Annotated in this window: 55 protein-coding genes and 1 pseudogene (2 of these 56 running past the window's edge); 31 read left to right on the top strand and 25 right to left on the bottom strand. The window is 53.2% G+C overall.

Annotated features, from left to right (window positions below; translation table 11 throughout):
- Together ACFQO0_RS10870 and ACFQO0_RS10865 are read left to right on the top strand one after the other, a co-directional pair.
- Nucleotides 1-1,044: the 3' portion of a hypothetical protein gene (locus ACFQO0_RS10870; RefSeq protein WP_382234510.1), read on the top strand. The gene continues 198 nt to the left of window position 1, outside the view; 1,044 of the gene's 1,242 nt are visible here — the last part of the coding sequence; its start codon lies beyond the left edge, outside the window; its stop codon occupies nt 1,042-1,044.
- The gene (locus tag ACFQO0_RS10865) at nt 1,041-2,486 is read left to right on the top strand and encodes a lipopolysaccharide biosynthesis protein (RefSeq protein WP_382234508.1); all 1,446 of its coding nucleotides are present in this window, start codon (nt 1,041-1,043) and stop codon (nt 2,484-2,486) included. Before ACFQO0_RS10870 ends, ACFQO0_RS10865 begins: the two co-directional genes overlap by 4 nt.
- A gap of 16 nt (nt 2,487-2,502) precedes the next feature.
- Here ACFQO0_RS10865 and ACFQO0_RS10860 read toward each other — a convergent pair whose 3' ends face one another.
- From ACFQO0_RS10860 to ACFQO0_RS10850, 3 genes are all read right to left on the bottom strand, one after another.
- Complete coding sequence (locus tag ACFQO0_RS10860; RefSeq protein WP_382234506.1) at nt 2,503-3,126, bottom strand: phosphatase PAP2 family protein; 624 nt, start codon at nt 3,124-3,126, stop codon at nt 2,503-2,505.
- An 85-nt stretch (nt 3,127-3,211) separates the two neighbouring features.
- The gene (gene lgt, locus ACFQO0_RS10855; RefSeq protein ID WP_382234504.1) at nt 3,212-4,033 is read right to left on the bottom strand and encodes a prolipoprotein diacylglyceryl transferase; all 822 of its coding nucleotides are present in this window, start codon (nt 4,031-4,033) and stop codon (nt 3,212-3,214) included.
- Between the two features lie 3 nt (nt 4,034-4,036).
- A complete protein-coding gene (locus tag ACFQO0_RS10850) occupies nt 4,037-4,930 on the bottom strand; it encodes a LysR family transcriptional regulator (protein ID WP_382234502.1) in 894 nt (297 codons plus the stop codon).
- Nucleotides 4,931-5,197: 267 nt separating this feature from the next.
- Between ACFQO0_RS10850 and ilvD the strand changes: the two genes are divergently transcribed.
- From ilvD to ACFQO0_RS10835, 3 genes are all read left to right on the top strand, one after another.
- On the top strand, nt 5,198-6,871 hold the full coding sequence (gene ilvD, locus ACFQO0_RS10845) for a dihydroxy-acid dehydratase (protein WP_382234500.1): 1,674 nt from the start codon (nt 5,198-5,200) through the stop codon (nt 6,869-6,871).
- Nucleotides 6,872-7,293: 422 nt separating this feature from the next.
- A complete protein-coding gene (locus tag ACFQO0_RS10840; protein WP_382234498.1) occupies nt 7,294-7,869 on the top strand; it encodes a Spy/CpxP family protein refolding chaperone in 576 nt (191 codons plus the stop codon).
- 126 nt (nt 7,870-7,995) lie between these two features.
- On the top strand, nt 7,996-8,292 hold the full coding sequence (locus ACFQO0_RS10835) for a hypothetical protein (protein ID WP_382234496.1): 297 nt from the start codon (nt 7,996-7,998) through the stop codon (nt 8,290-8,292).
- Between the two features lie 87 nt (nt 8,293-8,379).
- On the opposite strand, the gene bluB is transcribed toward ACFQO0_RS10835, so the two are convergent.
- Complete coding sequence (gene bluB / locus ACFQO0_RS10830; RefSeq protein ID WP_382234494.1) at nt 8,380-9,027, bottom strand: 5,6-dimethylbenzimidazole synthase; 648 nt, start codon at nt 9,025-9,027, stop codon at nt 8,380-8,382.
- Nucleotides 9,028-9,128: 101 nt separating this feature from the next.
- The gene (locus ACFQO0_RS10825) at nt 9,129-9,497 is read right to left on the bottom strand and encodes a glyoxalase superfamily protein (protein WP_382234492.1); all 369 of its coding nucleotides are present in this window, start codon (nt 9,495-9,497) and stop codon (nt 9,129-9,131) included.
- Between the two features lie 68 nt (nt 9,498-9,565).
- Between ACFQO0_RS10825 and ACFQO0_RS10820 the strand changes: the two genes are divergently transcribed.
- Complete coding sequence (locus ACFQO0_RS10820) at nt 9,566-9,874, top strand: hypothetical protein (RefSeq protein WP_382234490.1); 309 nt, start codon at nt 9,566-9,568, stop codon at nt 9,872-9,874.
- A gap of 27 nt (nt 9,875-9,901) precedes the next feature.
- Here the strand turns inward: ACFQO0_RS10820 and ACFQO0_RS10815 are convergent, their stop codons facing one another.
- Nucleotides 9,902-10,117, bottom strand: a complete 216-nt coding sequence (locus tag ACFQO0_RS10815; RefSeq protein ID WP_382234488.1) for a TIGR04438 family Trp-rich protein — start codon at nt 10,115-10,117, stop codon at nt 9,902-9,904.
- 157 nt (nt 10,118-10,274) lie between these two features.
- On the opposite strand from ACFQO0_RS10815, the gene ACFQO0_RS10810 reads away from it, so the two are divergent.
- The 9 genes from ACFQO0_RS10810 to ACFQO0_RS10770 all read left to right on the top strand — a co-directional run bounded on the left by ACFQO0_RS10810 (nt 10,275) and on the right by ACFQO0_RS10770 (nt 19,142).
- Entirely contained in the window at nt 10,275-10,583 is a 309-nt protein-coding gene (locus ACFQO0_RS10810) for a c-type cytochrome (RefSeq protein ID WP_382234486.1), read from the top strand.
- Nucleotides 10,584-11,051: 468 nt separating this feature from the next.
- Entirely contained in the window at nt 11,052-12,179 is a 1,128-nt protein-coding gene (locus ACFQO0_RS10805; protein WP_382235077.1) for a branched-chain amino acid ABC transporter substrate-binding protein, read from the top strand.
- Between the two features lie 87 nt (nt 12,180-12,266).
- Nucleotides 12,267-13,196, top strand: coding sequence for a branched-chain amino acid ABC transporter permease (locus ACFQO0_RS10800; RefSeq protein WP_382234484.1), 930 nt, complete (start codon nt 12,267-12,269; stop codon nt 13,194-13,196).
- 1 nt (nt 13,197) lies between these two features.
- Nucleotides 13,198-14,364 carry a branched-chain amino acid ABC transporter permease gene (locus tag ACFQO0_RS10795; RefSeq protein ID WP_382234482.1) on the top strand — a complete coding sequence of 389 codons (1,167 nt, stop codon included), beginning with the start codon at nt 13,198-13,200 and terminating at the stop codon, nt 14,362-14,364.
- Complete coding sequence (locus ACFQO0_RS10790) at nt 14,361-15,182, top strand: ABC transporter ATP-binding protein (protein WP_382234480.1); 822 nt, start codon at nt 14,361-14,363, stop codon at nt 15,180-15,182. The genes ACFQO0_RS10795 and ACFQO0_RS10790 overlap by 4 nt, the downstream gene beginning before the upstream one ends.
- Nucleotides 15,179-15,886 carry an ABC transporter ATP-binding protein gene (locus tag ACFQO0_RS10785; protein ID WP_382234479.1) on the top strand — a complete coding sequence of 236 codons (708 nt, stop codon included), beginning with the start codon at nt 15,179-15,181 and terminating at the stop codon, nt 15,884-15,886. The genes ACFQO0_RS10790 and ACFQO0_RS10785 overlap by 4 nt, the downstream gene beginning before the upstream one ends.
- Before the next feature lie 14 nt (nt 15,887-15,900).
- Nucleotides 15,901-17,199, top strand: a complete 1,299-nt coding sequence (locus tag ACFQO0_RS10780) for an amidase (RefSeq protein ID WP_382234477.1) — start codon at nt 15,901-15,903, stop codon at nt 17,197-17,199.
- A gap of 13 nt (nt 17,200-17,212) precedes the next feature.
- Nucleotides 17,213-18,505, top strand: coding sequence for a M20 family metallo-hydrolase (locus tag ACFQO0_RS10775; RefSeq protein ID WP_382234475.1), 1,293 nt, complete (start codon nt 17,213-17,215; stop codon nt 18,503-18,505).
- 46 nt (nt 18,506-18,551) lie between these two features.
- Nucleotides 18,552-19,142 (top strand): helix-turn-helix domain-containing protein, encoded by a 591-nt coding sequence (locus ACFQO0_RS10770; protein ID WP_382234473.1) that lies wholly within the window; start codon nt 18,552-18,554, stop codon nt 19,140-19,142.
- Between the two features lie 111 nt (nt 19,143-19,253).
- Here the strand turns inward: ACFQO0_RS10770 and ACFQO0_RS10765 are convergent, their stop codons facing one another.
- Nucleotides 19,254-20,399, bottom strand: coding sequence for a branched-chain amino acid ABC transporter substrate-binding protein (locus ACFQO0_RS10765; RefSeq protein WP_382234471.1), 1,146 nt, complete (start codon nt 20,397-20,399; stop codon nt 19,254-19,256).
- A gap of 131 nt (nt 20,400-20,530) precedes the next feature.
- Between ACFQO0_RS10765 and ACFQO0_RS10760 the strand changes: the two genes are divergently transcribed.
- Entirely contained in the window at nt 20,531-21,040 is a 510-nt protein-coding gene (locus ACFQO0_RS10760) for an Lrp/AsnC family transcriptional regulator (RefSeq protein WP_382234469.1), read from the top strand.
- Nucleotides 21,041-21,163: 123 nt separating this feature from the next.
- On the opposite strand, the gene ACFQO0_RS10755 is transcribed toward ACFQO0_RS10760, so the two are convergent.
- The 6 genes from ACFQO0_RS10755 to folD all read right to left on the bottom strand — a co-directional run bounded on the left by ACFQO0_RS10755 (nt 21,164) and on the right by folD (nt 27,304).
- Nucleotides 21,164-22,480 carry a D-amino acid dehydrogenase gene (locus tag ACFQO0_RS10755; protein WP_382234467.1) on the bottom strand — a complete coding sequence of 439 codons (1,317 nt, stop codon included), beginning with the start codon at nt 22,478-22,480 and terminating at the stop codon, nt 21,164-21,166.
- 146 nt (nt 22,481-22,626) lie between these two features.
- The gene (locus ACFQO0_RS10750) at nt 22,627-23,175 is read right to left on the bottom strand and encodes a hypothetical protein (RefSeq protein WP_382234465.1); all 549 of its coding nucleotides are present in this window, start codon (nt 23,173-23,175) and stop codon (nt 22,627-22,629) included.
- The gene (locus tag ACFQO0_RS10745) at nt 23,172-23,597 is read right to left on the bottom strand and encodes a DNA polymerase III subunit chi (RefSeq protein WP_382234463.1); all 426 of its coding nucleotides are present in this window, start codon (nt 23,595-23,597) and stop codon (nt 23,172-23,174) included. The genes ACFQO0_RS10750 and ACFQO0_RS10745 overlap by 4 nt, the downstream gene beginning before the upstream one ends.
- A gap of 33 nt (nt 23,598-23,630) precedes the next feature.
- Nucleotides 23,631-24,245 (bottom strand): glutaredoxin family protein, encoded by a 615-nt coding sequence (locus tag ACFQO0_RS10740; RefSeq protein WP_382234461.1) that lies wholly within the window; start codon nt 24,243-24,245, stop codon nt 23,631-23,633.
- A gap of 126 nt (nt 24,246-24,371) precedes the next feature.
- Nucleotides 24,372-26,453: a M3 family metallopeptidase gene (locus ACFQO0_RS10735; protein WP_382234460.1), complete on the bottom strand. Its 2,082-nt coding sequence runs from the start codon at nt 26,451-26,453 to the stop codon at nt 24,372-24,374.
- Entirely contained in the window at nt 26,453-27,304 is an 852-nt protein-coding gene (gene folD, locus ACFQO0_RS10730) for a bifunctional methylenetetrahydrofolate dehydrogenase/methenyltetrahydrofolate cyclohydrolase FolD (RefSeq protein WP_382234458.1), read from the bottom strand. Before folD ends, ACFQO0_RS10735 begins: the two co-directional genes overlap by 1 nt.
- Before the next feature lie 336 nt (nt 27,305-27,640).
- Here folD and aceE point away from each other — a divergent pair, with 336 nt between their 5' ends.
- The 4 genes from aceE (at nt 27,641) to ACFQO0_RS10710 (ending at nt 35,093) form a co-directional block, all read left to right on the top strand.
- On the top strand, nt 27,641-30,337 hold the full coding sequence (gene aceE, locus ACFQO0_RS10725) for a pyruvate dehydrogenase (acetyl-transferring), homodimeric type (RefSeq protein ID WP_382234456.1): 2,697 nt from the start codon (nt 27,641-27,643) through the stop codon (nt 30,335-30,337).
- Between the two features lie 126 nt (nt 30,338-30,463).
- Nucleotides 30,464-31,858 (top strand): dihydrolipoyllysine-residue acetyltransferase, encoded by a 1,395-nt coding sequence (locus ACFQO0_RS10720; RefSeq protein ID WP_382234454.1) that lies wholly within the window; start codon nt 30,464-30,466, stop codon nt 31,856-31,858.
- Nucleotides 31,859-31,967: 109 nt separating this feature from the next.
- Complete coding sequence (lpdA, locus tag ACFQO0_RS10715) at nt 31,968-33,827, top strand: dihydrolipoyl dehydrogenase (protein WP_382234452.1); 1,860 nt, start codon at nt 31,968-31,970, stop codon at nt 33,825-33,827.
- A 315-nt stretch (nt 33,828-34,142) separates the two neighbouring features.
- On the top strand, nt 34,143-35,093 hold the full coding sequence (locus ACFQO0_RS10710) for a hypothetical protein (protein WP_382234450.1): 951 nt from the start codon (nt 34,143-34,145) through the stop codon (nt 35,091-35,093).
- 69 nt (nt 35,094-35,162) lie between these two features.
- Here ACFQO0_RS10710 and ACFQO0_RS10705 read toward each other — a convergent pair whose 3' ends face one another.
- Nucleotides 35,163-35,795, bottom strand: a complete 633-nt coding sequence (locus tag ACFQO0_RS10705) for a DUF459 domain-containing protein (protein ID WP_382234448.1) — start codon at nt 35,793-35,795, stop codon at nt 35,163-35,165.
- A 155-nt stretch (nt 35,796-35,950) separates the two neighbouring features.
- Here ACFQO0_RS10705 and ACFQO0_RS10700 point away from each other — a divergent pair, with 155 nt between their 5' ends.
- A complete protein-coding gene (locus ACFQO0_RS10700; RefSeq protein WP_382234446.1) occupies nt 35,951-36,154 on the top strand; it encodes a hypothetical protein in 204 nt (67 codons plus the stop codon).
- An 83-nt stretch (nt 36,155-36,237) separates the two neighbouring features.
- The gene (locus ACFQO0_RS10695; protein ID WP_382234444.1) at nt 36,238-36,525 is read left to right on the top strand and encodes a hypothetical protein; all 288 of its coding nucleotides are present in this window, start codon (nt 36,238-36,240) and stop codon (nt 36,523-36,525) included.
- A 60-nt stretch (nt 36,526-36,585) separates the two neighbouring features.
- On the opposite strand, the gene ACFQO0_RS10690 is transcribed toward ACFQO0_RS10695, so the two are convergent.
- The 3 genes from ACFQO0_RS10690 to ACFQO0_RS10680 form a co-directional block, all read right to left on the bottom strand.
- Complete coding sequence (locus ACFQO0_RS10690) at nt 36,586-37,113, bottom strand: C40 family peptidase (protein ID WP_382234442.1); 528 nt, start codon at nt 37,111-37,113, stop codon at nt 36,586-36,588.
- A 110-nt stretch (nt 37,114-37,223) separates the two neighbouring features.
- On the bottom strand, nt 37,224-38,426 hold the full coding sequence (locus tag ACFQO0_RS10685) for an acetylornithine transaminase (protein ID WP_382234440.1): 1,203 nt from the start codon (nt 38,424-38,426) through the stop codon (nt 37,224-37,226).
- Between the two features lie 257 nt (nt 38,427-38,683).
- Complete coding sequence (locus ACFQO0_RS10680) at nt 38,684-39,712, bottom strand: CDP-6-deoxy-delta-3,4-glucoseen reductase (protein ID WP_382234438.1); 1,029 nt, start codon at nt 39,710-39,712, stop codon at nt 38,684-38,686.
- 12 nt (nt 39,713-39,724) lie between these two features.
- Between ACFQO0_RS10680 and ACFQO0_RS10675 the strand changes: the two genes are divergently transcribed.
- The 3 genes from ACFQO0_RS10675 to ACFQO0_RS10665 all read left to right on the top strand — a co-directional run bounded on the left by ACFQO0_RS10675 (nt 39,725) and on the right by ACFQO0_RS10665 (nt 43,012).
- Nucleotides 39,725-40,669 carry an SDR family oxidoreductase gene (locus ACFQO0_RS10675; protein WP_382234436.1) on the top strand — a complete coding sequence of 315 codons (945 nt, stop codon included), beginning with the start codon at nt 39,725-39,727 and terminating at the stop codon, nt 40,667-40,669.
- A 582-nt stretch (nt 40,670-41,251) separates the two neighbouring features.
- Nucleotides 41,252-42,025, top strand: coding sequence for a TerC family protein (locus ACFQO0_RS10670; protein ID WP_382234434.1), 774 nt, complete (start codon nt 41,252-41,254; stop codon nt 42,023-42,025).
- 198 nt (nt 42,026-42,223) lie between these two features.
- On the top strand, nt 42,224-43,012 hold the full coding sequence (locus ACFQO0_RS10665) for an EAL domain-containing protein (protein WP_382234432.1): 789 nt from the start codon (nt 42,224-42,226) through the stop codon (nt 43,010-43,012).
- A gap of 325 nt (nt 43,013-43,337) precedes the next feature.
- Here the strand turns inward: ACFQO0_RS10665 and ACFQO0_RS10660 are convergent, their stop codons facing one another.
- From ACFQO0_RS10660 to ACFQO0_RS10645, 4 genes are all read right to left on the bottom strand, one after another.
- Entirely contained in the window at nt 43,338-44,129 is a 792-nt protein-coding gene (locus tag ACFQO0_RS10660; RefSeq protein WP_382234430.1) for an alpha/beta hydrolase, read from the bottom strand.
- A 49-nt stretch (nt 44,130-44,178) separates the two neighbouring features.
- Nucleotides 44,179-45,990, bottom strand: coding sequence for a type IV pilus assembly ATPase TfpB (gene tfpB / locus ACFQO0_RS10655; protein WP_382234428.1), 1,812 nt, complete (start codon nt 45,988-45,990; stop codon nt 44,179-44,181).
- A gap of 116 nt (nt 45,991-46,106) precedes the next feature.
- The gene (locus tag ACFQO0_RS10650) at nt 46,107-46,946 is read right to left on the bottom strand and encodes a spermine/spermidine synthase domain-containing protein (protein ID WP_382234426.1); all 840 of its coding nucleotides are present in this window, start codon (nt 46,944-46,946) and stop codon (nt 46,107-46,109) included.
- An 18-nt stretch (nt 46,947-46,964) separates the two neighbouring features.
- Nucleotides 46,965-47,492 (bottom strand): DNA-deoxyinosine glycosylase, encoded by a 528-nt coding sequence (locus tag ACFQO0_RS10645; RefSeq protein ID WP_382234424.1) that lies wholly within the window; start codon nt 47,490-47,492, stop codon nt 46,965-46,967.
- A gap of 77 nt (nt 47,493-47,569) precedes the next feature.
- On the opposite strand from ACFQO0_RS10645, the gene ACFQO0_RS10640 reads away from it, so the two are divergent.
- From ACFQO0_RS10640 to ACFQO0_RS10625, 4 genes are all read left to right on the top strand, one after another.
- Complete coding sequence (locus tag ACFQO0_RS10640; RefSeq protein WP_382234422.1) at nt 47,570-48,319, top strand: SDR family oxidoreductase; 750 nt, start codon at nt 47,570-47,572, stop codon at nt 48,317-48,319.
- Between the two features lie 50 nt (nt 48,320-48,369).
- Nucleotides 48,370-48,876, top strand: a complete 507-nt coding sequence (locus ACFQO0_RS10635) for a hypothetical protein (protein ID WP_382234420.1) — start codon at nt 48,370-48,372, stop codon at nt 48,874-48,876.
- Nucleotides 48,877-49,000: 124 nt separating this feature from the next.
- A complete protein-coding gene (locus ACFQO0_RS10630) occupies nt 49,001-49,222 on the top strand; it encodes a hypothetical protein (protein WP_382234418.1) in 222 nt (73 codons plus the stop codon).
- 117 nt (nt 49,223-49,339) lie between these two features.
- The gene (locus ACFQO0_RS10625; protein ID WP_382234416.1) at nt 49,340-49,606 is read left to right on the top strand and encodes a hypothetical protein; all 267 of its coding nucleotides are present in this window, start codon (nt 49,340-49,342) and stop codon (nt 49,604-49,606) included.
- A gap of 182 nt (nt 49,607-49,788) precedes the next feature.
- Here ACFQO0_RS10625 and ACFQO0_RS10620 read toward each other — a convergent pair whose 3' ends face one another.
- The 4 genes and pseudogenes from ACFQO0_RS10620 to ACFQO0_RS10605 all read right to left on the bottom strand — a co-directional run bounded on the left by ACFQO0_RS10620 (nt 49,789) and on the right by ACFQO0_RS10605 (nt 54,971).
- Nucleotides 49,789-50,916 carry an aminotransferase class V-fold PLP-dependent enzyme gene (locus tag ACFQO0_RS10620; RefSeq protein WP_382234414.1) on the bottom strand — a complete coding sequence of 376 codons (1,128 nt, stop codon included), beginning with the start codon at nt 50,914-50,916 and terminating at the stop codon, nt 49,789-49,791.
- A 196-nt stretch (nt 50,917-51,112) separates the two neighbouring features.
- A complete protein-coding gene (locus tag ACFQO0_RS10615; protein ID WP_382234412.1) occupies nt 51,113-52,276 on the bottom strand; it encodes an ACT domain-containing protein in 1,164 nt (387 codons plus the stop codon).
- Nucleotides 52,277-52,674: 398 nt separating this feature from the next.
- A pseudogene (locus ACFQO0_RS10610) lies at nt 52,675-53,814 on the bottom strand (YbfB/YjiJ family MFS transporter).
- A gap of 293 nt (nt 53,815-54,107) precedes the next feature.
- On the bottom strand, nt 54,108-54,971 hold the full coding sequence (locus ACFQO0_RS10605; RefSeq protein ID WP_382234410.1) for a LysR family transcriptional regulator: 864 nt from the start codon (nt 54,969-54,971) through the stop codon (nt 54,108-54,110).
- Between the two features lie 197 nt (nt 54,972-55,168).
- Between ACFQO0_RS10605 and cfa the strand changes: the two genes are divergently transcribed.
- A complete protein-coding gene (gene cfa, locus ACFQO0_RS10600) occupies nt 55,169-56,293 on the top strand; it encodes a cyclopropane fatty acyl phospholipid synthase (protein ID WP_382234408.1) in 1,125 nt (374 codons plus the stop codon).
- Nucleotides 56,294-56,383: 90 nt separating this feature from the next.
- On the top strand, nt 56,384-56,405 hold the 5' portion of the coding sequence (locus ACFQO0_RS10595) for a hypothetical protein (protein ID WP_382234406.1). 197 nt of this gene lie beyond the right edge of the window; only the first 22 of its 219 coding nucleotides appear in the window; its start codon is at nt 56,384-56,386; its stop codon lies off the right edge, out of view.

Raw genomic sequence — 56,405 nt, 5'->3', positions numbered from 1 at the left:
GCGGCGACTGCCCTGGTATTTGTCGCCATGCATCGCGGCCAGGATATGCATATCGATGGCCCGGTGACTTTCTCGCTATTGAGAAATCTGGAAGACCTGATTGCGTGCTGGGTTGCGTGGCGGCCTGACTTGTATCGCCCTATCCATGTCAGTGCTGCGCGCGAATTGCCCGATGATGCAATCCGCTTGCCGCAAACACGGCAAGCGGTCGCAGCCTTTTCCGGCGGATTGGATGCGTCGTTTACCGCTTGGCGGCATGTGACGGGACGCGCTGGACGTCGCAGTTATCATTTGCTTGCCGGCGTGTTGATCCAGGGTTTCGATATTGCACTGAATGCCGATGCGGCGTTTGCGATCACGACCGCCTCTGCGGCGGATTCGCTGCAATCGATCAATGTACCGATGGTGACCTTGAAGACCAACTGGCGCGACGTCGCATGCGTCAACTGGGAAATGGAATTCGGCAACGGCGTGGCCACGTGTCTACGCAACTGGCAGGGCAGCGCCCATGCGGGCCTGGTCGGCTCCGACGAAGATTACACGCGGTTGGTGTTGCCGTGGGGTGGCAATCCGATCACCTACGCGATGTTGTCCAGCCACGATTTTCAGATTGTGTATGACGGCGGTGAATTTGCCCGTACTGAAAAAGCCGAACGCATCCTCGACTGGGAAACCGGCTTGCGCAATCTGCGCGTTTGTTGGGAAGGGCCGCTGACAGGACGAAATTGCGGCCGTTGCGAAAAATGCCTGCGCACCAAACTCAACTTCATGGCAGTCGGCGCCGCGTTGCCGGAATCGCTGGCCGGTCGTCCCACTGATGCGCAGATACGCGCATTGCGTGCCGGCAATCATGCGCAACTGGTGTTGCTGGACGAGATCGTGCAGATAGCCGAAAAGCGCAAGATATCGGATCCCTGGGTACGCGCATTGAAGCTGACGATACGCAAGAATCGCTTCCTGATTAAGTTATCCAATAAGTTCTCCATCTTCGGTGCGACCAGAAGAGCACTGGGAAAAATAAAACGCCAACTGGTGTCGCGATGAAAAATATGCGGCGCGTGGTGCCGTGGGCTATCGTCGATAGCGTCGGCGTCGGCCTGCTCGGCTTTTTGACGCTTGCCATCATGACACGCGTACTGACGCCCACCGACTTCGGTAGCGTCGCGTTTGCACAATCCATCGTCGTCCTGACGCAGCTGGTGATCGGCCTCGGAATTAACGAAGCGCTGATACAACGCCGCCCGATAGACATGCTGCACATCGATAGCGCATTCTGGATGTCCATCCTGCTCGGTTTGTCCGGCTTTGTATTTTGTTTGCTGGTTGGCTTGTACTTCATCTATACCATGCAGCAGCCTTTGGTCGGCACCATCCTGATCGCTGAAGGCAGCGCTTGTCTGTTTACCGGTTTGAATCTCTTGCCGTCGGCAATGCTGGATCGCAAGCTGCGCACCAAGGCAATCGCGCGCCGTACTGTGGCCGGCAAGTTGAGTTACTGCTTTGTCGCCATCGGTCTGGCGCTGGCGGGTTTTGGTGTCTGGAGCATCGTCGCTGCAGGCATCGTGCAGAACATTCTGTTGACGCTTATTTTCTGGCGCGGTCACAAGCGCAAACCCTTGCGTCGCTTCTCATGGGTACATGCGAAGCAGTTGATCGTGTTCGGCTTCCCGGTGATGCTGGAAGGCGCATTGTGGGCTTTCCTGACGCGCGTGTTCAGCTTGCTGATCGGTGCGATCCACGGCTTGAGCATGCTGGGCTTTGTTAGTGTTGCATTCAAGGCCACCGATGCCCTGTCGAATATTGTCGGCAGCGTGGCTGGCCGTATCGGCTTGCCATTGTTCTCGTCTATGCAGAAAGAAAAGGAGCGTTTGCAAAGTTCCTTCCTGCAGGTGACGGAAGTGATGGCGTTTGTTTCGACGCCCATCTTTGTCGGTCTGGCATTGACGACAGGGCAGTGGGTGCCCTTGCTGCTCGGCGATAAATGGTCAGACGCGATTCCGATGATCGTGATTCTGTGCCTGGTGTGGGCAATCAGTTTTACGCGTGTGTTTGTCAGTCCGTATTTGCGCGCTCTCGGTTATCCGCGTGCCTTGCTGCTGCCGGCAGTGTGTGCGAGTGCTTGCACGATTGCCGCCGTATTCCTGACCGCGCATCAATCGGCCATTTATATCATCGCGGCATGGTCATGCCGCGTGATGGTGACTTATCCACTGGGTCTTTATCTATTGCGTAAATATGCACACATCAGTTTCCGCCGACAGCTGCAGCCCTTGCTCACACCATTCTTTTGCGTGTTCGTGATGGCAACGTGCGTGGAAGCAGCGCAGATGGCCATTGCGCGCGCAGCGTGGTCCAATCTTGCTGTTCTGATGCTGTCGGTGACAGTCGGTGTGATCAGTTACGCTGCAGTGGTCTTGCTTATGTATCGCAAGGCGCTGCCCGATATGCTGGCGAACTGGCGTAGCGGAGAATTGAAAAGCCGCTAAGCCGGATGTTCTCAGCTTAGTGGTATTCAGTTGTTACGGATTCAAGATTCGTGGTCTTGGCAGGCCGCTCTTTGCCGGACAGATAATAGGCAACTTCCTCCATCCATGAGTCTGTCGGTGCCGGCTTCATGCTGAAAACCGGCAGCAAGGCGACGACACCAATCAGCAATAGCCTGCGATCGAAGTGAATGATTCGATTGCGGATCAGATGCGCAAAGCTCAGGCCGACGATGGCGCCTAATACACAGCCACTGACAACTTCCGAGACCGAATGCACGTGTACCGCCAGGCGTGAAATGCCGATTGCGATGCCGAAGGCGAGTCCGCCCAACAAACCGATTTGCTGTATCTGACGCGTCTGTTTTTGCAGCAGAAGCGCCATCAACGCAGGTGCAATTGCCGTGGCACGCATCGCGTGCCCACTGATGCCGGTGAAATCAAGTGCCGGTATGCCTGTACCCCAGCCGATATAGGCGATCTTGGTCGCGACGACCAGCACGATTCCGGAGCCGAATAAAAAAGACCATAGCAAAAATGGCTTCCATGCGCGTGCACCAGCGAGCCAGACTGCCAGCAAGGCAGCCAGCGGCATCGTGAAGTTGCTATCCGCAAGTTTGGTAAAGGCAGCCCAAAAAATCATGCTGGCTGCCCATCACGGCATGCTGGTGTCGAAGTTTCTATGCGCTGGTCTGTGTGTAACCTTGCTTGCGTCCTCACTTGCATCCTCAGGCTGCCTTTTTGCCGGCTTGATTTGCCGGCTGGTTTCGATAGGCAAGCAACAGCATGATGATACCGAGGGCGATCAATGGTACTGACAACATCTGTCCGGCAGAAATCGTGATGCCGGCGAAATGCACTTCGTAATCCGGCGTGCGGAAGTATTCGGTGAAGAAGCGGGCCGAACCATACAGTAGGGAGAACATGCCGCCAACCGCCATGCGCGGGCGCGGTTTGCGCGAGAAAATCCACAGCAGGATGAACATCAGCAAGCCATCGACCAGCGCCTGATACAGCGGCGATGGATGACGCGGCAGGTTATCGACATTCGGCCAGATCATGGCCCATGGCAGCGATGCATCTGCGACGCGGCCCGGCAGTTCGGCATTGATGAAATTGCCGAGCCGACCGAAGGCATAACCGAGAGGCACCATGGGCGCGATGAAGTCCCATACGTCGAGCACATTGCGGCCCTGTCTGCGAGCCCAGATGCTCATTGCCAACAGCACACCGAGGAAGCCGCCGTGGAAGGACATGCCGCCTTTCCACACCTTGAAGATTTCCAGCGGATGCGAGAAATAATAGGCCGGATCGTAGAACAGCACTTCGCCCAGACGACCGCCTATGATCACGCCGAGCACGCCATAGAACAGCATGTCGTCGATGTCTTCCTTCTTCCAGCCAGCGCTGGCAATGTGTGGCTGCTTGATGCGTACGCGTGCCAGCCAGATGAATTGTGCGAATGCTGCGAGGTACATCAAACCGTACCAGCGTATCGCAAGGGGGCCGATTGAGAGTGCAACCGGGTCAGGCATAGGGTGTATCCACATAATCTATTTCTTTCGCAACAATTCAAGAAAAGCATTCAGCACCGGCGACGCATTATCGCGTCGCCATGCCAGGCCGGTTTCGACCAGCGGCGTTTTATTCGCTAGCGGTTTGTAGTCGACACCAGGCCGTTTTAAATTCGATACGGATTGTGGCACAAGCGCGATACCCATGCCGGCCGACACCAAGCCTATGATGGTTTGCATCTGGATTGCTTCCTGCCCGATATGCGGCGTCAGGCCGGCATCGCGGTAGCAAGCCAGAATCGCATCGTGGAAGGCGGGAGCAATACGTCGCGGGAAAATAATCAGCGGTAAATCAGCCAGTGCCTGAAGGGCCACGCTCTGCTTGCCCCGCAGCGCCTTCAGTCCCTTAGGTGCAGCGAGTATCAAAGGTTCCGACAAGACCGGCAAATAATCCAGTTGCAATTTTGCCTTATCCGGTAAAGGCGGGATCAACAGGCCGACATCAATTCGACCCTGCATCAGATCGTCCAGCTGCACATCGGTGGTTGCTTCGCGTAAATCGATTTCGACGCCGGGATAGGATTCACGAAATTCGCGCAGAAAAGGTGGCAGCACGCTGTAATCCGCAGTCGAGACAAATGCAAGCGACAAGCGGCCGGATGCGCCAGATGCAGCGCGGCGCATCAAATCGGGCAATGCAGCAGTTTGTTGCAGGATACGTTGCGCCTCAGGCAACAATGCCGTCCCGGCCGGTGTCAACGCCACGCTGCGGCTGGTGCGGCGAAACAGCTGTACGCCCAGCATGGCTTCCAGCGACTGGATCGCCTGCGATAATGGCGGTTGCGTCATGTGCAGCCTGATTGCCGCACGGCCGAAATGCATTTCTTCGGCGACGGTGACAAAGTAGCGTAATTGTCTGAGCTCTATATTCATGGTCCTGCATTGCTTGTAAGCATCGATGGAGTGGTTGCTGCAGTGATTCGATGAACGCTTGCAGATTTCCTTGATCAATATCTTATACATATTGATCGTGATGGAATCATATATTTGACACATAGCCTAACGCAAGGCAATCTAGGCGCTCTTTTCAAGGATTTGCCCTGTTACCGGGCAGGCAAGCGTTGCAGCCTCTGTATCTTTGCTTTTACTTTGTATATAAATTGCAGCGCACTACCGATTTGTAATCTTTCTGGAGTCATCATGGCATTCAATCGCCGCTCGAAAAACATCACGCAAGGCGTGTCCCGCAGTCCTAACCGTTCCATGTATTACGCCATGGGTTACGAAAAGGCCGATTTCGACAAGCCTATGGTCGGTATCGCCAACGGTCACTCTACGATTACGCCATGTAATTCCGGCTTGCAAAAACTGGCTGATATCGCAATCAAGACAGTCAAGGATGCTGGTGGCAATCCGCAAGTGTTCGGTACGCCGACGATTTCCGACGGTATGTCGATGGGTACCGAAGGTATGAAGTATTCGCTGATTTCGCGCGAAGTCATTGCCGACTGTATCGAAACCGCCGTCAACGGCCAGTGGATGGATGGCGTGCTCGTCATTGGCGGCTGCGACAAGAATATGCCTGGCGGCATGATCGCCATGTTGCGCACCAACGTGCCAAGTATTTATGTGTACGGCGGCACCATCAAACCGGGCAACTGGAAGGGCAAAGACCTGACCATCGTTTCCGCATTTGAAGCTGTCGGTGAATTCACTGCTGGCCGCATGTCGCAAGAAGATTTCGACGGCATCGAACGCAACGCCTGCCCATCGTCCGGTTCATGCGGCGGTATGTACACGGCGAACACCATGTCATCTTCGTTCGAAGCATTGGGTCTGGCCCTGCCATACTCATCGACGATGGCCAATCCTGACGATGAAAAAGTCGGCTCCGCTGCAGAATCCGCACGCGTACTGATAGAGGCCATCAAGAACGATTTGAAACCGCGCGACATCGTGACCCGCAAGGCGATCGAAAACGCAGTGGCCGTCATCATGGCAACCGGCGGTTCGACCAATGCCGTGTTGCACTTCCTGGCGATTGCCCACGCAGCAGAAATCGACTGGACCATCGACGACTTCGAACGCATGCGTCAAAAAGTGCCTGTCATCTGCGATCTGAAACCATCCGGCAAATACGTGGCAACCGATCTGCATAAGGCAGGCGGTATTCCGCAAGTGATGAAAGTGTTGCTGGATGCAGGCTTGTTGCATAGTGATTGCATGACGATCACCGGCAAAACCGTTGCAGAAGCGCTGGCAGACATTCCATCGGTGCCGCGTGCAGACCAGGATGTGATCCACACCATCGACAAGGCCTTGTACGCGCAAGGTCACCTGGCGATCCTGAAAGGCAATCTGTCGCCTGAAGGTTGCGTTGCAAAAATCACCGGCCTGAAAAATCCTGTAATCACCGGACCGGCACGCGTATTCGATGACGAATACTCGGCAATGGACGCGATCATGGCGGAAAAAATCAAGGCTGGCGATGTGCTGGTCTTGCGTTACCTCGGACCAAAAGGTGGTCCAGGCATGCCGGAAATGCTGGCACCAACCTCGGCACTGGTCGGCCAGGGCTTGGGTGAATCAGTCGGCTTGATTACCGACGGCCGTTTTTCAGGCGGTACCTGGGGTATGGTGGTTGGTCACGTGTCGCCGGAAGCATTCGTTGGCGGCCTGATCGGTCTGGTTGAAGAAGGAGATTCGGTCACCATCGATGCGCATAAACTCTTGATCCAGTTGAACGTGCCGGAAGAAGAAATCGCCCGTCGTCGCGCCAACTGGAAGCAACCTGCACCGCGTTATACACGTGGTGTGTTGGCCAAATATGCAGCGCTGGCATCGACTGCAAGCAAAGGTGCAGTTACCGGTTGATGCTATTAAGAAGCTGAATATGAATATATAAAAAAGCCGGATTGTTATCCGGCTTTTTTTTGCGTACGTTCTTCACCTACGTCTGTTATCCAAAAATCTGCATGTATGGGATTGCTTGCCCGTGCCCAGCCATGACGCAGCATTGTCCGGTGCATACAGAGTTTTGCATATGGATGAACCTGATTCGCCCTTCGTGCAGAGCATGCCGTGCAGTCTTTTTATTGCACGGTGCCTCCTTCGGCAAGCGCGAGTATTCCACACCTGGCCTAAAAATAACCCGAAAAATGTTTGTTCGCCTCGCCGTTGGTGGACTTCAGTCCTGCATCGCTTGCAGAGCAATGATCTGGATCAACCGACATCACGAAACTCAGCTTGTTTATTTCAATTTTCACAATATAGTTAAAAAAACAAGTTGATCGATCGTGTCGTTTGACCAAATCAAACTTCAATCACAAAAATTATCTGTTGCTACATTGTTTGTGGCGAGCGGATTCTCAGCCTATGGAGCTCAATTCATGAACAAGCGAACCTGGATAATTTTCGTTACTAGTCTGCTGTCGACTGCGTCGGTTTGGTCCCAGCCTGCAGGGATGCCGCCCCATCCAGGTGGCCCCGGCATGGGACCGGGCATGATGGGTGGCGCTGCGGGACAGATGGGCTGCGATGGCTTGGGGATGATGGGAGGATATGGGTCTGGCCGTTGGGGATACAACATTCCGGATCTGACAGAGGAGCAGCGTAACAAGATCATCAATATTCAAAGGGACTTTCGTCAAAAGCAGTGGACGCTGATGGAAAAAATGCATGAACAGAATTTTCAATCCGGTAATTTTTATCGTGACGGAAAGCTGGACGAGCAGGCAGCCCGCAAAGCATATGAAATGAAAGGGAATCTGCAGAAGCAAATGTTCGAAAATTATCTAGAGGCGCAAAAACGTACCGACAGTGCACTGACCTCACAGCAACTTAAAAAATTGCAGGAAGCGGGAGTTCGCTAGTTGAGGAGAGGCAGGGCATTGCCATCATTCATCTGCATAGAAGTAAATGAATGATGGCTGCAAGGTTAAAAATCGCCCGATGAGTGTGTGTCACGTTTTTTAATTTAATCACTTGCAGGTACGATCATGAATCGCACAGATAATGCAATTTTGGAATTGGCAACTGCCTTCTGCAGCTTGAAAGCTCATAACAAGCAGTTGTATATGAAGGCGCTTCGTTCGCTAGTTGATCTGGCTGTTTCTGAGGAAAAGGTAAAAAGGATATCCATGATCGAGACAGATATGCAGTATGTGGGTCAGGTCTTGAACAGGGCGCGCCGCTCCACTCAAATCGTGCACGACGAGAGAAGAGGTGACTATGTGTGCAGAAGAAAAGGGGACCGGCGTAGTGCGAACAAGCAAAGTAACGTAGTAGATCACTGAACGGAACTCGTTGCCCTTCGATTTTGAATCAGTTCAGATCGAATCTGAATCTGAATCAGGATAGCGATGAATAGATGGCATTCATTTTTATTCAGCTGCCCAGGTGTTTTCGCGCAAGACATCGCCAAGAGCTTTCCTCTTGTCCCACTCTTCTATTTCCAGCATGGGCGCAGGATAAAAATCCCCTACGTGGCCTAAACACAGAATGGCAATGGGCTGGCTGTCGTCGGGCATGCCACATAGTTCGCGCAGTTTGTTCGGCTCGAACAGGGATACCCATCCAAGACCTATACCTTCCGCCCTTGCTGCCAGCCACATATTCTGTATGGCGCAACTTGCTGAAGCCAGATCCATTTCCGGCATGGTGCGTCTTCCAAAGATATATTTCTCGCGATTTTCAATCAAGCCGACAACCAGTACTTCCGCGCACGTCAATATGCCTTCCACTTTCAAGCGCATGAATTCGCTGGAACGCTCGCCCAGTGCAGCTGCGGTGGCGATTCGCTCTTGCTCCACATGTTGCTGAAGGGCGGTGCGTAATGACATATCGGTGATTCGGATGAAGCGCCATGGCTGCATCAGGCCAACACTCGGTGCCATATGTGCGGCCTGTACGAAACGTTCCAGTTGACCTTCTTCCAGCGGGGCGGACACAAAGTGACGCATATCGCGGCGCTCTCGTATGGCTTTGTAGACTGCTGCGATTTCTGCGGTTGAAAACTTATTTGTATCCATGGATCTCTGTAATTCTCTGTAGTTTTCTTTATGTTGCATGAGTACGCCCGCATTTTCGCAGACAAGACAGTAGTCCAGGGCAATGTTCTTTTGCAGTCAGGCTATTCTTCCTGCGACAGTTCACAGAAGCGCAGGCGATTCCCGAACGGATCTGTAACCTGCAGCACGCGCCCCCAGCCGGTAGTGTCGATATCGGGTTTGGCGTATTTGTAATCCTTCGCATGCAATTCATCATGCAGTGCATCGATATCTTCTACTGCCACGAAAATAGTGGACCCAGGTGTTGCATCGCCATGATGCTCGCTCAAGTGCAGGGTCAACCCAGAGCGTGATACTTGTGCGTACAAAGGAAAATCGGATTCAAATCGATGTTCCCATTCCAGCGTGAAGCCAAGAAAATCAAGATAGAATTCTTTGGCTTTGTCGACGCAAAAGATGCGAACGATGGGGATGGCGGCGGATAATTTCATGCAGTTTTATCAAGTTGAAGTGGATGGCGCGTGATGTCTGTATAGTGACTGACCGAACCAAGGAACCTATGAAAACAATCATCGCATCTTTAGTGCTCATCCTCACCTCTGCCTTGGCGCATGCCAACGCCAATATGGATCAGCAATCTTACTGTTCTAATTATTCTTCCATGATTAAATCAATTGCAGCATGGCGCGATCAGGGCATGGCACCTGAAAAAACGCTGGATCTGATGCGGAGTGTGAAAGGGATTTCCCTGCAGGAAAAAAAGGATGCAATTCATACAGTTTATTTTGACAAGTCACTGGCAAATTCAAGAGGAACTGAATTCGGTAATCAAACACGTTTGCAATGTCTTGCCGAAAAACCAAAATAAAGATCGTCTGTATGAAAGAAGACGGCTTTACTTGAATGTCTTTTTAACACGTTCCTTGCGTGCTTTCTCCAGTTGTTCATGTGCTTGCCGCTTGTCGCGACCGAGCATGCGCTCAAAAAATTCGAACCAGAGAAAGGCGACTGCAAACAGGCCGACTATCCACCACCACGATAGATTTTCGAGCGGGCCGACTTCAAAATATTTTAAAGCCGACAGCAGTACGATGATGATAATGAGGGGCATGGCTTCTCCTTTTGCGAGGCCAGCATATTGTGAAAATGTGTAACGGTCAATTGCTGTCGTCAACGTTGCTGTAGCATTCGCGTTGTAACATTGTCAGGCAGCTTACGCGGGAGTTAAACGCGGTAAAATAGCCTCGATCAACCTTGTGGAGAAAAGCATGAAGCGTACTTTGTTGTTAGGTTTGTTTTTGGTTGCAGGTGTATCGAATGTTGCGCTGGCAAATGCCGATCTGGCAAAAGCAAAAAACTGCATGGCTTGCCACTCGGTGAATAACAAGGTGCTTGGCCCGGCTTTCAAGGATGTCGGTGTTAAATATGCTGGTCAAAAAGGTGCAGAAGACAAACTTGTGCAAAAGGTCATCAAGGGCGGTAGTGGTACATGGGGCACGATCCCTATGCCCGCCAATGGTCAGGTAAGCGAAGCGGAAGCGCACACCCTGGTTAAATGGATACTGACTCTGAAATAATAAGTATTGCAAACTGAGTATTGCGAACTAATTAACGCAAACTAAGTAACGCAAAATCAAAGAGCGCTCTTCGGGGCGCTTTTTTTCGTCTATAGACGGCTGTTTCCTGTTTTATCGTTTTTATTGAGCGGCTATGTGTGTGGCGTTTTACATACGTTCCGTCATTTCATTTGAATAATTCCGAAGCAGTGCGTGCCTGCGCTGTTTTGACGCCATCTTCCATCCTCATCCCTGATTGCGTGAGCGGCGAGCGCTTATTGCACCAACAGGTCCCCCCTTTTCCTGAAAATTGCCTGAATTCCGATTGGTACGGATTTTGCTGCACATTATTCCAGCTACTTGAATTATGAGATTTTTGCTGATATTAATATTCAAGTAACTTGAATAGTTACCGTCCATCCATTCTTAAAGGGGATAAATGTGGTTAATACCAAGACAGTATTAAAGACAGCTGCACTGTGTGCCGCCATGGGCATGAGCTTGTTTGGCACGCCGGCTTCTGCCAAAGATGTTGTGAAGATCGCGTTCGTAGGCCCGCTTACCGGCGGCGTTTCCTCGATTGGTCTGGGTGGTCGCAATTCCGCGGATTTGGCGGTGCGTTTGCGTAATGCGGATCCCAAAGCGAAGTACACCTACGAACTGGTGACGCAGGATGATGAATGTCGTCCGAATGTCGGGGTGCAGGTCGCGACCAAGATCGCTGCGGATAAAAACATTATTGCCGGCGTCACGCATTTCTGTTCGGCAGTTGCCATGGGTACCGTCGGCGTCTACAACCGCTTCGGTTTGCCGGTCGTCGTGTGGGGCGCAGTGCTGCCGGAAATCACTTACGCGAATGACTTCAAGGAAGTGCATCGCGTCAATGGCACGATGATTAACCAGAGTGAAGTTGCTGCCAAATTTATGATGGCGCAAGGCTACAAGAAGTGGGCCATCATTCATGACACGACCGATTATGGCAAAGGCCATAACAAGTACTTTTCCGAATTCGTGAAGAAGGACGGCGGTACTGTGCTGGCTACTTTTGGCGTCACCGCCGATCAGCAGGATTTCACCACCGAACTGACAAAGATTCGCGAACTGAAACCCGATGTTGTGTATTTCGGCGGGCTGACACCGCTGGGCGTACGCATTCGCACGCAGATGGAAAAGCTGGGTATCAAGGCTCAGTTTGAAGGTACCTCAGGCATCAAGTCGGATGCATATATCCAGGGTGTAGGTGAAAAACTGGCTGAGGGTTCCCTGTCGTTCATCGAAGGCGCGCCATGGGAAAAAATCCCGGGCGGTTTGTTCTTTACCGCCAAGTACCAGTTGCAAAAGTATAGCGAGCCGCCTGAAGCATATGGTCCGTTTGCCTACGCTGCCGCCAACCTGATCATGGACGCGGTTGAAAAAGTCGGTCCGGATCGCAAGAAAGTACGCGATGTCTTGAACAAGACCAAGGATGTAGACACGCTGATCGGCAAAGTGACCTTCGATGATCATCGTCAAAACATCGTGCCGCTGGTCACCAAGTACGTGGCGCAAGACGGCAAATGGGTGATCTGGGAAGACAGTCTCTATGCAAGTGGCAAGCGCAAGCTGGCTGGCAAGTAAACGTCCCTTGAGTTTCCCTTAAGTAGGCATGAGTAGCAGGTCCGGCGTCAAGCCGGCCTGCAGTCTGATAGCAACAAAGGAATAACGATGAGTGTGATCAGCCAATATATTTTCAACGGACTGATGCTCGGCATGATTTATGCCATGGTCGCCGTTGGTTTCACCCTGTTTTTCGGCGTCCTCGACGTCATCAAATTTTCGCACGGCGACACCTTGATGGTGGGTGCATTTGCCGGCCTCACCGCCTCGACTGGCGTGTTGATGCTGGATATAGGTTCACCGTGGATACGTTTGCTGGCAGTGGTCTTGAGCGCAGTGTGCGTGACGGGATTGCTCGGTGCAGCGATCGCCAAATTTCTGATTTTGCCTCTGCATAAAGCGCCGCCGCTGAATACTTTGCTGGCGACGCTGATGCTGGGTACAGTGATGCGCGAGTCAGTACGTCTGTTTTATCCGGATGGCTCGAATTCCAAACCTTTCCCTTCATTACTGCCTACCGGTTCGATTGATCTCGGTGGCTTCGCCTTGCGCGCGGATAACGTGATCCTGTTGATCAGCGGCCTGGTGATTATCGCTGGCGTGCATTTCCTGATTACCCGTACACGACTTGGCATGGCGATCCGCGCAGTGGCCCAGGATGGTGAAACAGCAAGGCTGATGGGTATCAACTTCGAAGCGGTCGTATTGCTGACCTTTGCGCTGGGTTCAGGCATGGCTGCATTGGCCGGCGTGATGAATGGCTTGTACTACAACGAGATTAATTTCAATGTCGGCTTGCTGCTGGGCGTGATCGGATTCTCGGCTGCGATTCTGGGTGGTCTCGGCAATATCTACGGTGCGATTCTGGGCGGATTCTTGTTTGCGGGGCTGCAGGTGTTTGGTAGCGCGATGCTGCCAGCCCTGATACCGAATATTCCTAGCGCTTACAAGGATGTGTTTGCATTTGCCGTCGTCATTTTATTGATGGCGTGGAAGCCAACCGGGCTGATTGCCGAAAAATCTAGCGAACGGGTTTGATATGAGCGCAAATAAACTGAAAAATAATTCGGCCAAATTAGTCCTGGCATTAGCGGCATTATGCGTCACCGGTTACATGTGGTTGTTCCTGCATGCAGAATCGCAACTGGCAGTTGGCGTGTTAATCATCTTTGCACTGGCCCTGGTCATGGCCGGAAAGAAAATGGGCACCACGCAACGGATAGAACTGGCTGCTGCCGATCGCCCTGGTCTGGCACGTATCTGGACCGTGATCGGTCTGCTGATACTCGTTGCCGCTTTTTACGACAATCATTTTGTGTTGATGATGATCTGCGCGGTGTTGCTGTATTCGACCGCATGCATGGGGCTGACGCTGCAATTCGGGTTTTCCGGTGTTGCCAACTTTGCCGGTGCCGCGTTCTTCGGTATCGGTAGTTACACCACGGCTGTACTGGCAACCCATACAGGTTTGCCGCAGCTGGCAAATATCGCGATCTCTGGTGTGGTCGCCGCGATCATAGGCTCAGTCCTGATCTTGCCGGTCTTGCGCACGCGTGGTCACTACGCAGCCTTGGTAACGATTGCATTCGGCATCTTGTTCAAGACCTTCATCGAAGTGAATGATGTGCTGGGCGGACCGCAGGGTTTGCAAGTGCCAGGCATGAAGCTGTTCGGTTATGTCTTCAATGAAAATTTCACTTTGTTCGGTATTGAATTTTCGTTCTACATCTCTTACTTCATTCTCAGCCTGATTATCTGCGCCGGTGCGTTTGTGCTGGTCAAGGCTCTGGAGCGTTCATGGATAGGCTTGAGCATGGATGTGGTGCGTACCGATGAAACGGCTGCGGCAACTTTCGGCTTGCATATCGCCCGCTGGAAAGTGATTGCTTTCACGATGGGTAATTTGTTTGCAGGCGTTGCTGGCAGCGTGTACGGCATGATGATCGGTTTTGTCGCGCCGAATAATTTTACTTTCTCCGATTCGCTGTTGCTGGTATCGATCGTGATTCTTGGCGGTCTAGGCAATCCTGTCGGCTTGATACCGGCTGCGATCATCGTCCTGATGCTGCCGGAAAAATTGCAGTTCATTCAGGAATACCGCGTCCTGCTGTACGCAGCATTGGTGATCGCGATTCTATTGTTCCGCCCTGATGGTTTATTGCCGCGTAAAACGCGCCTGTTCTTCGGCAGAAAGGATGCCCAATGAGCGCCTTACCTAAGTCTGCAGTATCTGATGCGTTGGCTGCACCGCAAGCTTTGGTTCAAGTCACTGACTTGACGATGCGCTTTGGTGGTTTGACCGCGCTGGACAAACTCAATATGCATATAGGTGACGGTGAAGTCGTTGGCTTGCTCGGGCCCAATGGTTCCGGCAAGACCACTTTCTTCAATGTCTTGACGGGTTTGTACAAAGCCAGCAGTGGTTCCATCATTTATAACAACACGGAAGTGATAGGCCAGACACCGCAGGAAATATATCGTAGCGGCGTGGCGCGTACTTTTCAGCGTTCGCGTTTGTCTTTGCCGCTGACCGTATTCGACAATATCGTCATCGGCGACTATCAGCACATGAATCAGGGCTTGTTGTTTAACCTGTTTCAACGCAAAGCTTTCCGCGCTGAATACGATAGCTATGTCGCCAAGGTCGAAGCCCTGCTCAACATCTTCAGCCCGCCGCTGGTTGCACGCATGTTCGAGCCGGTAGAAACCTTCACCATGATCGATAGACGTCGGATTGAAGTGTGCCGGGCCTTGCTGAGTCGGCCGCGTTTGCTGTTACTGGATGAGCCTTCTGCCGGCATGACGCATGATGAAACTGAGGCACTGATGGATGACATCCTGCAAGTGCGCGGCAAACTGGAAAATCTATCCATTGTGCTGATCGAACATGAAATGAATGTGATCGAGCGGATTACTGATCGCTGCATAGTACTGAATTACGGCAAGAAAATTGCCGAAGGAACGTATGCGGAAATTACGGCCGATCCAAATGTGCAAACCGCCTATCTGGGAGAAGCTGAATGAGCAGCCTGACCGTCAAGGGACTCACCACCGGCTATGACAAGGTGAATGTACTGCACGATGTTTCTATCGAAGTCGTGCCCGGAAAAATCACATGCATACTCGGAGCCAACGGCGCCGGCAAGAGTACGCTGATCCGTTCGATACTGGGACTGACGCCACCTCGGCAGGGAGAAATTCTTTGGGATGGGAAAAATCTTGCAGGTGAAAAGACCCATGCCATCATCGCCAGCGGCATCTCGTGCATACCCGAAGGCCGTAAGGTCTTTCCACGCATGAGTGTGGCGGAAAATCTGGCGCTTGGCGCCTTCCTTGTCAAAGATAGTTCGGTAGTTCGCGATCGTTTGGCGCGTGTGTATGAAATTTTCCCCCGCCTCAAAGAACGTGCAGCACAACTGGCTGGCACCATGTCGGGTGGCGAGCAGGCGATGGTGTCGATCGGACGTGGCCTGATGGCAGAGCCAAAATTGCTGGTCATTGATGAGCCGTCGCTGGGGCTGTCTCCGCTCTATGTCAAAGAGAACTTCAATGTGATACGCAACATCAACGCGCTCGGTATCACCGTCTTGCTGGTCGAACAGAATGCGCGCCAGACATTGGCGATATCGCATTACGGTTATGTGCTGTCGCAGGGGCGCGTGGTTGCAGAAGGCACGGCCGAAGCATTGGCCAGCAACGACGATGTGCGTTCTGCTTACTTCGGTTGAACAGGGGAAGCGCATTGAAAGATTACGCCCACTCGTCCCTGAAAGAATTGGCCGCATGTATTGCACGCCGTGAGATATCCGTCGAAACAGTCGCACGTGCCGGCATCGCACGCATCCAGGAATTGGAATCTTCGGTGCACGCTTGGCAGTATTTCGATGCTGGGCAAGTCATAGCACAGGCGCGTCAACTGGATGCCCGCGTACATGAGGGTTTGCTGTTTGGCTTGCCTGTAGGCGTCAAGGATTTGATGGATACGGCAGATATGCCGACGACCTACGGTTCGCCGATATACGAAAATCATCGGCCCCTGGTGGATGCAGCGTGTGTTGCCGCTATACGTACGGCAGGTGCCATCGTCATGGGTAAAACCGTGACTACCGAGTTTGCTACGTTCCGGCCCGGGCCCACGCGCAATCCGCGCGCGGCTGCAGATCATACGCCCGGCGGTTCATCTAGCGGTTCAGCTGCGGCAGTCGCCTGCGGCATGGTGCCTGCGGCGTTCGCCACGCAAACAGCAGGATCGATTGTTCGCCCTGCAGCGTATTGCGGCGTGGTCGGTTACAAACCGACTTTCGGCACCTTGTCGCTGGCCGGCATCAAATCACTATCGCCCAGTCTGGACACGGTGGGTGTGTTGACGCGCAGTGTTGGCGATGCTGCTTTTTTCATCGGTGCACTGGCGCGGCTACCTTTATCAGATGATTTGAATTCGGATGTGGCACCTTCAAAATTGCGCATCGGTATTTGCCGTACACCGCATTGGGATCGCGCAGGTGACGGCACACGCGCCGTGCTTGCACAAGCGGCACGCTTGCTGGAGCAAGCCGGTGCAATCATCAGCGACGTCGATTTACCTGCGCCTTGCGGCGGCCTGACCGATGCGCAGATTCGCATCATGGGTTATGAGGCTGCTGCCGCCTTTGCACCCGAAGCGCGTACGCATCCTGAAGGATTCAGCGATGCATTTGCTGCGTTGCTGCAAGCAGGTAAAGCCATCGATGGCACCGCGTATGTCGCGGCGCAGGCATTGGCGGCTGCATCGCGTCAGATGGTAAGCGGTGTATTCGACAAGGTAGACATTCTGCTTTCTCCAAGTACCGAAGGCGAAGCGCCAACCGGGCTTGCTGCTACCGGCGATCCAATTTTCAATCGTATGTGGTCGCTGCTCGGCAATCCATGCGTACACGTCCCCCTTGGAAACGGTCCGGGCGGCTTGCCACTGGGTGTGACCTTGACCGGCCCGCGCTGGGGCGATGCTCGCACACTGTCGGCCGCAAATTTACTCGAACGCGTTTTCGCTTCGACCAACTGAACAGGACATCACGATGAATCAACCAATACACGGTGCATCCATTTCTCCCGCTGAGAAGGCGCAAGACAGTATCAATAACGAGCGCTTGCAAAATGCAATCGCGGCGCTGGCAGCTTTCGGTGGCCGTGATGATGGTGGCGTGGCGCGAGAAACTTTGACGCAAATTGATCTGGAGGCGCGTCGTCATCTCATCGATACCGCACGCGCCTTAGGTTGCGAAGTAGCCACCGATGATTGTGCCAATTTGTTTTTCCGCCGTCCCGGCACGACGGACTTGCCGCCAGTGCTGACAGGTAGTCATGCTGATACCCAACCGGTGGGTGGCAAGCTGGATGGTGCGTATGGTGTGCTGGCCGGACTGGAAGTGATTGCCGCCTTGAATGATGCGGGTATTGCCACCCGCCGTGCAATCGAAGTAGTGGCCTGGACGAATGAAGAGGGCAGTCGTTTCGGCCCCGGCGCGATGGGTTCCAGCGCTTTTGTCGATCCATCGCGTTTGCCGGCGTATCGTGAAGTACGCGATGGCGACAACATCACATTTGGTGACGCGGTCGATGCAGCATTGCTGGCATCTGCTGATGTGACACGCAGATCGCTTGCGTTGCCGATAGCATCCTGCGTGGAACTGCACATAGAACAAGGCCCGGTGCTGGAACGCGCGCATGCCGCGCTCGGCGTGGTGACTGGCATCCAGAGCGTGCGCTGGTACAAGGTCGAATGCATAGGCATGGCGGCGCATGCGGGCACCACGCCGATGGATGAGCGCAGCGACGCGATGATGGCAGCTGTTGCTATCGCACAGCAGTTGTATATCTATGTTGCCAAAGAAGCGGCCAGCAATTTGCGGCTGACCCTGGGACGCTGGCAAGTCGGTCCGAATTCGGTGAATACGATTCCCGGCAAAGTGGAGTTCACGATCGATGTGCGTTGTGTCGATGCCCAGGTGCTGGAGCGTTTTGAGCAATTTTTGACAAAGATTACCAGCGCTCATCAATGGCGCGGCAATATTTCCTATGCTTGTTTTTTCTCGCGTCCGCCTACGCATTTTCCAGTCGATATGCTGAATTTGATCGAGCGCGCTTGCGTACGTGCCAGTCACCAGGCGCATCGTGGCGATCCGCAAAAGCTGACCTCAGGTGCGTTTCATGACGCCATGTATCTGGCCGAGCATTGCCCGACTGCGATGATTTTTGTGCCAAGCAAGGGCGGAATCAGTCACAATGCCGCCGAGGAAACCTCACCTGAGGATTTATACTTGGGTGTGCAGGCCCTTGCATATACGGTGGTTGAGCTGGCCAATCGATAGCAGCCCGCCAGGGCCATACGGTTTTTAACGAATAGAGAAATTGCAGATGAAACGCGATCCTGTTTCCGGCCCTGAGGTCGTCGATAAAAAAGCTTCGGTATCCGGACTTGGCGTGCGCCTGCGTCATACGCGCCTGGTGGCCGGCCTGACCCTGCTGCAACTGGCGCAAAAAGCATCATGTTCGGAAAGCCTGGTCTCGAAGATAGAACGCGGTACCGCGACACCGTCACTGGCGATGCTGCACAGGCTGGCGATGGCATTGGACACGAATATCTCGACGCTGATGTCGGAAGAAATGCCGGCAGTCGGGCCGGTGCTGCGTGTCGGCGAACGACCTGTAATCAAGACTGGCGGTATTTCACTGGAACGTCTGGTGCTGCCCACGCGCGGCGGTTTGCTGCAGGCGAATATACACATTGTGCTGCCGGGTGTTGCCAGTGATGGTCAGATCGAACATGTGGGGGAAGAGGTGGGCTATGTGCTGGAAGGCATGCTGGAGCTGCGTCTGGGGGATGACCGCTATATCATCGGCCCGGGCGATGTATTTACATTCCCCAGCAATGTACCGCACGGCTATTGCAATGTGGGCGAGGTTGTCGCCAAGGTCCTGTGGGTTAATTCTCCCGCGACGTTCTAGCGCGCTTGCCTGCAGCTCGCTTCGCATTCAACACTTCATCTGAAAATAAAAAGACCTCGCGATTCTAGAATCGCGAGGTCTTTTTGCAACCTGAGTCGGCTGGATGTCGGCTTACTTGGTGACAGCCAGCATTTCGCGTTTGCCACCTTTGAATGTGTACAAGGTCAGTGTGCCGTCCTTGATGTCGCCTTTGGTGTCGAAGGCGATGGTTCCGGTAATGCCGGGATAATTGATCTTCGCCAGTTCCGGCAGGTACTTGGCAGGTTCGGTCGAACCGGCTTTTTTCATCGCTTCGACTGCGGCGAAAGTCGCATCGTAGGCGTAGGCGGCGGTGTAAACCACATCAATACCAAAACGTTTTTTGTAGGCTGCGCGGAAATCCTCCACGCCTTTCTTGCGTGCTTCCGGTACGCCGCCGGCTTCGGCACAGACTACCTGATTGTCACCCAGCGCATCACCGGCCAGGCCTGGCAGGGAGCCGGTGCAAATGCCATCACCGCCCATGAACTTGGCATTGATGCCCAGCTGTTTCATTTGGCGCATCATAGGGCCGCCAACTGCATCCATGCCGCCGAAGAAAATGATGTCGGGTTTCTTCGACTTGATCGAGGTCAGGATCGCATTGAAGTCGGTTGCCTTGTTGTTGGTGTACTGGCTCGCGACGATGCTGCCGCCAGCACCTTTGACACCCTTGACGAATTCGTCTGCCACGCCCTGGCCGTAAGCGGTGCGGTCATCAATGACGGCGATGCTCTTGCCTCCCAGCGTCTTGACCGCATACTGACCGAGCACCTGGCCGAGTTGCGCATCATTGGCAACGACGCGGAAGGCGGTTTTAAATCCTTGTTGTGTGTACTTGGGATTGGTTGCGGAGGGCGAGATTTGCGGGATGCCTGCATTCGAATAAATGCGCGATGCCGGAATCGTGGTGCCCGAATTCAAATGGCCGATGACGACTGCGACCTTGGCATCGACGAGTTTTTGCGCGGCGGCCGTGGCTTGCTTGGGATCGGCCGCATCGTCTTCTGCCAATAGCTGGAATTTCACTTTCTTGCCGGCGATGCTGACGCCTTTGGTATTCAAATCTTCGACTGCCATTCTGGCGCCGTTTTCATTATCCTTGCCCATGTGCGCATCGGTGCCCGTGATCGGCGCGACGCTGCCGATCTTGATAATCTGTTCCTGTGCGATGGCAGAACCTGCGAGAGCAAACGCAATCAGGCCGGTTAGCGGAATCATTCTGGTCTTGAACTGCATATATTTCCTCCTGAGGATTGTAAAAATACAGAGTAGCTGCAACACTGGTCATGCATGCCTCTCAACACAAGGACCTTACAACAGAAGAAATTGCGACGTAAAGCGTTTTTTCCCTGATTTACATGATTCCTATGCCCAAACTTCATACCCTGGATAAAGTCGACCGCAAGCTGTTGAACATGCTGCAGAAAGACAATCAGACGCCGACCCGCACGCTAGCCGACGCGGTGCATATTTCGCAGCCGACTTGCCTGCGGCGTATACGTGACATGCGCGAGGCTGGCATCATCGCGGCGGATGTCGCGATGATCGATCCATTTGCACTCGGCTACGGCATGCTGGCGTTTCTGGAGGTGTCGCTGGAAAATCAGGCGGACGAGCGCATGCAGGAATTCGAGACGCGCATGAACAAAGAAGGCGAGGTGATGCAGTGCTACTTCGTTTCCGGCGATTACGATTATTTTCTGGTGGTCCATGTCGTGGACATGGATGCCTACTATCAATTTGTTCGCCGTGCGATTTCCGGCTCTGGCAATGTGCGGCATTTTCAATCGCGCTTCCCGATGAAGCGGGCCAAGTTCGATACCCGCATTGCATTCGATGAAAAGGCCGCCGCAGTGCAGGTGCGGATCGAGAAATAGGATTGCGGCGGACAATACAAAGAGCAAGACGACGAGCAATATAGCAATGCGTGTTTCAGGGATAAAAAAAGCTGCGTGAAATTTCACGCAGCTTTTTTATTTTGTAACGATGCAATCGGATTTTTAAGCAGGCAAGGATTGCGTCGTCAGAATACGGCTGGGAGCTCGGTAAGGCATGCCGGTGAATTTGAAATCCACCTCTGGTTGGCGTCCAGAAATGATATCCGCCACTGCACGGCCCGAGCCGCAGCCCATGGTCCAGCCCAATGTACCGTGGCCGGTATTCAGGAACAGGTTGCTGAACCTGGTTTTGCCTATGTAGGGCACATTGGATGGCGTGAGTGGACGCAAGCCTGTCCAGTAAATTGGATTGTCATAGTCGCAGGCATCTGGAAACAGTTCTCGCGTGCGGCGTGTAATCGCATCGCAACGGGCCGTGTTCAGCTCACGTGTGTAGCCATTCAATTCACATGTGCCGGCAACGCGCAGGCGATCGCCCAAACGCGATACCACCAGCTTGTAGCCATCATCAGTCAGCGAGACAGTGGGCGCTGCATCAGGGTTCGTTATTTTGTAAGTCGCCGAATAGCCTTTGCCCGGATAAATCATCAAGTCGATACCGAGAGGTTTGGCCAACTGTTCAGAGAAGCTGCCCATTGCCAGCACATAGGCATCAGCGTGCAAGACTTTATGGCGGCCATCTGGACCCACTACTTCCACGCCGGTGATCTTGGCGTTTGCACCTTTGCCGTCGGTGATCAAGCGCGTGACGCTGGTGTTGTATTGAAAGTCGACACCAGCTTCTGCGGATTTTTTGGCCAGGCCGCTGGTGAATTTATATACGTCGCCTGATTCATCGGTTGCAGTGAAGTCACCACCGACGATTTTGTCGCGGATGCTGGCAAGCGCGGGTTCGATACGGACGACTTCATCGGCACCGATAGAATCGCGCGGGCAGCCTAGGTCGCGCATCAATTTCGCTGCAGGCAGGGAATCATCAAATTCTTTTTGATCTGTATAGAAGTGCAGAATACCGCTGGTCAGCAGATCGTAATCTACACCCGTTTCTGCACGGACTGATTGCAGGGTTTGGCGGCTGTATTCGCACAGCGCGACGATTTGACGGATGTTATCGGCGGTGCGTGAAGGCGTACATTCACGCAGGAAGTTGAGCGCCCATTTCCATTGCAGCCATTCCGGACGGAAGCGGTACAGCAAAGGTGCGTCTTCCTTGCCGAGCCACTTCAAGACTTTCATGGGTGCGGCAGGATTGGCCCAGGGCTCGGCGTGCGAGACGGAAATCTGGCAGCCGTTGGCAAAGCTGGTTTCCTGCGCCGCGCCGGGTTGACGTTCGATGACAGTCACTTCGTGCCCCGCCTTGTTTAAAAACCATGCGGAAGCGGTACCGATGATGCCTGAACCCAAAACAATTACTTTCATTACAATCTCCAGCCATGCGTGTTGAACGATGGCTCCATTGTAGGAAAATATCTATTTTTTATGTGTTCAATAACATCGTCAAAATTTATATAGAAATCTATAAAAACAAAAATTATGTTTTAAAAACAAATAATTTAAGTATTTTTTTATTTTTTTGAAAAATGCAAATTGTCGATTTCTTGCGCCACGGCGTCGCTGACCACTTCGCCCAAAGTCTGCTGCAATCCTTGCCTGATTTCTTCCGTTGCCCGCTGCAGGCTGGCCGTGAGCACTTGTTGCAGGCGTTCTTCCAGGACCGTATCAATGCGTGACAGCAATTGAGTGAGCACGCGTTCACTGATCTTTTGCTCCATCCGCGTCCATTCCTCATCCAGCCAGCCGGTAATCGGCAAGTGTTCTATCGGCGCAGGCGGCGTTTCGATCTCTACCTGCAGCACGGGTATGTCTGCCAGGTATTCAGTCGCAGCAGTTGGTACAGCCGCGTGATCTGTTTCAGTTGGAGCGGCCGGAGCCATGAGGAATGCGGGAATGGGGGTGAAAGTCTGATTGGGTGAAAAGTTATATTGCGCCGCTGATGCCTGAGGTGGCAACGGTGATGATGCTGGCGTCAATGTCGCTGTTGAGGCGGCGCGCGGCGGTGCCGTGATGACTTCGGTAAGGACCGGAATGCCGGAGTCCTGGGTAGATTTGTTCATGAGTTCTCCGCCACAAAGTGGGTTAGCGGATAGCCGCGCTGTTTGTAATAACTGTAGCGCTCGCGTCCGGTAGCCTTATCGCCATCGTCAGCGGCCACGACTTCAAACATGCGTTCAAAGCGCGCAAAGTGGTCGGGCGGCGTATCCGACAGATTGATCAGGATTTGGTGATGCGGCGATTCCATTGCCTGTTCGGTCGTCAGCAGAATCGGCGTCTGGGCGGCAAGTGCATCGTCAATCATTACATGCGGCAGAAAGTCATGTTCGGAAAACGTCCAGAGCTTTTCATCTAGTTCCGCGAGTTGCGCGGCATCCTTGGCAAGAATCACCAATTGAAAATTGGCATTGCGTGCCTTGCGCGCAAGTCGGCATGCGTACAGGATTTTGTCGGGAACATTGCTGTGAAAGTCGATACGCGTCATAAGTAAGGCTAATTTTTAATCGAAACGTCTCTATTAGAAACGAAAGCCCGGCGGCGCATTGCCGGTAGCGGGTAGGGTATCGGTAGGCGGCGGTGGTGCTATGTTGTCAGCGGCCTTGGCTTCTGCAGCTTTTGGTTTCGGCGCGGCAGATTCTGGTGCTGGATTGCGATAAGTCTTCGGCAATTGGCTGCTGACCGGATAACCGGCGCTGGTCAATGCGGCATCCCATAACTCGGAATTAAAGCCGGATTGCTTTTGTGAACCGATGGTCGCGAAGGGTAATTTTTTTTCACCGCCCACTTGTTTCAAGCGTGCGATCTCTTCATTGGTGTTGACAGTTTTTTCCGAAAACGGAACGCCGCGTGTGGTCAGCAAGTTGCGCGCATCGCTGCATGCTTCGCACTTGTCTGTTGTATATAGCGTGACCGGACTGCCTTTGACGGCTTGTGCCAGTTCATACGGCAGGCCGGCAGTAGATGGGCCGGTTGCCACTGACTTCTCTTCCACTTTTTTCACCGACGATGGTGGTGGCGTGTCGCTGTAGGTGATCTTGCCGTCAGGCGCGACCCATTTATATAGCTGCGCATGCGCATTGGCCGACAGCAGTAATGTGATCAGTAGCGACAGCGGCAGCAAACCTTTTTTCATCTTGTTGTCCCGTGTATCGTTTGATGGAAACTCATTGCATTAACATTCCGGCATTGCACAATGCTGCATCGCTGCTTGATTGCACAATCGGCCCATTGAATGAATGAGCCGATTGTCTTTACTGCTTCAGGCTGCCATGCCGCTGTGTCGCAGCAAGGCGTCTATCGTTGGTTCGCGGCCGCGGAAGGCCTTGAACGAATCGATCGCGGGCCGTGAACCACCCATCGCCAGAATCTCGCGCAGGAAGCGTGCGCCGGTATCGCCGGACAATACATTGCCGCTGGCTTTGCTCTCTTCTTCAAACGCGCCATACGCATCAGCGGACAAGACTTCCGCCCACTTGTAGCTATAGTAACCGGCTGCATAGCCGCCAGCAAAGATATGCGCGAACGAGTGTTGGAATCGGTTGAATTCAGGCGGCGTCATGACCGAGACTTGCGCACGTACGGCGTTGACGACGTCTTGCACGCTTTGCTGGCCTGCCGGCTGGTAATCGTAATGCAGGTGCATGTCGAGCAGCGAGAATTCGACCTGGCGCAAAGTCTGCAATCCAGACTGGAAGTTTTTCGCGGCGATCATCTTGTCGAACAAGGCGCGTGGCAAGGCGGCACCGGTATCGGCATGCGCGGTCATGTGTTGCAGCACATCCCATTCCCAGCAAAAGTTTTCCATGAATTGCGATGGCAATTCAACCGCATCCCATTCGACGCCAGAGATACCTGATACGCCGAGTTCTTCGACGCGCGTCAGCATGTGATGCAAGCCGTGGCCAAATTCATGGAAGAGCGTAATCACTTCATCATGCGTGAACAGCGCCGGTTTGGTCTGACCATTGATGATGGCAGGTTCGGTAAAGTTGCAGGTCAGGTAGGCGACCGGGGTTTGAATATCTTCCTTGCCGTTTGTTTCTTCAAGACGGCGGCGACCGCGCGCATCGTCCATCCATGCGCCGCCACGTTTGCCCTGGCGTGCGTACAGATCAATATAGAACTGGCCGATCAGCGCGCCGTCTTTTTCGATGCGGAAGAATTTTACGTCGGGATGCCAGACAGGTGCAGTGTCCGGTTTGATGGCGACCGAGAACAGGGTTTCAATCGTGCGGAACAGGCCGGCGATGACTTTCGGTTCAGGGAAATACTGTTTCACTTCCTGTTCGGAAAACGCATAGCGTTGTTCGCGCAATTTTTCCGACGCATAAGTAACGTCCCATGCTTCCAGTTTTTCGATGCCGAGTTCTTTTTGCGCAAAGCCGCGTAGTTCCGCCAGATCTTTTTCGGCGAACGGGCGTGCGCGTTGAGCCAGGTCATGCAGGAAGGCGATTACTTCGTCTGGCGTCTTCGCCATCTTGGCTACGAGTGAAACTTCGGCGTAATTTTTGTAACCCAGCAATGCGGCTTCTTCATTACGCAGTTGCAGGATGTCGACGATGTTTTGCGTATTGTCCCAGGCCGGTTGATTGGCGAGCTCGGACGCTTTGGTCGCATTGGCGCGATAAATCGTTTCGCGCAGGCCGCGTTTATCCGCGTATTGCAGGATAGGGAAATACGAAGGGAAGTGCAGCGTAAATTTATAACCGGCCTTGCTGTCTTTTTCTGCCGCAGCACGCGCCGCCTGCTTGGCATCTTCCGGCAAGCCTGCGAGTTCGGTTTCATCTTCCACGAACAAGGCGTACTCATTGGTCGCGTCGAGTATATTTTCAGAAAACTTGGTGGTCAGTGCCGCATGCTTTTCCTGAATTTCGGCAAAGCGCGGTTTTTGTTCTTCGGTCAGTTCTGCGCCACCCAGGCGGAAATCGCGCACGGCGTTTTCGATGATCTTTTTACGTGCCACTGAATAGCCGGCGTAATCAGGTCCCAGTTGCAGCGCCTTGTAATTGGTGAACAGCGTCAGGTTTTGTGCGAGTTCGGTCCAGAACTCGGTGATCTTAGGCTGGTTCTCGTTATATACAGCACGCAGTTCAGGTGTATCGACAACTGCATTCAAATGACCAACGATGCCCCAAGCCCGGCCCAATTTTTCGGTGACGTTTTCCAAAGGCTCGACAAAGTTTTCCCATGTCACTTGCGCAATCGGCTCTTCAAGCTCTTTGACGACAGTGCGCGCTTGATCCAGCAGGCTGTCGATCGCGGAACCGATGTGTTCAGGTTTGATGGCTTCAAATTGGGGAAGGTCGGAAAAATCCAGCAGCGGGTTCAAGGCAATATTCATCAGTTGGTTTCTCTCTCTGCTGCTTCAATGGTGTTCACCAGAAGCATGGTAATGGTCATGGGACCGACACCGCCGGGGACTGGCGAGATGTGACCGGCGACTTCCTTTGCCGCAGCGAAATCGACATCGCCACACAGCTTGCCGTTGTCATCGCGGTTGATACCGACGTCGATCACGATGGCGCCGGGTTTGATCATGTCGGCGGTCAAGGTGTTGCGGCGTCCGGTGGCAGCCACGACGATATCAGCCTGTCGTGTGTGATAGCCGAGATCTGCGGTTCCACTATGACAGATGGTGACGGTAGCGTTGGCTTGCAAGAGCAATAATGCCATCGGTTTGCCGACGGTATTGCTGCGACCGATGACGACGGCATGCTTGCCGGCGATCTTGGTGCCTGTGCTTTCGATCAGCTTCATGCAGCCGTAAGGCGTGCAAGGGCGAAAGCCCGGCAAACCGGTCAGCAGTTCGCCTGCGCTTAGTACTGAATAGCCATCCACATCCTTGCGCGGCGAGATCGCTTCGATCACTTTGGTTGAATCTATATGCTTGGGCAGCGGCATCTGGACCAGAATGCCGTGAATGTTCGGATCATTGTTCAGTGCAGCAATGCGTGCCAGCAGCGCCGCTTCGGTCATATCGGCTTCGTATTTTTCCAGCAAAGAAAACAGGCCGCTGTCTTCGCAAGCCTTGACCTTGTTGCGCACATAAACCTGCGACGCCGGATCGGCGCCCACCAGAATCACGGCCAGGCCAGCCTGTTTGCCTTTGGCGCTCAGTGCGGCTGCGCGTGCTGCTACGTCCTGACGAAGTTGTTTGGAAAGCAAATTGCCGTCAATGATTTGTGCGCTCATGAATTGGGAATGTAATTAAAAGGGAAGACTGATTATAAGGGACGCAAAAGCCGCTGATATAAAAGCAACTGGAACAGCCTTGTAAGAAATCAGTAAGATACGCTGTGTGGGTTGTCGGTTTGACTTGATACGCCTTATTCAAAATGGGCTAAAAGCCTTTAAAAATGCTGCTTTGCGACATAATTTCGCATTATGGGAAATGATATCGCCATTTGAAAATAACAAAAACAGCTGTTAAACTCGGCGCAATCTGCACGACTATATGTGTTATCAGCTTTAAAAAATGACGCCCGTTTTTACAAAAAACGGCACTAAAGATAAATCAGGAGACTAACGATGTCAGCCCAAATCGACCAGGTATTGGCGCAAGCCGCCAACGACCCAGATGTAATGGAAACGCAAGAGTGGCTGGACGCCCTCGAAGCCGTTATCGAAAACGAGGGCCCTGACCGCGCTCATTACCTGATGGAGCGCCTGATTGATCTGGCCCGTCGTCGCGGCGCGCAAATTCCGTTCTCCAGCACTACCGCATATGTAAATACCATCCCTGCCGACATGGGCGACAACTCGCCGGGCAACCAGGAATACGAAGAGCGCCTGCGTTCGTGGATGCGCTGGAATGCGATGGCCATGGTCGTCAAGGCCAACCGCGTTGACGGTGACCTGGGTGGTCATATCTCCAGCTTTGCTTCACTCGCAAATATGCTGGGCACCGGCTTCAACCATTTCTGGCACGCCCCTACCGAAGATCACGGTGGTGACCTGTTATACATCCAGGGACACTCGTCGCCTGGCGTTTATGCTCGCGCCTTCCTCGAAGGTCGTTTGAGCGAAGAACAATTGATCAACTTCCGTCGTGAAGTGGATGGCAAGGGTTTGTCCTCGTATCCGCATCCAAAACTGATGCCGGATTTCTGGCAGTTCCCGACGGTGTCCATGGGTCTCGGCCCATTGATGGCGATTTATCAGGCACGCTTCCTCAAATACCTGCAAGCACGCGAAATCGCAAAAACCGATAACCGCAAGGTATGGGTATTCTGCGGCGATGGCGAAATGGATGAAGTCGAATCGATGGGCGCCATCGGCGTAGCCGGTCGCGAGCAGCTCGACAATTTGGTGATGGTTGTCAACTGTAACCTGCAGCGTCTGGATGGCCCGGTACGTGGCAACGGCAAGATCATTCAGGAACTCGAAGGCGAATTCCGCGGTGCCGGCTGGAACGTCATCAAGATCATCTGGGGCTCCAACTGGGACCCGCTGCTGGCCAAAGACAAAGAAGGTATTTTGCAGCGCGTGATGATGGAAACGCTGGATGGCGAATACCAGAATTACAAAGCCAAGGATGGCGCTTACGTGCGCAAGCATTTCTTCGGCAAGCATCCAAAATTGCTGGAAATGGTTTCGCGCATGTCGGACGACGACATTTGGCATCTGCTGCGCGGTGGCCACGATCCACATAAGGTTTACGCCGGCTTCAAGCAGGCGCAAGAACACAAAGGTCAACCGACTGTGCTGCTGGTCAAAACCGTCAAAGGTTATGGCATGGGCAAATCGGGCGAAGCGCGTAACACTGCGCATCAAACCAAAAAACTCGACGATGAAGCAGTGCGCGAAATGCGCGATCGTTTCAACCTGCCTATCGCCGACGAACATCTCGCCGACATTCCATTCTTCAAACCAGCTGAAGATTCGCCCGAGATGAAGTATCTGCACGAACGTCGTGCTGCGCTCGGCGGTTATCTGCCACAGCGTCGTATGCAAGCGGATGAAAAATTGCCGGTGCCTGCACTGTCGGCATTTAAAGCGGTCCTCGATCCAACCGCAGAAGGTCGCGAGATTTCGACCACGCAAGCGTATGTGCGCATCATTTCGATCCTGTTGCGTGACGCAAATCTGGGCCAGCGTCTGGTACCGATCCTGGTGGATGAATCCCGTACCTTCGGTATGGAAGGCTTGTTCCGTCAAATCGGCATTTACAACCGCGAAGGTCAGTTGTACGAGCCGGTCGATAAAGATCAGGTCAGCTACTACCGCGAAGATAAAGCCGGTCAGATTCTGCAAGAAGGTATTAACGAAGCAGGCGCGATGGCATCGTGGATTGCAGCCGCAACTTCGTACTCGACCAACAACCGCATCATGGTGCCGTTCTACACGTTCTACTCGATGTTCGGCCTGCAACGCATCGGCGATCTGGCATGGGCAGCGGGCGATATGCGCGCACGCGGCTTCCTGCTCGGCGGCACCGCTGGTCGTACCACATTGAATGGTGAAGGCTTGCAGCACGAAGATGGTCACAGCCACATCCTGGCATCGACGATCCCGAACTGCGTTCCTTACGATCCAACCTTCGCACATGAAGTCGCAGTCATCATGCAAGATGGCTTGAAGCGCATGATCGAAAATCAGGAAGACGTGTTCTATTACATCACCCTGATGAACGAGAACTACGCACAACCTGGTTTGAAAGAAGGCACCGAAGCTGACATCATCAAAGGTTTGTACCTGCTGCAGGAAGGCCCGAAGAAATCGAAAAACCGCGTGCAACTGATGGGCTCAGGCACCATCCTGCGCGAAGTTATCGCCGCTGCCGATTTGTTGAAAGACGATTGGGGCATTGTGGCCGACGTCTGGTCCGCACCATCGTTCACGCTGCTGGCGCGCGATGGTCAGGATGTGGAACGCTGGAACATGTTGCATCCAGCCGATGCGCCGCGCGTTGCTCACGTCACGCAATCGCTGCAAGGTACAACGGGTCCTATCGTGGTCGCTACCGATTACATGCGCACCTTCGCTGAACAAGTACGTGCTTTCATTCCGAAAGAACGTACTTACAAAGTGTTGGGCACAGACGGTTTTGGCCGCTCGGACAGCCGTGCAAAACTGCGCGAATTCTTTGAGGTCAATCGTTACTTCGTGACGATTGCAGCACTCAAGGCATTGGCCGATGAAGGCGCGATTTCCGTTTCAGTGGTGGCTCAGGCGATCGCCAAGTACGGTATCAATCCAGAAAAAGTCAATCCGGTAACGCTGTAATCCACATACATAAATCCTTCCTCATCAATGGGGTGACGGGGATGCAGATGGCGCGCAAAAATACTGCCCACCATTTGCTTCCCCGCTGTCATGATGAGGGATACGCAAACAAGCGGAGAATGAACGATGAGCACGGTTGAAGTCAAAGTCCCGGATATCGGCGATTTCAAGGAAGTTGAAATCATTGAATTGTTAGTCAAGGTAGGCGATACGATCAAGGTCGATCAGTCGCTGATCACGGTTGAATCCGACAAGGCGAGTATGGAAATTCCATCCAGCCACGCCGGTGTCGTGAAAGAAATCAAAGTCAAACTCGGCGATAAGGTTGCTGAAGGCTCCTTGTTGTTGACGGTGGAAGCAGCGGCTGCTGATGCAGCGCCTGCTGCTGAAGCTGCTCCGGCTCCTGCCGCAGCGCCAGCGCCGGTAGAAGCACCTAAAGAAGCACCTAAGGCAGAACCAGCAAAAGCTGCTGAGCCTGCGCCAGTTGCACAGGAAGCGGCACCTGCTCCAGTAGCAGCGCCTGCGCCTGCTGCGGCACCTGCACCGGTCGCTGCAGCAGCTTCAGCACCAGCCACCGCATCAAATGCAAAAGCCCACGCATCGCCATCGATACGCAAGTTCGCACGCGAACTCGGTGTTGATTTGGGCACCGTTGCCGGCTCCGGCCCTAAAGGTCGCATCACGCAGGAAGACGTACAGAATTACGTGAAGGGCATCATCGCTGCCGGTCCTGTTTCCGCTCCGGTTGCTGCAGCGCCAATGTCATCGCGCGGCGGCGCAGGTCTGGATCTGTTGCCATGGCCATCGCTGGACTTCAGCAAGTTCGGCACAACCAGCTTGCTGCCTTTGTCGCGCATCAAGAAAATCAGTGGTCCGAATCTGCATCGCAACTGGGTCATGATCCCGCACGTCACGCAATACGACGAAGCCGATGTGACCGAGCTGGAAGAGCTGCGTAAATCGACCAACACTGCGCTGGCAAAATCCGGCGTCAAGTTGACGATGCTGGCGTTTGTCATCAAGGCTTGCGTTGCCGCGCTAAAAAAATATCCAGAGTTCAATTCCTCGCTCGACGCAGCCGGCGAAAACCTGATTCTCAAGCAGTACTACAACATCGGTTTTGCTGCCGACACGCCGCAAGGTCTGGTGGTGCCTGTCGTCAAAGGCGTCGATCAAAAAACCGTCACGCAAATCGCGCAAGAGATGGGCGAGTTGTCAGCTCAGGCACGCGAAGGCAAGTTGAAACCTGCCGACATGCAAGGGGCAACGTTCACGATTTCTTCGCTGGGCGGTATCGGCGGTACGTATTTCACACCGCTGATCAATGCACCAGAAGTCGCCATCATCGGCTTGTCGAAAACATCGATGAAGCCGGTCTGGGACGGCAAGCAATTCGTGCCGCGCTTGATCATGCCTTTGTCGCTGTCCTACGATCACCGCGTGATCGATGGCGCGCAAGGTGCACGTTTCGTGACTTACCTGAGCGAAATGCTGGCTGACTTGCGCAAGTCGCTGCTGTAACCGTCAGGTCGCAATTGCGTCATCAGTAAAACGATCAGTCCATGTTTCTGCCTGCTGCGAAGTGTGAAAAGTGCAGGCAGAACGAGATGAAAAATACGGAGCTAAAGCGATGAGCACGATAGAAGTCAAAGTCCCCGATATCGGCGATTTCAAGGAAGTGGAAATCATCGAACTGCTGGTCAATGTAGGCGATACGATCAAGGTCGATCAATCGCTGATCACGGTCGAATCCGACAAAGCCAGCATGGAAATTCCAGCCAGCCACGCCGGTGTCATCAAAGAGTTGAAAGTCAAACTCGGTGACAAGGTTGCAGAAGGTTCGCTGCTGCTGATTCTGGAAGCATCGGAAAGCGCTGCAGCTCCTGCGGCTGCAGCGGCGCCTGCTGCATCAGCACCAACAACTCCCGCACCTGCCGCTGCACCAGCTCCAGTAGCTGCGCCTGCCAAAGCCGCTGCACCGGCACCTGCTTCAGCTCCGGCAGCCGCACCAGCGCCAGCAGCAGTTAATACAGCTGCACCTGCAGCAGCCAGCTTCACAGGCAAAGTAGATATTGAATGCGACATGATGGTGCTCGGCGCAGGTCCTGGCGGCTACTCCGCTGCGTTTCGCTCCGCCGATCTCGGCATGAATACTGTTCTGATTGAACGCTACTCAACACTCGGCGGCGTCTGCCTGAATGTCGGTTGCATTCCATCCAAGGCATTGCTGCACGTTGCAGCAGTGATCGATGAAGCAGCTGCAATGACAGCGCATGGCGTAACCTTCGGCAAACCGCAAATCGATATCGATCAATTGCGCGGCTACAAGGAAAAAGTCATCGGCAAGATGACCACCGGTTTGTCCGGCATGGCCAAGGCACGCAAGGTCAATGTCGTGCAGGGCGTCGGCCAGTTTGTCGGCACCAATCACATTGAAGTCACTGCAGCCGACGGCAGCAAAAAAACTATTCAGTTCAAACAAGCCATCATCGCTGCCGGTTCATCGGTCGTGAACTTGCCTTTCGTTCCTGAAGATCCACGCATTATCGATTCCACAGGCGCGCTCGAATTGCGCAGCGTGCCTAAACGCATGCTCGTCATCGGCGGCGGCATCATCGGCCTGGAAATGGCAACCGTCTATTCGACTCTCGGTGCACGCATCGACGTGGTGGAAATGCTGGATGGCTTGATGCAAGGCGCAGATCGCGACATGGTCAAGGTCTGGCAAAAATTCAACGAGAAGCGCTTCGACAAAATCATGTTGAAGACCAAGACCGTTGCAGTCGAAGCATTGAAAGAAGGCATCAAGGTTTCTTTCGAAGCAGCCGAAGCAGGTGGGACTGCGCCAGAACCACAAGTCTACGATTTGGTATTGGTCGCAGTCGGCCGCAGTCCGAACGGCAAGAAGATTGCAGCCGACAAAGCCGGCGTTGCAGTCACCGATCGTGGCTTCATCGAAGTCGATGCGCAGATGCGTACCAACGTGCACCACATCTTCGCCATCGGCGATCTGGTCGGCCAACCTATGCTCGCGCACAAAGCCGTGCATGAAGCGCACGTTGCAGCAGAAGCTGCAGCTGGCGAGAAGTCCTACTTCGACGCACGCGTGATTCCATCCGTCGCCTACACTGATCCTGAAGTCGCATGGGTCGGCATCACCGAAGACGAAGCCAAAGTCAAAGGCATCAAGCTCGAAAAAGGCCACTTCCCATGGGCAGCATCAGGCCGCGCAGTAGCCAACGGTCGCGATGAAGGCTTTACCAAATTGCTGTTCGATGCAGAAACAAAACGCATCGTCGGCGGCGGTATTGTCGGCACGCACGCAGGTGACATGATCGGTGAAATCGCATTGGCGATCGAGATGGGTGCAGATGCAGTGGATATCGGCAAGACCATCCATCCGCATCCAACCTTGGGTGAATCGATAGGAATGGCGGCGGAAGTGTACAAAGGTGTGTGTACTGATTTGCCACCGATGAAGAAGAAATAAGTCTTCATTTGACTCAATAAAAAGCGACGCAATGCGTCGCTTTTTTTATTGGGTACTGTGACTATAATGCAAATACCGAATCCGCTCCCGCACCGGATCACGTAGGCGAGCGGACTGCAGTAATGGTTTGCCGCGTTTCATGGTTTTTATTGTGGCTGCATAAAATACAGTACATAGTCGAAAAGTGAGATGACAAGCCATTTCTAGCGGGTAGTGCTGACTATGATATTGCAACGTCTATTTTATACCGCAGCGTTTGCTGTATACATACGCTACGTACTTAGCTAAGTTATGAGCAAGTCTTAAAGGGGCGTAATGAGCAAACCAGGCGATGAACTTGAAAAAATTGTGGAGATTATTGAGCGTTCAATTTCCCCCACGGCGAAGATAGAGCAGAATATATTTCTCCCGATACTAACCTCAACCGAGGGCCACACGGCTCAATGTGACATTGTTATAAGAAGCGGCAACCCTCCAAGAGAGACCGTGACACTGGTAGAAGTACAAGATCGCAACTCAAAGGTCGACATTAATACCTTTCGTGGCTGGGAAGGTAAAATCGATGATGTTGGAGCTCAGCATCTTATCTGCGTTTCAAGAAAAGAATTTCCATCTAGCATTAAAGAAAAGGCGTCGCAGTCAGGGTCAAAAATATTTCTTGTAACTTTAAAAGAACTATCGCCAGAGCGAATTCCACTAGAGTTCATAAAATTTATATTTCAGTATAGTCACTTAGATATAAAAGCCATAAAGAGCATTCGACCATTTGTCGCGCCCGGGCAGCTTGAGAAGCTAGGGCTAGAGCCAATGGAGCATCATCTCGATGACAAGGCATGGTCTTTGGATGGAAAAAACTGGCTTTCCTTGCTTGATATATGCAGAGGAAAAGTCGACCTTGAAAAAATGCCCTCTGCCGCAAACGGATATATTGAGGGGACAGATAGTTTATCGTTCAATCTCACTGATAACGAACAGCTCTTCTATTGCCATAACGGCGAATTTGTACGAATAGGATTGGATTGCGAGTTTGAATGGGCATTCGAACATGCCGAAGTACCAATGTCTGTAGCTTCTTACGAACAAGACAAACATGGGGCTTTAGCATGGCTTTTTGAAGTCAAACACAACAGCAAAAGTGGTTTGATTTCTGTGAAATTACCGGTAGTCAAGCTGGACAATGGAAATTACAAGCTTCTCGACAGCATCATAAACTCTCAATTTGACTATGTTTTTGAGGTCATTCCAGCAAACCAGCAACCGCTTTAAAGTGCATAACAATCGCTCACGGGGACGGGCTAAAGCCCGCCCTTTCGTGCGGTAGGTTGGGCTAATGGTTTACAGTCCAACATTCAAAGCGATAAACCACCAATCAGACCATTCCTGTACCAATCCGGCCAAGCGTTCATATCCATGCTGCCCCGGATGCGCAAAATCATTGGCAATCGCTTCCTTCAGCCAGTGTTCATCTTTGCGCAAAACTTCAAACACAGACAAGTACGGAACATTCAGCGTTGCTGCCAGTTCGGAAAACTGTTTATCCAACCGCTCAACGCGGCGATTGTGCGCGCTGTCCGGCATAGGCGGTGGACCTATCATCAAGACCTTGTAGGTTGATGAAGCCGTGCGCAAAATGCTCTGGAAGTTGGCAAGGCTTTCTTCTTCCGATACGCGCTGCACACCTTCAAAAATCGGGGTGTCATTGACCCCGAACGAAAACACTACGAGTGCTTCACAATCGGCAGGTAATCTTGCTGCACATTCCTGTTGCCAGCGCGCTGTGATATCGCGGCTGGTGTCGCGGCGGATGCCGAGGTTGTAGTGGGTGACATTGACGCCGCGTGCTACGGCAACTTGTGCGACGCGACCAGCCCAACCTAAACACAGCGGATCGCCTGTGCCTTGGACGAATGAATCGCCGACGAAACAGATGCGGTGATCGATTGCTGGTCTTGATTTGAGAGTGCTCACGGGCGCTTGGATGAAAGATGAATAGGATTAAATTCGCTTATTTCATACCTTGATATGAAATGTGAACAATCAATAATACACAATTGGAAGTTGTTCTTTTACTGACTGATTGTGATCTAATCAAAGTAGCTCAACTACCGTATTCGGCAAATTAAATGTCAAATAACTTTTTCATCAAGAAATGCAAAGCCAAAACTACTCTTGGATTTGAAGTCGGTATCGAAGAGGGCGTATATGAAGTGATTGGCGATGAGCCTGAGCTTAGTGCTGTGAAGCTCAAGGGGAAAAATTTGTATGAGATCAAGCATGCCGAATTTCAGAAACTGAAACAGCAGAATGTGGCTGTGCCTCAGCCCTGATAAGTGATGGCATTCCATTTTTTAACACGTCTCACCACACTTGATTTGCTTAATTGAATGCCAAGGAGGAAAGGATGCGGCTTATGAAACTGCGTAATGTCATCGTCGTTAATTTACTCGCCTTCGCCTGTGTTTCAGCAATGGCTGCTGATGCCAGAGAGCGAGGCTTCATTAGCAAGGGAACGCCCGAGGGTGAAGTACTGTATCGAATCGGCAAGCCTGACCATGAAGCGGTCATCAAGAGCGTCAGGGGTGAACCTGAAGAGAAGTCGTGGACTTATTTTCCACATACGCAAGATCCTCAGACGCTGACCATCTTGATTCTCAAGGCAGGAGTGGTTGTGAACATAGAACGTAAAATCGCTCGTTAATGTTCATCGAAAACGCTCAGCGAAAAGCGTAGCACTTTTTGCCGCGCGACTGATGAAAGATCAGTCGAAGTAGGTTCTTGCCATTTCAAACCGCGGGGCAAAGTACAGATTGTCCATGCGTTCGATACGCACTCTGCCTTTGCTGGATGGCGCGTGTATGAAGCGGCCATCGCCGATGTACACGCCTACGTGCGAGAACGGACGGTTCAGCGTGTTGAAGAAAACCAGGTCGCCGGGGCGCAAGGTGCGTGGATCGATTTCCTTGCCGCGACGTGCGATGTCGGCGGCACTGCCTGACACTTTGATGTCCAGTGCCTGGCGATAGATGTAAGAGACCATGCCACTGCAATCCAGGCCGGCTTCCGGGTTCTTGCCGCCGAACTGGTAACCGGTGTCTATCATGCCCATCGCGTACAGCGCGACTTCATTGCCTTTTTCACTGACAGGTTGCGGCTCATACAAAATTGCGCGCGCAGCACCTTGTCGTTTCACGGGACTTGATGTGCCGCAGGCGGCGAGTACCGATGCGGCAAGCAGTGCGAGAACAATGCCTTGCACGCTACTTGCCTTGGATTTCAATCGCATCATCGTCAATTTCTTCAACTCCTCAAGCCCGCGTTCAATCTGGCATTTTGGATCAGCTTTAGATCAGTTGCGGATCAGTGTTTCTGCCTGCTTCTTCAACCCTTGAGTTCAAATCATTTCTTCAATTGGGTCAGCACATCCGACAACATGGAAATCATTTGATCGATCTCTTCATGCGTCACATTCAAGGCGGGCATGAAGCGCAACAGGTCAGGGCGCGGCGAGTTCAGCAGCAAGCCGACTGGTCCCATGTCGCGTGCTTTCTCGACGATCTGCGGGCCGATATCCGAACCGAGTTTCAACGCGCGCAGCAAACCGTCGCCGCGTTCGCCTGCCAGTCCGTGTTGCTCAGTCAGTTTCAACAAGGCTGTGCTCAGATACTCACCTTTGTCTTTGACCGATTGCAGGAATCCTGGTGCCAGCAAGGCGTTGGCAACGGCCAGCCCAACAGCCGTCATCAAGGGGTTGCCGTTGTAGGTGCCACCCTGATCGCCCGGTTCGAAGCAGGCCACTTCTTCACGGCACAGCATCGCTGCCAGCGGCACGCCGCCGCCTATGCCTTTGCCCAGCGTCATGATGTCTGGTGTCACGCCCGACAATTGATAGGCAAATAATTCGCCGGTGCGGCCCATGCCGGTTTGTACTTCGTCGACAATCAGCAGGATGCCGCGTTCCTTGGTCAGCGCGCGCAGGCCTTGCATGAATTCGCGCGAAGCCGGGATCACACCGCCTTCGCCTTGCACCGGCTCCAGCATGACGGCGACCGTCTTGTCGGTGATCAGTTGCTTGACGCTGTCGAGGTCGTTGAGTGTGGCCTTGAAGAAACCAGGTACTTGCGGTGCATAAATCGTATCCCAGCCGGCTTTGCCGCTGGCCGACATGGCGGCGATGGTGCGGCCATGGAAGCTGTGGTCGAAGGTGATGATTTCGTAGCGGTTTTCACCAGCGACATTCTTGTTGAGCTTGCCCCATTTGCGCGCGAGCTTGAATGCGCTTTCATTGGCTTCTGCGCCGCTGTTGGCAAAGAAGACGCGATCGAAGCAGGAGTTTGCTGTCAATACTGCAGCGAGTGCAATCGACGGTTCGTTGTAAAACGCTGGCGATGGATTGATCAGTTTTTTGGACTGCGCGGCGAGCGCATCCTGTATGCATTGCGGCGAATGGCCGAGGCAGTTGACAGCCCAGCCTTGCAGATAGTCGAGATAGCGTTTGCCATTATGGTCGGTCAGCCACATGCCGTCGCCTTCAGTGAAAACCAGCTCCGGACGGGTAGTGATATTGAGCAGGGCGTTGACGGGGTACTGGCTGAATTCCATTTCGACTACTCCTGAATGCAAATAATGTAAAAGAGTTATGGTGCAAGAAATACTAAAAAAAAAGCCACAGGATGTGCCTGTGGCTAGTTGAGCGCGAATGAAACACTACACGCTTACACGCACGGCAATCCCGGCTGGGGTAGCAGGGTAGGGCGTCGCAAGAGTGTGGCAGTCATATTCATGTGAAGAATATTATGACGTTTTGCGCAGTGCGTCAAAACGTTTTTCGCCACCTCGCTTGCGATGAATTCCTGCTTTTAACCTGCTGCCAGGTCCAGCTCCGATGTGAATGCATCGGCGTAAAACTCGTCGGCGGGCAAGCCGCAGGCGGTGCTGAAATCTGTCTTTGCAGCTTCGACCATTGCCGGTGTGCCGCATGCATAGACTTGATAGTTCGATAGATCTTGCAGGTCATGCATGACAGCATGATGAACAAAGCCGACGCGGCCAGCCCAGTTGTCTTCCGGTGTCGGCTCGGACACCACAGGTACATAGTGGAAGTTGGGAATCGTGCGTGCCCATTCTTCACACAGTGCATGCATGTACAAATCACGCGGACGGCGACCACCCCAATACAGAATCATCGGACGCTTGCTCTTGATATGCACTGCCTGTTCGACGATCGCCTTGATCGGGGCGAAGCCGGTGCCTGAGGCCAGCAACACCATCGGTTTATCCGAGTCTTCGCGCAGGAAGAAGGTTCCCTGCGGTCCTTCGAAACGCAGGATGTCTTTTTCCTTCATCGTGCCGAAAACGTGATCGGTAAAAATCCCGCCCGGCATATGACGCACATGCAAGGTCACCTGTTCGCTGACGTGCGGTGCGTTGGCGAGGCTGTAGCTGCGGCGCTTGCCATCTTTTAAAATGAATTCGACATACTGGCCGGCACGATATTGCAGCTTTTCGCTGGCCGGCAATTGCAGCGTGATTGCCATGACGTCGTCACTCAACTTTTCCAGTTTGGCGACGCGCGCTGGTAATTTCTTGATCGGGAATTCGCCTATGCCCAATACTTCGCGGGCTTCTATCACGATGTCGCTATGCGGCCGTGCGCAGCAGAACAGTGAAAAGCCTTTGGCTTCATCGGCAGCGGTCAGTGCGCGCTCCTGATGCGGGCCGTGCGTGACTTCGCCGGACAAGACCATGCCTTTGCAGCTGCTGCAGGCGCCGTTCTTGCAGCCGTATGGCAGGCCGACACCGGCGCGGATCGCCGCATTTAATATCGTTTCATCTTCGGCACAGCTAAATTGCCGACCACTCGGCTGAACAGTTACTTGGAACGTCATACAATCCTGATAATGGAAATTAAAACTGCAAACAAAAAATTCTCCGACCAATTCGGTACTGCGCGTGTCGCTCAACAACGGCTGGGTCGGCCGCGTCTGCTGATCCTGGGATGCGGCGATGTTGGCATGCGCTTGTTGCCCTTGCTGCGTGAGCGTTTCCGCATTTTTGCGGTGACAACCCAAACAGCCAAACAAGATGCCTTGCGTGCTGCCGGTGCGATCCCTGTGATTGCCAATCTGGATGAGCCTGCCACGCTGGCGCGTCTGGCGCGTCTGGCGAAACACATCATTCACCTTGCACCGCCGCCAGCCAATGGCAGTATCGATAGCCGTACCCGCAATCTGACCGCCATTTTACCCGAGCATGCGACGCTGGTTTATGTCAGCACTTCGGGCGTGTATGGCGATTGTGGCGGCGAGTTGATCAATGAGACGCGCACCGTGCGTCCGCATAACCCGCGTGCTACGCGACGTGTCGATGCGGAGCAGGTGTTGCGCAAATGGGCCAAGCGTTCCCAATCGCGCCTGAGCATCTTGCGCGTGCCCGGCATTTACGCTGCCGATCGGCTGCCGCTGGAGCGTTTGAACAAGGGCTTGCCAGCCTTGCTTGCAGAAGAGGATGTCTATACCAATCACATCCATGCGGACGATCTGGCACGCATCATCGCGGCTGCCTTGTTCCACGCACAGTCCGGACGCATCTATCATGCAGTCGATGATTCAGACATGAAAATGGGTGCTTACTTCGATGCAGTGGCGGATGCGTTCGACTTGCCGCGGCCGCCGCGCCTGCCGCGCGCGCAATTGGAACACGAAGTTTCGCCGGTGATGTTGTCCTTTATGTCCGAGTCGCGCCGCCTCGATAACCAAAGGATCAAGGCCGAACTGGGCGTCCGGCTTAACCATCCTACGGTCAGTTCGGCCCTGCAAAAAACCATCAAATTGCCATTACGCTAATTAAATATAAAGAATACGTTAAGATATTCGCGTAACAAATCCTGTTATCTCTGCGGGAAATTGGAATAAAAGGATGCGCCCTGCATCCTTGTAATTTTTGAGTATTCGCTCATACTACCCAGCAAAATTCTTCCAAAAAGCACGTGCATTCGCTCGCATAGCCACTGTACATATACATTTATATTCAGTAATTTCATCAAGGAAATATTTGTTTTGTCCATTTTTTATATAGATAAATATTTTATTGTTCGGTTTTTACTTATATAAATAACGCTAAATTCGATTTTTCAGTCTGTTAAAATTTCGTTAAAGTTCCCTCACTGCCAGAAATGGTTGTTTTCCGGAATCTAAAGGGGACTGACATGTAGGACTGTTGGGCTGTTGTTCATACAAAAAAGCATTTTCAGGCAATAAAACAAGTGGCGATTGCCGGTTTGTTCCCAGCCACACAACGGGACGACTGGAGCAGTCAAAGAGAAATAAGCAGCGCATCGGATTTGAGCGTAAAGAGACGACGATCAAATCCAATGCAATTTGGCATGGTGAATAACACCTGTCATTAACCAACTATTCGAGATAAACATGGAATTCCTACAAGTATTTACCACGCCGGAAGCATGGATCGCATTGGCAACACTGGCAATGCTGGAAATTGTTCTGGGCGTCGACAACATCATTTTCATTTCCGTTCTGGTCGATCGTTTGCCACCTCATCAGCGCCAAAAAGGCCGCATGATCGGTCTGGGTCTGGCGATGGGTACCCGTATCCTGTTGCTGTTGAGCTTGTCGTGGATGATGGGCCTGGTCGAACCGATGTTCACAATCGCTGGCATGGGCTTTTCCGGTCGTGATCTGATTCTGTTCTTCGGTGGTGCGTTCCTGCTTTACAAGGCATCGTCCGAAATCAAGGAACTGATGGGTACAGCGCATGAAGAAAAGGAAGACGGACCGATCAAGAAAGCAAGCTTCGCCATGATCATGGCGCAAATTGCAGTGATCGATATCGTGTTCTCGCTGGATTCGGTGATTACCGCAGTCGGTATGGTCAAAGAAGTTGAGATCATGATCGTCGCTATCGTGATTGCAGTCGGCGTGATGATGTTCGCAGCAAAAGCAATTGGCGATTTTGTTACCGAGTTCCCTAGTATCAAGATGCTGGCGCTGTGCTTCCTGGTGATCGTCGGTGCAGTCCTGATCGCCGAAAGCCTGGAAATTCATATTCCAAAAGGCTACATCTACGGTGCGATGGCATTCTCGCTGATCGTTGAATTGTTCAACATCCGTATGCGTAAAAACCATCACATGGCAGCATGCGACTTGCCTGAAGTTGGTGGCAATCATCAAGTGACGGCATAAGTTGAGCGATCGATGCGGCTACCCGCCGCATCGATACTGACGAGGTAAAGCACCTATTCAACGTCAGTTATTCAATGTCACAAAAAAGAACCCATTGATGGGTTCTTTTTTTTTGTCTACTTGCTGTAGCCTAGCCTGTGATTTAATAGCGATGCCAGATCAGGCGCATTCAATAAGCGGATATGAAAACGAGGCTGCATGATTCCAATTAATGATGTGGGTGCAGATGAGCGAAAAGATCGTGCGCCCGCGTGTGAACAATGTAAAAATCCAGATGGCTTGAATTTCGATTTCGAATTTGCCTATCAACCGATAGTGAATGTTGCAACACGAACGGTGTTTGCGCATGAGGCACTGGTTCGCGGACCAAACGGCGAATCTGCCTATTCTGTTCTTGCTCAGGTCAATGACGATAACCGATATGGTTTTGATCAGGCTTGTCGCGTGAAGGCAGTCAAAACCGCTGCCGAGCTTGGGATGCAGTCGCTGTTATCGATCAATTTTTTACCGAATGCAGTGTACCGACCTGAGGCGTGCATTCGCACTACGCTGGAGGCAGCCCGAAAATATAATTTTCCCACCGAGAATATTATTTTTGAAGTGACCGAAGGTGAAAAAGTGCAGGACAGGCAGCATCTCTTGAATATCTTCAACGAATATCGACGCATGGGCTTTCGTACTGCGATCGACGATTTCGGTGCGGGTTATGCGGGGCTGAATCTGCTGGCCGAGTATCAGCCGCACATCATTAAAATCGATATGGATCTGGTACGCGGCATAGATCAGATCAAGGCGAAGCAGGCGATCGTGGAAGGCGTGGTATTGATTTGCAAGAAGCTGGGTGTCGATGTGTTGGCCGAAGGCATAGAAACCAAGGCTGAGCGGGATTTCCTGATATCAGCTGGTATCGATTTAATGCAAGGGTATTTATTCAGCAAACCTGCTTTCAAGGCGCTCGGCAAAATTGATGAGGATGCCTGGGTTTGAGTTGACGATGAGGGCCTCTTCCTTGCGCGAGGGGCAGTGGTGAATAAAAAAGGAATCCGATAGGGATTCCTTTTTATTTTGAAGCAAGAAATGTTACTGGCGTTTCGACTCTTCTTTTTTCAGTTTCTTCGCTTCTTTCTTTTCCTTCGGGCTCTTCAAAGGTTCTTTTTTCACTGCTTTTTTACTGTCTTGTGCTTTGCTCATGATGCTCTCCGAAAAAATGTAATGCGTTGAACGGTCGCGTTCTGCATGCGGGCTTTAACTATAGCAATGTATTGCGATTTGGCTCAATTTATTTGACTCGCAACATCATTTCCCCGCATTTTTATTTGGCGAATATCCAGTCGGCGATTTGTCCGACTACGTCGGCATCCAGGCCATTGAAGCCGTGGTAGGACTGCGGTTCGCACGGGTTACCGCTGCTGCTGCCGCCGATGAATGTCAGCAATTGCTTTCTGGGCGCTGCGCTGAATTTTGTCATCATGGCTGATGCGCCCTGAAACGCGCAGTGCTTGCAGCCATCCTGTTCGTGGTGAACCACCAGCACCGGGATATGGATATTTTCCAGCTGCATGGCCGGTACTGCCGTTCCCGCATCATCGGTGACGATAGTCGAAGTCAGTACCAGACCATCGGGTCCATCAGGGTTATTCAGCTGGGTTGCGATAAAGGCCGCTGATTGCGTCCCGCGACTGGTGCCTATCAACCAGACCGGCACTTTAGCCTCGCCACGTATCCAGGCAATCACGGCTTGAATATCGGTCACATGCTCCTGCGTTTGTCGAAAGCCGGCCAGATACGGTGGATTTTGGCGATCAGTGGGTGCATCCACTACCACCACCAATAAGTCGCGATTCGCAAACCCTGCACGGTTGCGAATCAGGAAATTCATCTTCCCCGATCTGAAGCTCTCGTTCGGGGAAATCTGCAGGCTGCCATTGCCGCCGGTGAACAGAATAGCGGCGGCCTTGGGCATTGGTGGCGTCAATACCAGCATCCGTTGCGACACGCCGTTTCGGGTTGGTATATCGACGACTTTTTCTGCGATTTGTGCATGGGAGCATGCACACTGCAGGATGAAAAAAAGCGCAAGCCAGCTTTGCAGAGTTTTTTTCATGTGCTGGCTTTCAGCTTCTTCAATCCTTGATCGCAGGCCGGTATCCGCATCACGTCAATGCAGCGGTGACCTTCAAGACTTCTTCTGCTGTTGTGACGCCTTCAATGATCTTCAGGGCGCCAGCCAGACGCAGCGGCTTCATGCCGTCGGCAATACTTTGCTGTTTCAACTGGTGGATATCGGTTTCTGCCTTGATCATCTTGGAGAAGGTTTGCGTGACGGTCAGTAATTCATACAGACCGGTACGGCCGCGATAGCCGGTCTGGCGACATTCAGGGCAACCGACCGGTCTATAGATGACTTGCGGTTTGGGAATGTCCCACCCTTCGCTCAGGCTGAGCCAGACATCGTCGAGCATTTCGCCATCCGGTGATTTGCAATGCGTGCACAGCGTACGCGTCAAGCGCTGCGCCATGATGCCGATCAGCGTCGATTCCAGCAGGTAGTAAGGCACGCCCAGTTCCAGCAGGCGCATCACGGCAGACGGGGCGTCGTTGGTATGCAATGTGGATAACACCAGATGACCGGTCAGTGCCGCCTGGATCGCCATCTCGGCGGTTTCCAGATCGCGGATCTCGCCGATCATGATGATGTCGGGGTCTTGTCGCATCAGCGAACGCACCCCATCGGCGAACGACAGATCAATGCCGTGCTGTACCTGCATTTGATTGAACGATCCCTCCACCATTTCTATCGGATCTTCAACCGTGCAGACATTTACTTCGCTCGTTGCCAGCGCCTTGAGTGTTGTGTAGAGCGTCGTGGTTTTGCCGGAGCCGGTAGGGCCGGTCACCAGAATGATGCCGTGCGGGCGCGTGGTCAGGCTGTCCCAGCGCGCTGCATCGTCAGGCGGAAAGCCCAGTTCAGGCAAGGACTTGACGACGACGTCGGGATCGAAAATCCGCATCACCAGTTTTTCGCCAAAGGCGGTCGGCATGGTGGCCAGGCGCAACTCAATCTCCTGGCCGTCATTGGTACGGGTCTTGATGCGGCCATCCTGCGGGCGGCGCTTTTCAATCACGTCCATGCGGCCCAGTAATTTGATACGCGCAGTCATCGCAATCATGACGATGGGTGGTACCTGATACACCTGATGCAGTACGCCGTCGATACGGAAGCGTATCGCGCACAGATCGCGTTTCGGCTCCAGATGGATATCCGATGCGCGTTGTTCGAATGCATATTGCCACAACCAGTCGACGATATTGATGATGTGCTGATCGTTGGCATCGACCTGTTTGCTGCTGTTGCCGAGTTCGACCAGTTGCTCGAAATTGTTGCGTAGCGCGATGTCCTGGCCGTTGAGTTTCTTCGCGCCCTTGATTGATTTTGCCAGCGCAAAAAATTGCGTCGTGTATTGACCGATTTCCAGCGGATTGGCGATCACCAGTTTGACGTTGCGGCGCGTGATCTTGGCGATTTCCGCTTCCCATTCGGCGGCAGACGGCTCGCAGGTCGCAATCACCAATTCGCTCGGGGTCATTTCAACCGGCAGAATGTGGAAGCGCGTTGCATACGAAGCCGACATCACATCGGCGACGCGGGTGAAATCGATCTTCAGGGGATCGATGCGATAGAAGGGTAGTTTGACTTTGCCGGCCAGCCATTCGGTCAGCCAGTCGAGTGTGACCGGGCGGTGCGGGATCGCTGCCGATAGCAGCTTGCACTGTGCAACGGCGACCAGCGGATGCATCGCGATCGGTGCATTTTTGAAGATGGCCTGGGCTTGGTTATAGAAGGTTTTGACATCATCCTTGGCGACGATGCCGTCTGCCAGCAGCCAGGTAAAAATCTGCTGCAGATCCAGTTTTTTGGCCGCAGATTTGTTCATTGCAGTCGGTACAGCGTTAGCAGTTGGCATGACCATGACCCATTAGATGGAACCGTGCAGCGATGTTAACACGGCTGAATAAGCGATAGCGAATTGAACGACGAGCGGGATGCGGGGCAGGGTAGGCGTGCCACTGGATTGTTGCTTTATTGCTGGGCCTGCCATGCCTTGATGCCATTGACCCAGGATTTTGCGGGCAGCTTGGTGGTCGCGGTAATCTGCGCTGCACGTTCATACAGTGCAGCGATGTCCAGCGTCGGTGTTGAATTAAAGGCAATCGCGATCACATTGCCGTCATGTACTTCCGGCAAGGAAATCACGGTGTCGAAGGCGAAGTGCATTGCACTCAGGTTCCTCGCATAACTGGGATGATCGCCGAACAGGTTCACCGTCATGATGCCGTTCGGCGTCAGGCAGGCGGCACACGATTGATAAAATTCCGGCGTATCCAGAACCGGGCCGCGTGCGGTCGCGTCGTATACATCGACCTGCAGCGCATCGATGCGTCCCAGATTGGCGGGGTCATTCACATATTCGAGCGCATCCATCTCGATCACGCTGAGTCGCTCGTCATTCGGCGGTAGCTTGAACATGGTTTCGCAGATGGTGATCACCGACGGATTTAAATCGACTGCCGTGATGCGTGCTTCGCGAAACCATTTGTAGCTGAACTTGGTCAGCGAGCCTGTGCCCAGTCCGAGTTGCACGATATGTTGCGGCTGCTCGTTGAATAGCATCCACGCCATCATCTGCTGCGCATATTCCAGTTCTATCCAGTCGGGTTTGCTGATGCGCATCGCGCCTTGCACCCATTCGGTACCGAAATGCAGGTAACGGACGCCGAACTGTTCCGACAGGGTGACCGGTGCGAACTTGACCTTGCGCGGCTTGGCTGCCGGATTAGACTTGTCGGCGGCGGTGGATTTCTTGCCTGGCCCGCTTTTCAAGTTGGCATCGGCTTCTATGGATTTACGTTTGATCAGCATGAATTCTGTGGGAAATGTTTAAGGTCGTGCATTTAAGTCAGGCATGATACCGCGCCAGACAGCCAGCTTCTGTTCAAATGTCATCACGGCATACGCGGGTGATGAGGAAGGCAATACATACGTTGCAAAACCGGCCGCCGCAAACAAGGGCGCCTGCTTGCCCGACGTTTTGCCATTGAAGCCTATGCGGCGCAAGGCCGGGCATTGTTCTTTCAATATCTTCAAGTCATTGTGTTGCGCGTCGCGGATCGCGCTATCCAGACTGCCTTCGCGCGCGCAGGCAGCGATCACATCCCATACGCCGATGCGATGACTCAGCAATCGGTCTAATCTTTCTGGGTAGGGCAGCGCGACCAAGTCATCGTCGATGAGCGCAGAAAGCAGGCGCCAGAACTGATTGCGCGGATGCGCGTAATACTGCTGTGCCTGCAGTGAAGCCTCACCGGGAAAGCTGCCGAGAAACAGGATTTCCGTATGCTTGTCGATGACAGGGGGGAAACCGGTCAGCAAGGACGATGGAAGAGACGGTTGGCGAGAAGCTGGCATGCTGGTATTTTAATGTACGCGCGACCTATCGTAGTCAGTCCATGCAGTCCTATCGACAAGAACCATCAGGAGACCCTATGAGCAAAAAAGTGATGATCGTCACTGGCGGTAGCCGCGGCATCGGTGCAGAGATCGCCAAATTGGGCGCGCTCGACGGTTATGCCGTCTGCATCAGTTATCTGCGCAACAAGGCCGCGGCCGATGCCGTGGTCGATGGCATCACACAGGCGGGCGGCGAAGCCATCGCCATCGTGGCTGACATGGCGGTCGAGTCCGACATCCTGCATCTGTTCCAGACTGTCGATCAAAAGTTCGGTACGCTGACGGCACTGGTCAACAATGCCGGTATTCTGGAGAAGCAGATGCGCGTCGATCAAATGGATGCGGCACGCATGCAACGTATATTCACGACCAATATTCTGGGCAGTTTTCTGTGCGCGCGCGAAGCGGTCAAGCGCATGTCTACCCTGCATGGCGGCAGCGGCGGTGCCATCGTGAATATATCGTCGGTCGCCGCCCGTACCGGCGGCCCCGGCGAATATGTCGATTACGCAGCATCCAAAGGTGCCATCGATACGCTGACGATAGGGCTGGCGAAGGAAGTCGCGACCGAAGGCATACGCGTCAATGCCGTGCGGCCGGGCGTTATTTATACCGAAATACATGCCAGCGGCGGTGAACCCGGACGCGTCGATAGGGTCAAGAGCAATGTGCCTATGCAGCGTGGGGGCGAAGCCAATGAAGTCGCACAAGCGGTATTGTGGCTATTGTCGGACAAGGCTTCTTACACGACCGGCAGTTTGCTGGATGTGACGGGTGGACGATAGGTCGCCTGGCCTTTTGATATTTTATTTGCAAGCCTGATGAAGGATCACCAATGAAGCAAGTCATCACAGTATTTCGCGTCATACACGGTTTGATGGCTTTGTTTTTTGCCTGTGCAGCACTGATGCTGATTGTCATTGCGGCACGAATGGGCTGGCTGGCCTTTATCGGCAGTCTCGATCAAGCCGCGGCACAACACATTATTGAAGCCGTGGGTTTGCTGGCTGCGGCCGTCGTGGCCTTGCAGATTGCGGAAACGATAGTCGAAGAAGAAGTGGTACGCGATGCGGATATCAGTGCCCCGACGCGGGTGCGGCGTTTCCTGTCGCGGTTCTTTGTCGTGGTCATCGTTGCCCTCGCAATCGAAGGTTTGGTCGCCACCTTCAAGGCCTTGCATGAAGCACCGGAACAACTTCCCTATGCCGCAAGTATTTTGGTCGCCACTGCATTTCTGTTGGCTGCGTGGGGTGTATTCATCCACCTGAATCGCTCGGCGGAAGAGCTTGAGCCGGAGGCAATGGAAGATGCCAAGAATGAAGATCACAAGCTAAAAGGTTAAATCGAATGTGCATTGCACAGGTATTTGTGCAGGGTATCGTCATTGCTTTTACCGTTGCTCCGCGAAATGATGCATTGTCTGGCTGTTACCGATATTCCGAAGTTAAATCACGAAGGAGAAGAAGATGAATGCAGCAAAACTGGCAGGAATAGTATTGATCGTGGCGGGTACCTTGGGCCTTGTTTATGGCAGTTTCAGTTATACGAAAGAAACGCATGAAGCGAAACTGGGACCGTTGCAATTTTCGGTGCAGGAAAAAGAGACGGTGAATGTGCCGATCTGGGCCGGTGTCGGCGCGATCGTGATTGGCGGCTTGCTGCTGGTATTTGGCGGCAAGAAGGGTTGATTGCACAGAAGCGCTCGATCTGCCCTCGTGCGTGGCGGGCGCCCTGTGCGTTTTTACATTCGTAAGCATTTGATCCCTGCGTACAATGGCCGGTTTAAATCAACGAGACCATAGATAATGAAAAAGAGCGGAATGGCAAAGAGCGACGCCAAGAAACTGATGGGCAAGATGATTGCACCTGGCGCAACGGTTTTTGGCGGAGATAATGCGGTAGCGATAGATAGGCGTGAACAGCGCAAGCGCGATCAGGCACTGGGATTGATACCGTTCGCGGTCAAGCTCAATGGCGATTTGGTCCAGCAATTGCAGGCACTGGCAAAAGCACGCGGCGTGGATCTGAACCAAGTGACTGCCGATGTGTTGACGCAGGGGCTCAAGGCGTGAGGTGATTTTTCCCGTGAATCTGCGATATAGGCATATTCAGGGGATAAGGAAAGGCACGCATCGAAAGACGTTTCTACCTTGCAGCGATAAAAAAAGCCACGCATATAGCGTGGCTTTTTTTTGTCTGCAATTTAAACACTGGCAAGATGCAACTGATGGCAGTCCAGTCCTGCCTGTGGTGTTTACGCGATGGCGTCCAGCGCCTTGCTCAGGTTGGCGACGGTGCGCTCGATGTTGTGCAGCTTGTCCAAGCCAAATAGTCCGACGCGGAAGGTCTTGAAGTCAGCCCGTTCATCGCACTGCAATGGAACGCCCGCTGCGGTCTGCAAGCCTGCTGCGACAAATTTCTTGGACGATTGTATGCCGTCATCATTGGTGTAGCTGACCACGACACCCGGGGCTTGAAAGCCTTCTGCCGCGACGCTCTTGAACCCTTTGGATACCAGCAGTGCGCGCACTTTGTCGCCCAGTTCCTGTTGCTCGGCTCTGACTTTGTCGAAACCGTAGGCAGCGGTTTCTTCCATCACGCCGCGCAGGACCGTCAGCGCATCGGTAGGCATGGTGGTGTGGTAGGCGACGTTGCCTTGTTCGTAGGATTCCATGATTTGCAACCACTTGCGCAAATCGCAGGCGAAGCTGGTGCTTTGGGTGGAATCGATTTTTTCGCGCGCACGCGCGCTCAACATCACGAACGCACAACCGGCCGAAGCACTCCAGCCTTTTTGCGGCGCACTGATCAGGATATCGACGCCGGTAGCTTGCATGTCGACCCACATGGTGCCTGAGGCGATGCAATCCAGCACGAACAGGCCGCCGACAGCATGTACCGCGTCAGACACCTGGCGCATGTAGTCATCCGGCAGCATGATGCCGGAAGCGGTTTCCACGTGCGGAGCAAACACCACAGCCGGTTTGGTCGCCGCGATCGAGGCCACCACTTCGGCGATAGGAGGCGGGGCAAAAGGCGCTTGCGCTGAATCTTCCAGTTGACGCGCCTTCAGCACGGTGGTGGCGGCAGGAATGCTGCCCATGTCCAGAATCTGCGTCCAGCGGTAGCTGAACCAGCCATTGCGGATGATCAGGCATTGCTGCTGGGTTGCGAACTGCCGTGCGACGGCTTCCATGCCGAAGGTGCCGCTACCGGGCATGACAACGGCCGATTGCGCCTTGTAGACGTGTTTCAAGGTCCGGGAAATATCATTCATCACGCCTTGAAAGCGTTCGGACATATGGTTGATCGCGCGATCGGTATAGACGACGGAATATTCGAGAAGACCGTCGGGATCGACGTTGGGTAGTAAACCTGGCACGTTGGCTCCAGCAAGAATGAATAAATTAGGCCTGGCCAGGGTTTACCTGACAAGGCCACAAAAGGCACAGAATGCCGAAAAGGGTAGATTTTACCAAAGTGGCGGCTTCCCACCCCGGATGGCGCCATGAATGCCGGTTTGGTTGTCCGTTTTGCCTGCCTGATTCAGCCGGCAGGCGCTGCGGTCAAGCCAGCATTCAGGCCGCTGCGTCAGGTGCCTGTTTTTCGTCCAGCGCAATGTCGAGCATCATCGCGTGCGCCAGCGGGCCCAGCTCTTTACGCAAGTCCTCGATGGACAACTTGGCAGGAATCAGCAAGTGCGCGCCAATCTTGAACGTTTGCTTGCCGGACACGCCGCTACGCACGATCTCGGTGTGTATGTTTTCGATGCTGATATTGCGCTCAGCCAATATCTTGGTCAGGCTGCTGACGATCCCGACCCGGTCGTCGCCGATCAGTTCGAGTTCCACGCTCTTGATCGCGTCGGATACCTTGGCACCGTCGCTCTTGGCAATGACCACTTGCAAGCCACTGGATTCCAGTCCACGCAGCGCATTGGCAAGCGCATCGGCGTTCTCGCGCGGTACCTCGAAATGCACCATGCCGGCAAATTCTCCTGCAATTCTGGTCAGGCGACTGGCTGCCCAGTTAGCGCCGTAGCGGTGTGCACGGTCGGCCAGCGAACTGACGATGCCGTGCCGGTCGGTGCCGACAATGGAGACGATCAGCGACGTGGTGTCGGAAGATACTTCCTCGGTCAGCACGACCGACTTGCGAATCATCGGGGCCTTGGTGGCAAAGCGCGCATCTTGCTGGAACGCCGGCAGTGCGCCGTGTTCACTGGCGTGATGGATGACCTTGCTCAACAGTTGCAGGCCCATCGGTGCCAGCGCGCGTTCCCACAATTCGCGTGCGTTTTCGCCTTTTTCTACAAAGCACCAGTCTTGTGCGGCGATGGCGCCGGCATCCCAGCCGTCGGCCAGGTGATAAATCGAGCCGCCGGCGATAGGATCGCCTTCCAGAATTGTCCATTCGACCGCAGCAATGCCGCGATGCCTAGGCAACAACGAAGGGTGATAACCGATACCGCCCAAACGCGCGCGTGCCAGCGCTTCGTCACTGACGCGTGCATGCGTATGTGCGGCGAGAATGATGTCAGTGCCTTCTGCAATCGCTTCTCCTGGCACAAACCGCGGATTTTCGAGTACGTGCAGCGGGACGCCGGCCGCGCGTGCCGCTTGCGCCAGTCGGTCATCTTCAGCGGGAGCGACTACGCTCGTGAATTCGATACCGGCTTCCTTGCGCAGCGTTTCGAACACCAAGGCACCGAAGTAACGGGATCCTACCAATGCACATTTCATTTTTATTCATTCCTTCATCGATATACAGGCAGCGGGGGCAAGCAGTGGGTGTTGCATGTTCGTCTTGTCCTGCCTGCTGCAGGTTTGTGGCCTACCGGGATGCGCCTGGTTTTTTCATGATTTCGCAACACGATGCGCAGCGCGGAAGGATACCAGAAAGGGCCAGGTGATGCGGCAGGGAAACGGAGTGCCAGCGTTCTTTCTCATGCTGAACCTGGCATGGGCAGCTCAATAAAACACGAGCAATCAAACATCCTTCATCCGTCAATGGCCTGTGCCTGCGAGCACGCTGAAGGTTGGAATCGGAGTTGAATATTGCTTTTTTAGTATTTGATTCGACGGTGCGATGAGCGTTAAGCAGTAGTTGAGCGTGGCGCTAACTAGATATGAGTAGAGTTTTAATGACAGTCGCCCGCCTGCTCCGACTTTTGCTGCGAGTGATATAGCCACCGTGCGCTGATCAAAAGCAGCAACGTAGCCAAGGCCTGCGCTAGTTCCAGTCCGCTCAAATGAAGGGCGGGAACCGGCACATGATTGAACATCAACGCGACGAGCGGCCCGGCGATTTGGCCGAGAGCAAACGCGGCTGTCATGCGTGCGAGTAATGGTTTGGGATTCGTTGGCATCATGTGACGTGCTTCTTGCAAGCCCGTCATAGTCGCCACCAGGAAAGTCCCACCGACGAAAATAGCTGCCAGCATGACAGCCCAGCCTGAATGACTGAACAATGGCAAGGCACAACCTGTCGCTAATGTGAGATGACTGGCAGCCCAAATATTGCGGCCCTTCCAGTGACGCAAGGCGCGTCCCGCCAGCAGCGTGGAAACGGCAGCTGCCAAACCAAAGATCGGCCATAGCAAGCCAAATTGCCGCGGATCGTCGATCAGGCCCTGAGCCAATGTCGGCAAATAGGTTGCGGGCAAAATATAGCCAAAACCCAGAGCGCCATAACAAAGGACGAGTGCCTTGCCATGCTGGTCAACGGGGGCTGGATGGTGAATCAATGCATCCACCGGTGCATGACGATTCGGTAGTGCAGCCGTGCTCGCATCCGGCCAGAGCACTACGATAATGATGGTTAAACCGAGCGACAGCCAGCCCAGTTGTGTCCACAACGATAGTGCGTCTACGTCGTTTTGCCACCAGACCCAGCCCCCCGCCAATGCAATACCGATACCAACACCAGCAAATACCCAGCCACCGGCATCACTGCGCTTGCGCAAGGCTAGGGCAGTCATCGCCCAGCCGCTGATGAGTATCAGCGCCCATGCACTCACGATGCCTGCCAGTAGTCGAAGCATGATCCAGCCAGCCAGGTGAGTCAGCGCTGTCATGCCCATGGTTAATACAACCGTTGCCAGCAGGCTGAGCATCACTTAAATGCGTGTTTTTCCCGGCAAATAAGCGGCAGTCAATGCGCCCAAGAAATAGCCGACATAGTTGGCAGAAGCCAGCCATGCACCCGCCGTCCCGTCAATCAATCCCTCGCGCTGCATCAAAGGTAGCAAGGGCGTAAAAGCAAATCGGCCGACGCCCATGGCCACGGCCAGTCCCAGGCTCGCCGTAAGACATATAAGCCAGATGGGTATTGAAGTTGGGGGTTTACTCGGAGTATTCATAGGTCATTAAAGCATTCGGAAATATCATTAAATAATGAATTGCTGGAAGAGATGATTCTTTCAGTCAGAACAGTGGCTAGGGACTATTTACATATATTTCGGAGCTTATTAAGCGTAGGCGGAGCGTTTTGCCTCCGCGTGAACAGCGCTGCCCAAGATAGGCGCGTGCAGACCGCGTTTTCGCTAATCGCTCTCGAAAGCCGTCTTGAAGATTAGGGCGTAAATTCCCAATGCTCAGTCCAGTCGGCTTCTTCTTTCACTACTTTTTTCAACAGGTCGAATATCTTTTCCATGATCTCCGATTTGCGTTGACGCGAATAAATCAGAAAGACCGGGTAAGAAAATTCCGGCGCATTTTCCACAATCTTGATGCGTCCCTCTGCCAGCGCACGCCGCGTAACGCGCGTCCTGAAATAGCCGGTGCCGCCGCATTGCAGAATGTATTGCAGTGCCAAGGGACCGAGATTAAACGACATGCTGTTTCTGGCTCTGTCGGGTAATGCTGCATCGTGTTCTTTTCTGAAATCCAGGCCCCAGTCCACATAGACGTAGGGCTCGGCATTCCTCGTTGACGAAATCTGGATCAACTTCTCTTCCAGAATCTGCTCAACCTGCATGCCAGCCCAGTACTCAGGACGGTACACCAGTGCCGCGTCCAGCAAGCCTCTTTCAAGTTGCGATTGCAGTACTGTGCCGTCGCCGACTTCCACCCTCAATGTGTGCGACGGCAAGGTCTGCCGTATCTGCATGGTCCATTGCAACAGCAAGGGATTTGAAAGACTGATCTCTGCGCCGATTGCAATGGTTTCTTTCGCGCCCTCGGGCAAGGGCAAATCCCTGCGAGCTGCATCCCAGGTTTGCACTAATTGACTCGCATAGCCGACGAAGCGTTCGCCATCGTTGGTTAAGCGTGCACCGGCGCGATTGCGGATGAACAGCGAACAACCCAATTGCGACTCGAGGTTTTGTACCCGCGCGGTCACTGCCGTCTGCGTGACATGGAGGCGGGTGGCGGCGGCAATGAAGCTTCCTGTGTGGACAATGTGCAGAAATGTGCGTGCGAGTTCGATATCCATGTCTGACTAACTGCAATGTCTTTGATAATAAATTGGATGAGATTTCATTATTCCGTGTGTTTTTAAATATGCATAATTTATACATCATATCGCTGACCGATGTCTATCTGATGTGAAACATGATTTGAAACAGGCTATTTAAAAATACCGAAAGGAAGTTCAGCGTGATTGCTCATCCTCATGATTCCGAGTCTTGCATGTCCTCTTCCTCGCGCGTTCATCGCGCCACCGTCGCCTTGCTGAGCAAGGCATCCATACAAATCAATGGCGGCATGCCCTGGGATATGCAATTGAAGGCGCCTGGCGTTCCGGAGCGCGCGTTCTCAAAAGGAAATCTGGGGCTGGGCGAGGCTTATATGGACGGCGCCTGGGACGCAGAACAACTGGATGAATTTTTCGCCAGGCTGTTAAGCACGCGCTTGACCGATCAAATCCGCCCGGTCCGGCTGTTAGGCCATGTATTGGCGGCAAGGCTGTTGAATCGACAGGACATGGTGCGGGCCAAGCAGGTAGGAGAAGTGCATTACGACCTTGGCAATGACTTTTACGCAGCGATGCTGGATGCGCGCATGACATATACCTGCGGGTACTGGCACGACGCGGAAACCCTGGAGCAAGCGCAGGAGGCCAAGCTGGACTTGATTTGCCGCAAGCTCAAATTGAAACCCGGGATGCGGGTCCTGGATATTGGATGCGGCTGGGGAAGTTTCATGTCGTATGCCGCAGAAAACTACGGTGTGGAATGTGTAGGTGTCAGCATTTCAAAAGAACAAATTGAATGGGCCAAGAAGAAGTATCAGTCTCTTCCGCTCGACTTCCGCTTTCAGGATTATCGAGAGATTAACGAACCTTTCGACGCGATCGTCAGTGTCGGCATGTTTGAACATGTGGGTCGAAAAAACTACCGTACCTACATGCAGGTTGCGCATCGCTGCCTGGATAAGGGTGGCCTGTTCTTGCTTCATACGATAGGCAAAAATATGCGCAAGTCGGTTCCCGATCCATGGATAGACAAATACATCTTTCCGAATGGCGACCTGCCATCGATAGGCCAGATCGGCGACGCGATAGATGACCTCTTTGTCGTAGAGGATTTACATAACTTCGGTGCTGATTACGACAAGACGCTGATGGCCTGGTTCAAGAACTTTGATGCGGCCTGGCCGAAGTTCGAAAGCGCATTGGGTGCGCGCTTTTACAGGATGTGGCGCTATTACCTTTTGTCTTGTGCCGGTGCTTTCCGTGCACGCGACATTCAGCTTTGGCAGTGGGTGCTGTCAAAAGAAGGTGTGAAAGGCGGTTATCGACGTGAGCTGATATGACGCGCGAAATGAAGCAAGTGTGCAACTTCAAAAATAATTTTTCCAACCGCAAAGGTTGTTCTGGCAGTACTCATTTATCAAGGAGCTTATATGCAAGTCGCTGAAGAATTTA

The organism is Herminiimonas aquatilis, from assembly GCF_042665175.1.
Classification (GTDB): Bacteria; Pseudomonadota; Gammaproteobacteria; order Burkholderiales; family Burkholderiaceae_D; genus Oxalicibacterium; species Oxalicibacterium aquatilis.
This window is presented reverse-complemented; position numbering and strand designations above follow the sequence as displayed.

What these genes read in the sequence shown, in the direction of transcription:
- ACFQO0_RS10800 (WP_382234484.1), top strand. Translation starts at nt 12,267, where the DNA reads ATGAGTGTGATCAGCCAATATATTTTCAACGGACTGATGCTCGGCATG.
- lpdA (WP_382234452.1), top strand. Translation starts at nt 31,968, where the DNA reads ATGAGCACGATAGAAGTCAAAGTCCCCGATATCGGCGATTTCAAGGAA.
- ACFQO0_RS10630 (WP_382234418.1), top strand. Translation starts at nt 49,001, where the DNA reads ATGAATGCAGCAAAACTGGCAGGAATAGTATTGATCGTGGCGGGTACC.
- ACFQO0_RS10770 (WP_382234473.1), top strand. Translation starts at nt 18,552, where the DNA reads ATGAAACGCGATCCTGTTTCCGGCCCTGAGGTCGTCGATAAAAAAGCT.
- bluB (WP_382234494.1), bottom strand. Translation starts at nt 9,027, where the DNA reads ATGGATACAAATAAGTTTTCAACCGCAGAAATCGCAGCAGTCTACAAA.
- ACFQO0_RS10760 (WP_382234469.1), top strand. Translation starts at nt 20,531, where the DNA reads ATGCCCAAACTTCATACCCTGGATAAAGTCGACCGCAAGCTGTTGAAC.
- ACFQO0_RS10665 (WP_382234432.1), top strand. Translation starts at nt 42,224, where the DNA reads ATGATTCCAATTAATGATGTGGGTGCAGATGAGCGAAAAGATCGTGCG.
- ACFQO0_RS10820 (WP_382234490.1), top strand. Translation starts at nt 9,566, where the DNA reads ATGAAAACAATCATCGCATCTTTAGTGCTCATCCTCACCTCTGCCTTG.
- ACFQO0_RS10865 (WP_382234508.1), top strand. Translation starts at nt 1,041, where the DNA reads ATGAAAAATATGCGGCGCGTGGTGCCGTGGGCTATCGTCGATAGCGTC.
- ACFQO0_RS10645 (WP_382234424.1), bottom strand. Translation starts at nt 47,492, where the DNA reads ATGCCAGCTTCTCGCCAACCGTCTCTTCCATCGTCCTTGCTGACCGGT.
- ACFQO0_RS10670 (WP_382234434.1), top strand. Translation starts at nt 41,252, where the DNA reads ATGGAATTCCTACAAGTATTTACCACGCCGGAAGCATGGATCGCATTG.
- tfpB (WP_382234428.1), bottom strand. Translation starts at nt 45,990, where the DNA reads ATGCCAACTGCTAACGCTGTACCGACTGCAATGAACAAATCTGCGGCC.
- ACFQO0_RS10660 (WP_382234430.1), bottom strand. Translation starts at nt 44,129, where the DNA reads ATGAAAAAAACTCTGCAAAGCTGGCTTGCGCTTTTTTTCATCCTGCAG.
- ACFQO0_RS10795 (WP_382234482.1), top strand. Translation starts at nt 13,198, where the DNA reads ATGAGCGCAAATAAACTGAAAAATAATTCGGCCAAATTAGTCCTGGCA.
- ACFQO0_RS10765 (WP_382234471.1), bottom strand. Translation starts at nt 20,399, where the DNA reads ATGCAGTTCAAGACCAGAATGATTCCGCTAACCGGCCTGATTGCGTTT.
- ACFQO0_RS10860 (WP_382234506.1), bottom strand. Translation starts at nt 3,126, where the DNA reads ATGATTTTTTGGGCTGCCTTTACCAAACTTGCGGATAGCAACTTCACG.
- ACFQO0_RS10775 (WP_382234475.1), top strand. Translation starts at nt 17,213, where the DNA reads ATGAATCAACCAATACACGGTGCATCCATTTCTCCCGCTGAGAAGGCG.
- ACFQO0_RS10625 (WP_382234416.1), top strand. Translation starts at nt 49,340, where the DNA reads ATGAAAAAGAGCGGAATGGCAAAGAGCGACGCCAAGAAACTGATGGGC.
- ACFQO0_RS10850 (WP_382234502.1), bottom strand. Translation starts at nt 4,930, where the DNA reads ATGAATATAGAGCTCAGACAATTACGCTACTTTGTCACCGTCGCCGAA.
- ACFQO0_RS10790 (WP_382234480.1), top strand. Translation starts at nt 14,361, where the DNA reads ATGAGCGCCTTACCTAAGTCTGCAGTATCTGATGCGTTGGCTGCACCG.
- ACFQO0_RS10720 (WP_382234454.1), top strand. Translation starts at nt 30,464, where the DNA reads ATGAGCACGGTTGAAGTCAAAGTCCCGGATATCGGCGATTTCAAGGAA.
- ACFQO0_RS10810 (WP_382234486.1), top strand. Translation starts at nt 10,275, where the DNA reads ATGAAGCGTACTTTGTTGTTAGGTTTGTTTTTGGTTGCAGGTGTATCG.
- ACFQO0_RS10675 (WP_382234436.1), top strand. Translation starts at nt 39,725, where the DNA reads ATGGAAATTAAAACTGCAAACAAAAAATTCTCCGACCAATTCGGTACT.
- ACFQO0_RS10735 (WP_382234460.1), bottom strand. Translation starts at nt 26,453, where the DNA reads ATGAATATTGCCTTGAACCCGCTGCTGGATTTTTCCGACCTTCCCCAA.
- ACFQO0_RS10825 (WP_382234492.1), bottom strand. Translation starts at nt 9,497, where the DNA reads ATGAAATTATCCGCCGCCATCCCCATCGTTCGCATCTTTTGCGTCGAC.
- ACFQO0_RS10750 (WP_382234465.1), bottom strand. Translation starts at nt 23,175, where the DNA reads ATGAACAAATCTACCCAGGACTCCGGCATTCCGGTCCTTACCGAAGTC.
- ACFQO0_RS10690 (WP_382234442.1), bottom strand. Translation starts at nt 37,113, where the DNA reads ATGATGCGATTGAAATCCAAGGCAAGTAGCGTGCAAGGCATTGTTCTC.
- ACFQO0_RS10710 (WP_382234450.1), top strand. Translation starts at nt 34,143, where the DNA reads ATGAGCAAACCAGGCGATGAACTTGAAAAAATTGTGGAGATTATTGAG.
- ACFQO0_RS10685 (WP_382234440.1), bottom strand. Translation starts at nt 38,426, where the DNA reads ATGGAATTCAGCCAGTACCCCGTCAACGCCCTGCTCAATATCACTACC.
- ACFQO0_RS10680 (WP_382234438.1), bottom strand. Translation starts at nt 39,712, where the DNA reads ATGACGTTCCAAGTAACTGTTCAGCCGAGTGGTCGGCAATTTAGCTGT.
- ACFQO0_RS10635 (WP_382234420.1), top strand. Translation starts at nt 48,370, where the DNA reads ATGAAGCAAGTCATCACAGTATTTCGCGTCATACACGGTTTGATGGCT.
- ACFQO0_RS10640 (WP_382234422.1), top strand. Translation starts at nt 47,570, where the DNA reads ATGAGCAAAAAAGTGATGATCGTCACTGGCGGTAGCCGCGGCATCGGT.
- ACFQO0_RS10605 (WP_382234410.1), bottom strand. Translation starts at nt 54,971, where the DNA reads ATGGATATCGAACTCGCACGCACATTTCTGCACATTGTCCACACAGGA.
- ACFQO0_RS10755 (WP_382234467.1), bottom strand. Translation starts at nt 22,480, where the DNA reads ATGAAAGTAATTGTTTTGGGTTCAGGCATCATCGGTACCGCTTCCGCA.
- folD (WP_382234458.1), bottom strand. Translation starts at nt 27,304, where the DNA reads ATGAGCGCACAAATCATTGACGGCAATTTGCTTTCCAAACAACTTCGT.
- ilvD (WP_382234500.1), top strand. Translation starts at nt 5,198, where the DNA reads ATGGCATTCAATCGCCGCTCGAAAAACATCACGCAAGGCGTGTCCCGC.
- aceE (WP_382234456.1), top strand. Translation starts at nt 27,641, where the DNA reads ATGTCAGCCCAAATCGACCAGGTATTGGCGCAAGCCGCCAACGACCCA.
- ACFQO0_RS10805 (WP_382235077.1), top strand. Translation starts at nt 11,052, where the DNA reads ATGGGCATGAGCTTGTTTGGCACGCCGGCTTCTGCCAAAGATGTTGTG.
- lgt (WP_382234504.1), bottom strand. Translation starts at nt 4,033, where the DNA reads ATGTGGATACACCCTATGCCTGACCCGGTTGCACTCTCAATCGGCCCC.
- cfa (WP_382234408.1), top strand. Translation starts at nt 55,169, where the DNA reads ATGTCCTCTTCCTCGCGCGTTCATCGCGCCACCGTCGCCTTGCTGAGC.
- ACFQO0_RS10835 (WP_382234496.1), top strand. Translation starts at nt 7,996, where the DNA reads ATGAATCGCACAGATAATGCAATTTTGGAATTGGCAACTGCCTTCTGC.
- ACFQO0_RS10650 (WP_382234426.1), bottom strand. Translation starts at nt 46,946, where the DNA reads ATGCTGATCAAACGTAAATCCATAGAAGCCGATGCCAACTTGAAAAGC.
- ACFQO0_RS10815 (WP_382234488.1), bottom strand. Translation starts at nt 10,117, where the DNA reads ATGCCCCTCATTATCATCATCGTACTGCTGTCGGCTTTAAAATATTTT.
- ACFQO0_RS10740 (WP_382234461.1), bottom strand. Translation starts at nt 24,245, where the DNA reads ATGAAAAAAGGTTTGCTGCCGCTGTCGCTACTGATCACATTACTGCTG.
- ACFQO0_RS10615 (WP_382234412.1), bottom strand. Translation starts at nt 52,276, where the DNA reads ATGAAATGTGCATTGGTAGGATCCCGTTACTTCGGTGCCTTGGTGTTC.
- ACFQO0_RS10745 (WP_382234463.1), bottom strand. Translation starts at nt 23,597, where the DNA reads ATGACGCGTATCGACTTTCACAGCAATGTTCCCGACAAAATCCTGTAC.
- ACFQO0_RS10695 (WP_382234444.1), top strand. Translation starts at nt 36,238, where the DNA reads ATGAAACTGCGTAATGTCATCGTCGTTAATTTACTCGCCTTCGCCTGT.
- ACFQO0_RS10700 (WP_382234446.1), top strand. Translation starts at nt 35,951, where the DNA reads ATGTCAAATAACTTTTTCATCAAGAAATGCAAAGCCAAAACTACTCTT.
- ACFQO0_RS10785 (WP_382234479.1), top strand. Translation starts at nt 15,179, where the DNA reads ATGAGCAGCCTGACCGTCAAGGGACTCACCACCGGCTATGACAAGGTG.